This is a genomic window from Dictyobacter formicarum (assembly GCF_016587435.1).
This window is the reverse complement of sequence record NZ_BNJJ01000012.1, coordinates 1-57,671: the sequence shown is the minus strand read 5'-3', so window position 1 is coordinate 57,671 and position 57,671 is coordinate 1. Positions and strand designations below refer to the sequence as shown.

45 protein-coding genes (1 of these 45 running past the window's edge) are annotated in these 57,671 nt (G+C 49.1%); 25 read left to right on the top strand and 20 right to left on the bottom strand.

The window, feature by feature from the left end; translation table 11 throughout:
- From JMI88_RS21055 to JMI88_RS21025, 7 genes are all read left to right on the top strand, one after another.
- A protein-coding gene (locus tag JMI88_RS21055) for a TMEM175 family protein (RefSeq protein WP_201363947.1) crosses the window boundary here: on the top strand, positions 1-86 show its end. It extends 577 nt beyond the left edge of the window; 86 of the gene's 663 nt are visible here — the last part of the coding sequence; its start codon lies off the left edge, out of view; it ends in the stop codon at positions 84-86.
- Positions 87-161: 75 nt separating this feature from the next.
- Positions 162-794 carry a TetR/AcrR family transcriptional regulator gene (locus JMI88_RS21050; RefSeq protein WP_201363946.1) on the top strand — a complete coding sequence of 211 codons (633 nt, stop codon included), beginning with the start codon at positions 162-164 and terminating at the stop codon, positions 792-794.
- A gap of 295 nt (positions 795-1,089) precedes the next feature.
- A complete protein-coding gene (locus JMI88_RS21045) occupies positions 1,090-2,418 on the top strand; it encodes a cytochrome P450 (RefSeq protein WP_201363945.1) in 1,329 nt (442 codons plus the stop codon).
- Between the two features lie 501 nt (positions 2,419-2,919).
- A complete protein-coding gene (locus tag JMI88_RS21040) occupies positions 2,920-4,803 on the top strand; it encodes an FHA domain-containing protein (protein ID WP_201363944.1) in 1,884 nt (627 codons plus the stop codon).
- A 503-nt stretch (positions 4,804-5,306) separates the two neighbouring features.
- Entirely contained in the window at positions 5,307-6,998 is a 1,692-nt protein-coding gene (locus tag JMI88_RS21035) for an oligosaccharide flippase family protein (RefSeq protein WP_201363943.1), read from the top strand.
- A gap of 295 nt (positions 6,999-7,293) precedes the next feature.
- Entirely contained in the window at positions 7,294-8,619 is a 1,326-nt protein-coding gene (locus JMI88_RS21030; RefSeq protein ID WP_201363942.1) for a nickel pincer cofactor-dependent isomerase, group 22, read from the top strand.
- Between the two features lie 88 nt (positions 8,620-8,707).
- On the top strand, positions 8,708-10,333 hold the full coding sequence (locus tag JMI88_RS21025; RefSeq protein ID WP_201363941.1) for a UxaA family hydrolase: 1,626 nt from the start codon (positions 8,708-8,710) through the stop codon (positions 10,331-10,333).
- Positions 10,334-10,447: 114 nt separating this feature from the next.
- Here the strand turns inward: JMI88_RS21025 and JMI88_RS21020 are convergent, their stop codons facing one another.
- On the bottom strand, positions 10,448-12,118 hold the full coding sequence (locus JMI88_RS21020) for a thiamine pyrophosphate-binding protein (RefSeq protein WP_201363940.1): 1,671 nt from the start codon (positions 12,116-12,118) through the stop codon (positions 10,448-10,450).
- 548 nt (positions 12,119-12,666) lie between these two features.
- Here JMI88_RS21020 and JMI88_RS21015 point away from each other — a divergent pair.
- Positions 12,667-14,370, top strand: coding sequence for a glycosyltransferase family protein (locus JMI88_RS21015; RefSeq protein WP_201363939.1), 1,704 nt, complete (start codon positions 12,667-12,669; stop codon positions 14,368-14,370).
- Between the two features lie 262 nt (positions 14,371-14,632).
- The gene (locus tag JMI88_RS21010) at positions 14,633-15,322 is read left to right on the top strand and encodes a copper resistance CopC family protein (RefSeq protein ID WP_201363938.1); all 690 of its coding nucleotides are present in this window, start codon (positions 14,633-14,635) and stop codon (positions 15,320-15,322) included.
- Between the two features lie 30 nt (positions 15,323-15,352).
- Here the strand turns inward: JMI88_RS21010 and JMI88_RS21005 are convergent, their stop codons facing one another.
- Positions 15,353-15,871: a GNAT family N-acetyltransferase gene (locus JMI88_RS21005; protein WP_201363937.1), complete on the bottom strand. Its 519-nt coding sequence runs from the start codon at positions 15,869-15,871 to the stop codon at positions 15,353-15,355.
- 303 nt (positions 15,872-16,174) lie between these two features.
- On the opposite strand from JMI88_RS21005, the gene JMI88_RS21000 reads away from it, so the two are divergent.
- From JMI88_RS21000 to JMI88_RS20985, 4 genes are all read left to right on the top strand, one after another.
- Positions 16,175-16,375, top strand: coding sequence for a hypothetical protein (locus tag JMI88_RS21000; protein ID WP_201363936.1), 201 nt, complete (start codon positions 16,175-16,177; stop codon positions 16,373-16,375).
- A 319-nt stretch (positions 16,376-16,694) separates the two neighbouring features.
- The gene (locus JMI88_RS20995) at positions 16,695-17,714 is read left to right on the top strand and encodes an NAD-dependent epimerase/dehydratase family protein (protein ID WP_201363935.1); all 1,020 of its coding nucleotides are present in this window, start codon (positions 16,695-16,697) and stop codon (positions 17,712-17,714) included.
- A 499-nt stretch (positions 17,715-18,213) separates the two neighbouring features.
- The gene (gene fdhA / locus JMI88_RS20990) at positions 18,214-19,404 is read left to right on the top strand and encodes a formaldehyde dehydrogenase, glutathione-independent (protein WP_201363934.1); all 1,191 of its coding nucleotides are present in this window, start codon (positions 18,214-18,216) and stop codon (positions 19,402-19,404) included.
- Between the two features lie 303 nt (positions 19,405-19,707).
- Positions 19,708-20,253, top strand: coding sequence for a L,D-transpeptidase (locus JMI88_RS20985; RefSeq protein ID WP_236022990.1), 546 nt, complete (start codon positions 19,708-19,710; stop codon positions 20,251-20,253).
- A gap of 101 nt (positions 20,254-20,354) precedes the next feature.
- Here the strand turns inward: JMI88_RS20985 and JMI88_RS20980 are convergent, their stop codons facing one another.
- Positions 20,355-22,178, bottom strand: a complete 1,824-nt coding sequence (locus JMI88_RS20980) for a glycoside hydrolase family 36 protein (RefSeq protein WP_201363933.1) — start codon at positions 22,176-22,178, stop codon at positions 20,355-20,357.
- A 490-nt stretch (positions 22,179-22,668) separates the two neighbouring features.
- On the opposite strand from JMI88_RS20980, the gene JMI88_RS20975 reads away from it, so the two are divergent.
- The gene (locus tag JMI88_RS20975) at positions 22,669-23,532 is read left to right on the top strand and encodes a hypothetical protein (RefSeq protein WP_201363932.1); all 864 of its coding nucleotides are present in this window, start codon (positions 22,669-22,671) and stop codon (positions 23,530-23,532) included.
- Between the two features lie 64 nt (positions 23,533-23,596).
- Here the strand turns inward: JMI88_RS20975 and JMI88_RS20970 are convergent, their stop codons facing one another.
- From JMI88_RS20970 to JMI88_RS20950, 5 genes are read right to left on the bottom strand one after another with little or no spacing between them, the layout of a single operon-like run.
- Positions 23,597-24,505: an ABC transporter ATP-binding protein gene (locus tag JMI88_RS20970; protein WP_201363931.1), complete on the bottom strand. Its 909-nt coding sequence runs from the start codon at positions 24,503-24,505 to the stop codon at positions 23,597-23,599.
- 37 nt (positions 24,506-24,542) lie between these two features.
- Positions 24,543-25,334, bottom strand: a complete 792-nt coding sequence (locus JMI88_RS20965) for a hypothetical protein (RefSeq protein ID WP_201363930.1) — start codon at positions 25,332-25,334, stop codon at positions 24,543-24,545.
- Complete coding sequence (locus tag JMI88_RS20960) at positions 25,331-26,071, bottom strand: hypothetical protein (RefSeq protein ID WP_201363929.1); 741 nt, start codon at positions 26,069-26,071, stop codon at positions 25,331-25,333. The genes JMI88_RS20965 and JMI88_RS20960 overlap by 4 nt, the downstream gene beginning before the upstream one ends.
- Before the next feature lie 18 nt (positions 26,072-26,089).
- Positions 26,090-27,355, bottom strand: a complete 1,266-nt coding sequence (locus tag JMI88_RS20955; RefSeq protein ID WP_201363928.1) for a HEAT repeat domain-containing protein — start codon at positions 27,353-27,355, stop codon at positions 26,090-26,092.
- Positions 27,352-27,948, bottom strand: coding sequence for an RNA polymerase sigma factor (locus JMI88_RS20950; protein WP_201363927.1), 597 nt, complete (start codon positions 27,946-27,948; stop codon positions 27,352-27,354). Before JMI88_RS20950 ends, JMI88_RS20955 begins: the two co-directional genes overlap by 4 nt.
- A gap of 422 nt (positions 27,949-28,370) precedes the next feature.
- Between JMI88_RS20950 and JMI88_RS20945 the strand changes: the two genes are divergently transcribed.
- Complete coding sequence (locus JMI88_RS20945; protein WP_201363926.1) at positions 28,371-29,321, top strand: hypothetical protein; 951 nt, start codon at positions 28,371-28,373, stop codon at positions 29,319-29,321.
- 131 nt (positions 29,322-29,452) lie between these two features.
- On the opposite strand, the gene JMI88_RS20940 is transcribed toward JMI88_RS20945, so the two are convergent.
- Positions 29,453-29,899 (bottom strand): OsmC family protein, encoded by a 447-nt coding sequence (locus tag JMI88_RS20940; protein WP_201363925.1) that lies wholly within the window; start codon positions 29,897-29,899, stop codon positions 29,453-29,455.
- 210 nt (positions 29,900-30,109) lie between these two features.
- On the opposite strand from JMI88_RS20940, the gene JMI88_RS20935 reads away from it, so the two are divergent.
- Positions 30,110-30,697: a GNAT family N-acetyltransferase gene (locus JMI88_RS20935; protein ID WP_201363924.1), complete on the top strand. Its 588-nt coding sequence runs from the start codon at positions 30,110-30,112 to the stop codon at positions 30,695-30,697.
- 204 nt (positions 30,698-30,901) lie between these two features.
- On the opposite strand, the gene JMI88_RS20930 is transcribed toward JMI88_RS20935, so the two are convergent.
- Entirely contained in the window at positions 30,902-33,091 is a 2,190-nt protein-coding gene (locus JMI88_RS20930; RefSeq protein ID WP_201363923.1) for an alpha-galactosidase, read from the bottom strand.
- Positions 33,092-33,518: 427 nt separating this feature from the next.
- Between JMI88_RS20930 and JMI88_RS20925 the strand changes: the two genes are divergently transcribed.
- The 8 genes from JMI88_RS20925 (at position 33,519) to JMI88_RS20890 (ending at position 44,465) form a co-directional block, all read left to right on the top strand.
- Positions 33,519-34,451: an N-acetylmuramoyl-L-alanine amidase gene (locus JMI88_RS20925; protein ID WP_201363922.1), complete on the top strand. Its 933-nt coding sequence runs from the start codon at positions 33,519-33,521 to the stop codon at positions 34,449-34,451.
- A 333-nt stretch (positions 34,452-34,784) separates the two neighbouring features.
- Positions 34,785-37,397 carry a type I pullulanase gene (pulA, locus tag JMI88_RS20920; RefSeq protein WP_201363921.1) on the top strand — a complete coding sequence of 871 codons (2,613 nt, stop codon included), beginning with the start codon at positions 34,785-34,787 and terminating at the stop codon, positions 37,395-37,397.
- Positions 37,398-37,734: 337 nt separating this feature from the next.
- Positions 37,735-38,118, top strand: coding sequence for a hypothetical protein (locus JMI88_RS20915; protein ID WP_201363920.1), 384 nt, complete (start codon positions 37,735-37,737; stop codon positions 38,116-38,118).
- 246 nt (positions 38,119-38,364) lie between these two features.
- Positions 38,365-39,495 (top strand): GntR family transcriptional regulator, encoded by a 1,131-nt coding sequence (locus JMI88_RS20910; RefSeq protein WP_201363919.1) that lies wholly within the window; start codon positions 38,365-38,367, stop codon positions 39,493-39,495.
- 285 nt (positions 39,496-39,780) lie between these two features.
- Positions 39,781-41,019: a glycoside hydrolase family 125 protein gene (locus JMI88_RS20905; RefSeq protein WP_201363918.1), complete on the top strand. Its 1,239-nt coding sequence runs from the start codon at positions 39,781-39,783 to the stop codon at positions 41,017-41,019.
- A 76-nt stretch (positions 41,020-41,095) separates the two neighbouring features.
- Complete coding sequence (locus JMI88_RS20900; RefSeq protein ID WP_201363917.1) at positions 41,096-42,085, top strand: carbohydrate ABC transporter permease; 990 nt, start codon at positions 41,096-41,098, stop codon at positions 42,083-42,085.
- Positions 42,086-42,144: 59 nt separating this feature from the next.
- Complete coding sequence (locus JMI88_RS20895; RefSeq protein ID WP_236022989.1) at positions 42,145-43,056, top strand: carbohydrate ABC transporter permease; 912 nt, start codon at positions 42,145-42,147, stop codon at positions 43,054-43,056.
- A 101-nt stretch (positions 43,057-43,157) separates the two neighbouring features.
- Entirely contained in the window at positions 43,158-44,465 is a 1,308-nt protein-coding gene (locus tag JMI88_RS20890; protein WP_201363916.1) for an ABC transporter substrate-binding protein, read from the top strand.
- 216 nt (positions 44,466-44,681) lie between these two features.
- On the opposite strand, the gene JMI88_RS20885 is transcribed toward JMI88_RS20890, so the two are convergent.
- The 9 genes from JMI88_RS20885 to JMI88_RS20845 form a co-directional block, all read right to left on the bottom strand.
- Positions 44,682-45,119 carry a GNAT family N-acetyltransferase gene (locus JMI88_RS20885; protein WP_201363915.1) on the bottom strand — a complete coding sequence of 146 codons (438 nt, stop codon included), beginning with the start codon at positions 45,117-45,119 and terminating at the stop codon, positions 44,682-44,684.
- A 132-nt stretch (positions 45,120-45,251) separates the two neighbouring features.
- On the bottom strand, positions 45,252-45,800 hold the full coding sequence (locus JMI88_RS20880; RefSeq protein ID WP_201363914.1) for a DinB family protein: 549 nt from the start codon (positions 45,798-45,800) through the stop codon (positions 45,252-45,254).
- A 120-nt stretch (positions 45,801-45,920) separates the two neighbouring features.
- On the bottom strand, positions 45,921-46,901 hold the full coding sequence (locus JMI88_RS20875; RefSeq protein ID WP_201363913.1) for a D-alanyl-D-alanine carboxypeptidase family protein: 981 nt from the start codon (positions 46,899-46,901) through the stop codon (positions 45,921-45,923).
- A gap of 127 nt (positions 46,902-47,028) precedes the next feature.
- Positions 47,029-48,288, bottom strand: a complete 1,260-nt coding sequence (locus JMI88_RS20870) for a phospholipase D-like domain-containing protein (protein WP_201363912.1) — start codon at positions 48,286-48,288, stop codon at positions 47,029-47,031.
- 225 nt (positions 48,289-48,513) lie between these two features.
- Positions 48,514-49,263 (bottom strand): YqjF family protein, encoded by a 750-nt coding sequence (locus tag JMI88_RS20865; protein ID WP_236022988.1) that lies wholly within the window; start codon positions 49,261-49,263, stop codon positions 48,514-48,516.
- A 116-nt stretch (positions 49,264-49,379) separates the two neighbouring features.
- The gene (locus tag JMI88_RS20860) at positions 49,380-50,597 is read right to left on the bottom strand and encodes a 6-phosphofructokinase (protein ID WP_201363911.1); all 1,218 of its coding nucleotides are present in this window, start codon (positions 50,595-50,597) and stop codon (positions 49,380-49,382) included.
- Positions 50,598-51,007: 410 nt separating this feature from the next.
- Entirely contained in the window at positions 51,008-52,327 is a 1,320-nt protein-coding gene (locus JMI88_RS20855) for an L-fuconate dehydratase (RefSeq protein ID WP_236022987.1), read from the bottom strand.
- A gap of 308 nt (positions 52,328-52,635) precedes the next feature.
- Entirely contained in the window at positions 52,636-53,376 is a 741-nt protein-coding gene (locus JMI88_RS20850; protein ID WP_201363910.1) for a TetR/AcrR family transcriptional regulator, read from the bottom strand.
- Between the two features lie 223 nt (positions 53,377-53,599).
- Complete coding sequence (locus JMI88_RS20845) at positions 53,600-54,442, bottom strand: sensor histidine kinase (RefSeq protein ID WP_201363909.1); 843 nt, start codon at positions 54,440-54,442, stop codon at positions 53,600-53,602.
- Between the two features lie 318 nt (positions 54,443-54,760).
- On the opposite strand from JMI88_RS20845, the gene JMI88_RS20840 reads away from it, so the two are divergent.
- Positions 54,761-56,638 carry a GAF domain-containing sensor histidine kinase gene (locus tag JMI88_RS20840; protein ID WP_201363908.1) on the top strand — a complete coding sequence of 626 codons (1,878 nt, stop codon included), beginning with the start codon at positions 54,761-54,763 and terminating at the stop codon, positions 56,636-56,638.
- Positions 56,639-56,976: 338 nt separating this feature from the next.
- Here the strand turns inward: JMI88_RS20840 and JMI88_RS20835 are convergent, their stop codons facing one another.
- Positions 56,977-57,411 carry a transglycosylase SLT domain-containing protein gene (locus JMI88_RS20835; RefSeq protein WP_236022986.1) on the bottom strand — a complete coding sequence of 145 codons (435 nt, stop codon included), beginning with the start codon at positions 57,409-57,411 and terminating at the stop codon, positions 56,977-56,979.
- Positions 57,412-57,671 lie beyond the last annotated feature (260 nt).

The window sequence follows — 57,671 nt, the reverse complement described above, 5'->3', positions numbered from 1 at the left end:
TGGCCATATTCTTTGCCTTTTCTGAGATATCGTTGCGCCGCAATAATCTTCAGACGCCCATAGAAAGTGATACTGTATCAAAATAGCGATCATTTGTTGCTCTTGCTGTGAGGGTGGTATAATGAATGAAGTTCATTCAATAATGGAGTTGAGCAATTCATATGGATCAAGAGAAATTATCTGAAGAATCTCGCTCGAAGCGGGATGCTATTCTGGCTGCTGCGCGGACGCTTTTTGTGAAAAAAGGCTACGAGGAGACCACTATTGCTGATATCGCCAGGGAGGCGAATATAGCGGTTGGCACGGTTTACCTTTATTTTCGCAGTAAACGCGATGTGTATACTGGTGTGGCAGTCAATATTGAGGATATGATTGCTGCGTCATTTCTCGATCCTCAGTTGCTCAGCCTGCCTTTTACCCAGATTCCTAGAGCGCTGGTGGATGGTATTTTCCGGGTTAGCCGTGAGCATATGAATTTGATTTCTTTCTTGCAGACCGATATGCAATCTTCAGAAGAGATGCTACAGCATAAGGATTCCAATGAGCGCATCACCGCCATATTGGCTGATATTTTTCAGCGCGCCATTGAGCGTGGAGAACTGGCGCCTTTTCATACAGAGATGTATTCACAGCTACTTTGTTTGCTGGGCGACAATGTGATGTATCAGTGTTTCGCGGTTGAAAATGGTGAGCGCGAGGCACTGTATCATGACTATTTTGTCGAGATGGTTGAGCGCCTGTTTTTTGGCCCCTCTTTACGCGAAGGTCAGGATAGATCTTCAGCAGATAGCTAAAAGTTCGTAACCAAAAGATACAACCTTTTCTGGTTTACGACGTAATTTCAGTGAATGAACTTCATTCATTCTTCTGGCCGCCAGTGCCAGTCGGAACATCGGCCTGGCTGTTTTTTATGCCGGGAACCAATTGTTCTGCTACTACTGTATGTAGATATGATCTGTGTAGTTTGAAACATCTGTAATACCCATATGTCGTTTGATGATGAATACCCCGACGAAAACTTGTTTGTTGAGGTACATTATTCATCGCTGTTAGTGAATGAAGTTCATTCACTGGTAAAGGAGCAGAAATATGAATCAAGTAGATCAGCTGGGACAGGCTCTTCCATACGATGCTATTCCATATGTATCCATGCCAGATGATTATCAACTACATCTAGGACAACTGCTGGCCGATGCCTATACAAAGCATGGTCCAATTTTTCGTTCTTCGTTTTTCGACATGCAGGATATTGTCTACATGGTCGGTCCAGAGGCGAATCGCTTTGTGATGGTATCGAATCGTCAGAAGTTTTCTAATTTTGTCGGCTGGGGGACGATCTTTTCGGTGGTGGATATGTTCGGGCGTGGCTTATTGAGTATGGATGGCGCCGAGCATGACCAGCAGCGCAAGGTGATGAATCCTGCTTTCACCGTTAGTTATATGGATCGCTACCTGCCTTTAATGAATCGCGTGATTCGTGAGCAGGTGGCTACCTGGGCTGAGCGTCCCGAGGTCAATGTGTATGAAGAAACGCGTAAACTGACCTTTGAGGTGGCGGCCGAGGCGTTGACGAGCTTGAAACCCGGAGCGGAAGTAGATCGATTCCGCGAACTCTATATGTCTTTGCTGGAGGCTCCTGAAACCATTGCTACGCAAGAAGAGTTTATGCAGCATCTGCAGCGTACCAATGCTGAGATTGCGCAGTTGTTACATCCAAAAATCGAGGAGCGCCGCCATCATCCCGGGGACGATGTTTTTAGCTTGCTGGTCAATGCCCGTGATGCAGCTGGCAATGCTATGAGCGAAGAGCAGATTATCGCCCACGTCAACATCCTGTTGATTGCTGGCCATGAGACCTCAACCAGTTTGAGCGCCTGGTTGCTCTATCTATTGACACAACATCCAGCATATACGCAGCGCATCCTGCGTGAGCAGGAGCAGATTCTGGGACAGAAAGCTGATCCTGGTCTGGAAGATGTCAAACGCATGAAAGTGCTGGAGCATGCGCTCAGTGAAGCCGAGCGTTTGTACGCTCCCGTTCCCAATGGACCACGTGGGGTTACCGAAGATTTTGTCTTCAATGGCTATCATGTGCCAGCAGGCTCATTCCTTTTCTACTCTATTATTGGTTCACATATGCTGCCACAGATTTTCAAAGATCCTGAAAAATTTGACCCTGACCGTTTTGCGGCTCCGCGTGAGGAGCATAAGAAGAATCCTTATGCTCTGGTTGGTTTTGGCGGTGGACCACGCATCTGCATCGGCATTAATTTCGCTCAAGTGGAGATCAAAGCTATGGCCTCCCATATCCTGCGCAACTATAACCTGGAGCTCGTCCCTGGCCAGAACATTATCCAGGCGTATGGTGTCACTGGACAACCACTGTACGGCATCTATATGCGCGTTACCCAACGATAAATAGTATAGGGAGTGGCTGGTGCCTATCATCACGGGGGCTTGCCACTCCTTTGCGGACGGGCGCATGCGCGCCCGAGCCCTTTTTTGCGCCAGGGAATGGAATATGTTTCGAGCTTCCTGAGGAGTCTGGGCATGTGCCAATCATGGAGCTAATACTTTCGTGTTGACATAATAAACGCCCGTCATACTGCTATATGTGGAAAATAAAATTTATTGTCAAATTAAACTGGTATTATAGTACCATGTAATGAGGTGTTTTTAGCGCTAGACTTAATTGACGCGATTCATTTTATAGCCGCCTGCAATCTGCTTTGAGCGTATTTGTCACGCTCAATTTTTATGTGTTTTTTATATTAATGAGTGTGTATACTAAGTGTGGATATTTTTTAATGCATCTGTAACTTTCTATATCTATTGAAGCAGCAAGCGTATCTGGCCAAGAAATATCCTGCTTTATATGGTTTTATCTGTGATTGTTGGTAGGTTTGGTAAGGGGGTACTATGAAGATGGAAATGGGTGTGTCTACACCATATCGTATGTTTTTGCAGTTTTTAAACGGTTCTCTGGCCCACCAAAGATATGAAATTCCTCCCTCACTCTCTATTTCAATTGGTAGCTCATTGAGCGATACGATTCGGATACCGAGTCTTCAGCCGGGCCATGCACATATCTGGCAGGATCATGAACATTTGATGATTGGCGTCTCCAATGTGGCCAATTATCTGGCGGTTAATCAAAAGCGGACGCATCGGGCTGAATTGCACGATGGCGATACGATCACGTTGGGTGACTTTGGGGTTATGCTTCAATTGGTGGTTGTGCGCCAAGTTACCAACGAGCAGCAGATTGCCAGCAGATATACCACTAACAAGCAGGCTATTAATGAGCCAATAGATAGTGCACAGCCTCTACCAGGCACCGCTTCTGCCGATGTCGGGGCTGGCAAAGGACAATTCTCTCATATGATGTCGAGGCGTGCCGCACCGCTACCCTCATCTATTGAGGTCGAGACGCCTGCCCCTGAAATAAATCTACTGCTATCTACCGAGGTTACGCGCTATCTCTGTATGGCTGCTTATAGCGATGAGGCTTTCTGCGATTATGTCAATAATAATATTATCAATGAAGATGTGCGGGCCTTTGGTGATACCTCTGGTATTAGCGTTCATACGATTGCTCGCTGGGCGCTGGCGGCCCGGCGGCGTTTCATCTGGCGTGATATGGCGCTGGTTGTCGCTTTTGTGCTTGGTTGCTGGCTGATTGGACCATGTTTTACTATTATTGGTTTTATGTCATATATACTGCCCTTTGTGCTGGCCTGGGCAGTGATTATGTTTGAGCGCTGCTGGTGCTATTATGGTCCGGATGTGAGCAAATTGCGTCGTAATAATTTTGTGTTAAATACTAGCAGCGCGGCATTACCCACCTCGATTGAGTGGAATTTAAATATGGGTCTGTCACAACATCCAGCTAATGTGATGGTCTATAGTGGTTTCTCACCGTTTGCTGGTTCTGGAATTAATGTGAAGAGCTGGTCGTTTGTCGTAGACATTGCCAAAGGTAAAGAGTTGCTGGGGAAGAATGCCCATCCCAAACCTTTTACTCTGAGCGAGCTCTACAATACACTGGCCGGCGATATGAAAAAACTGAATTTGAGCAATCTGCTGGTGGAGGATAAGCTATATATTGATGGGAAAGAGATCCGCGAGCGGAGAGAATTTCTGCCCAATCCTTTTGCCCATCCAGTCACATGGTTGGATGATGAGATTATCCTCAAGTACAAGGATTGCGCCACTTCCGAGCCAGCCAATATCTCCGGGCAAACGGGTGATGATGCGATTCGCTATTATCAATGCTATCGGATAGATTCCTGGCAGGGAGACCTGGTGCTTTCCTTTTTTCTCCGTTTTTACCGGACTGGCAATAATCTTTTGATCGAAGGCCATTATCATGTGCTTCCACCAATTGAGGAGCGCTATCGCGAGATTGATGAGTTGCGTACACGACTTGATCTCCGCTGGCTCTGGAATCTGTTTTGTCGTATGGCTGCTCCTGCATACTTTATGTTGATTTTGCTGACTCCATATCGCCTGGTAGGACATATATTGAAGGACTGGCTATTGATCAGGCGGCGGCGCACACAAAAAGAGATTGAGCATAAGCTTACGTTTGATTATGGGGCCGCCACCAGCCTGCGCGAGATGGCCTGTTCGACTACTTATCAGCGCCATTTTCAGCAACTGGATAAAGAACGCTACCTTAAGCTGATCGAATATCAACTATTTGCCTCGCTCACGGCTTTTCTGGATGCCCACGCTATCGATAGCATGCAGTTCCGTGAGCGACAACGGGCGATTTTGAATACTAGCATCATTGTCTCATAACTCTCATCGCTGACTCTGCCGCTTTTGATGCATGTAAGTGCCCTCATTACTAGCCAGATTCCAGACAACCGTCTTTGCCTGTGATCTGGATAATACTGTTTTATTCACTAAAATTGTGGCTTCGATATGAGATATACCTCCATGCTCGTTTAAGAGTATTGATTTGTCAATCCTTTGCAACACCAGTAAAATGAAAATATACTGTATTTTGCAGCTATATTGTTTTTAATTGGTGATTGCTCAGAGCGTGTCCGACTCCAATCGTGACCGCCTGCTTATGGTGGTATGGCCTACATATGATAGGTGCTCAACATACCTTCCATTCAGTGGAGCAAAAGGTACTCAGCGCGCACCTTTTGCTCCACTGCATAAAAAGGGCTCGGGTGCGCACGCACCCACCCGTACGGGGGTGCTCAGTTTCCTGGTGCACCGGGAAACTGACACTTTCTTACCCCCGTTATGGCGACTATTGGATGCGGTAGAGTTGGCGGAGGAGTATATGTATGTCGCTAATACGTGCACGCAAGCGATTAGCACGGCAAGATCAACCTCAATTGCCCTTTCAGCATATCAGTCATAGTGGCGATGCACGTATAGATAATGTGTTTGTCGCTGAGCGTGTGCAATCTGAGCATCCGGAATCCCCGGTTCCAGCACTGGTGCCGGAAGAGTTGATGGCTCTTTGTATAGATATGAGTGAGGTCGTTGGTGGGGGCACGGTTGCCAGCGCCGGCTATATTGGATCAACCCTGGTCCGTTATGCTGCCAACATATTGATGGCTCGCATGGTTTCACCGGCTATCTACGGCATGTTTGGTGAAATATTTAGCCTGACCTATATTCTGGGCTGGGTAGCAAAATTAGGCTTCGATATTGTCTTTGTACGGCTTCTTCCCCATTATCGCTTACAAAGAGAAACGGGACTGATGACGGGCCTGACCCGCTTTATCCTGCTGATAACAATGGTGCTGGGGATATTTTTTGGCCTGCTCTTCTGGGTCTATGCTCCACAGATTGCGCTGCTGTTTTACCACGACTCATCATGTGCTTTGTTGCTGCAGGAAGCGACCTTGCTTATTCCTTTGATCGCCCTGCAAACAGTGATTGCTGCGGGCTTACAGGCCTTTAAAGAAGTGCTCTGGAAAATGTATATTGAGCGCTTATTGCAGCCGATTCTGACCCTGCTTATGTTGTCGCTGGCCTTTCTGCTGGGCTGGAAGATGGAGGGGCTTAGCATCTCAACCATTGTGGGCTATGTTTTTTCGGTTGTAGTTGGACACCTGGTGCTGAGACGCATCGTTAAGCGGCATACCCTGCATACACCAGCCGCCCATTATCAGGTACGTTGCTGGCTGGCTTTGACCCTACCAATGTTTTTTAATGGACTGGTCTATGCCCTGGCGGATACGGTGAATGCGCTGCTGCTTGGATTGCTGGCTATTCCCAGTCAGGCGGCTGGTTACCTGGTAGCGGAACGGGCGGCTATATTTATCACCATGCCATTAGCGGCGCTCTCCGTTCGCTATACTCCCTTGATTGCTGAATACTACTACCATGGCCTTCCGACGCGCATTATGCAGATGTATGCCGCGATTACGCGCTGGTCTGTCTCATTGAGCCTGCCTGTTTTTCTCTGGTTCCTGGTCTTCCGACAAGCAGTTCTGGAAGGATTTGGAGCCGCATATGCTGGCTATGGAACCGTGCTGATTATTGTATGTATTGGTTTTTTGATTTATGCTGTCCTGGGGCCAGCTTCATATATCTTTGTCATGGTTGGATCGCCGCGCCTGATTATGGTCAATAGCACACTCTCCATTGGCGCCAACATTGTACTCTCATTTATCCTGATACAGCACTATGGAGCCCTGGGAGCGGCCCTGGGCATCTTTTTTTCCTCCCTCATCACCTATGGACTGAGCTTTTGCTGGGTTGGCTGGTACCTGAAAATGCAGCCCTTTCGCTGGAAACTGTATAAGCCATTGCTGGCTGGCGGCCTGGCTTCGCTGATCGGTTATCTCATCCTCCATTGTATTCAATTTGAAACGGGTAGCCTCCGTATTCTGGCAACTCTCGGAGCTATGATCCTGTTCATCATCATCTACTGTTCCGCCCTCACCCTCCTCCGCTTTTCTCCCGAGGACCTGTTTGTCTTTGCCCGCCTGTTCGGCAAATTTAACTTGCGCCCAGCTACCTGATGCTAATAGAAGCCTTTTTTATACGTTGGTGTAGCCATTCGCGCTTTGCGCGAATGGCTACACCAACGTATAAAAAACCATTTGAGCGCTGTAAGCGCGTAGCGTCAGGAGCCGAAGGCGCGAAACGTATGTCTTTCAGACACACTCTAAAGGTGACAATAAGCTGGAAATAAAAGAGTGTTTTAGCACTAATATGGTATGATTGCATAAAGCGATGAAAAAATGTAGCGCTTCTTCTCTTGCTTTTCCACATCGCTGTGTGGCGATGTTAGCACCCACCGTCGGAGGTTTTCATATGGCTTTTGGCCCATATCGAGATACCTATCATTTATTTTCTTCTGTTCCTTTACCACCGCTGCAGTTGTTGCGTCAGCGTTTCCAGCGCCCTCGCCTTGATGACATAGCTGACTCGGTCGTAAAGGCTATTGAGTCCCAGACTTTGAGGGAGCAGATCAGGCCGGGAGCGCGTATCGCTATCTCGGTAGGTAGCCGGGGCATTGCGCATCTGGCGTTGATTGTGCGTACCGTGGCCTCCACTTTGAAGCACTATGGCGCCGAGCCCTTTATTGTGCCTGCCATGGGCAGTCACGGCGGAGCAACTCCTGAAGGCCAGCGCACGGTCGTGGAGAGTCTGGGAGTGACCGAGGAGTATTGCGGCGTGCCCATTATCTCTTCGCTGGAAGTTGATCTGCTGGGTACTCTGCCCAATGGCTTGCCCGTCTATATAGATCGCGTTGCCAATGCTGCGGATGGCATCATCGTGCTCAATCGCATCAAACCGCATACAGACTTTTCAGCTCCCGTTGAGAGCGGCCTGTCCAAGATGCTGGCGATTGGTCTGGGTAAGCATAAGGGAGCACTGACGCTTCATTCCTGGGGACTGGATGGCTTACGGGTTCAGATTCCTGAGGTGGCAAAGTTTTCGGTGGCTCATGCTGCTATTTTATGTGGGCTGGCGATTGTTGAGAATGCATATGATGAGGTGGCTGAAGTGGTGTGTGTGCCGCCTGATGGTATTGGTACTGAGCCCGAACGTTTGCTTTCTGACTGGGCGCGTGCCTTGATGCCGCGCTTGCCGTGGGATGATCTAGATGTGCTGGTAGTGGATGAGTTGGGAAAAAACATCAGCGGGGCTGGCATGGATCCCAATATTATTGGGCGTATACGCTCGGGACCACAGAAGCAAACGGCGGTGGAGGCGACCGCGATTGCTGTGTTGCGCCTGACCGAGGCTTCACATGGTAATGCGATCGGATTGGGCCTGGCTGATTTCACTACCGCCCAACTGTATGAACAATTGGATAGTCAGTCCCTTTATATCAATAGCCTTACGGCTGGTGTGATCGCTTTAAACTCTGCCAAGTTGCCATTGATCCTGGAAACTGAGCGTGAGGCTGTCGCGGCAGCTATACGCAGTTGTGGACGGCCGGATCTTACGCAGGTACGCCTGGCGCGCATCAAAAATACTTTGAGCCTGGAATATCTGCTCGCCAGTCCTGCCAGTCTGGAATATCTGCGGCCTGACTGTGATATTGAGTTGCTGGGAACTGCCGAGCCTTTTTACCTGACAGATGATAATGCCCTGACACCTTTTGAGCATATTTTGCGTTCTCATGCCTGACTGTAGGGAGACCGTAATTTAGATTTTTTTATTGAAGTTTTGCCTTGTATGAATATAGAGTATAAAAACAGAAAGAGAATGGTGCTCTATGGATACGCGAGAAGTATCAACTCCATCTACACAATTGCATACTATTCAGGCGGGCGTGGTGGCGCGCGGAAAGCCGATTGAGCTGAATGAGGTCGCTATTTTACTTCATCCGCAAGACGATGTGGCCATTGCACGTGTCCCGCTGAGTCGTGGCGTTGTTTTGCGCTTGCCGGGTGAGCCGGAGACGCAGGTAGAGGTTGTACAGCGGGTGCTCTCTGGCCATAAAGTGGCGCTCCATGCGATGGCTGAGGGCCAGCCGGTGCGACGCTATGGATCTGTGATTGGTTTTGCTACCCAGGCTATTCAAGCGGGCGAGCATGTGCATAGCCACAATCTTTCGGTTGGCGAATTGAAGCAAGATTATCAATATGGGGTAGATGTCCATCCAGTTGAATACGTACCAGATGCGCAACGTCGTACGTTTATGGGCTATCGACGTCCAGATGGTCGCGTCGGGACGCGCAACTATGTGGCGATCATCAGCTCAGTAAATTGTTCGGCTTCCACCGTGCGTGCCATTCAGCGGCGTTTTGGACCTGAGATAATGCGGGCCTATCCCAATATCGATGGTGTAATTGGTTTGACGCATAAGAGCGGCTGTGGTATGCGTACGGGCAGTGCTGCAGTTGAGCAGTTGCAGCGCGTACTGGCTGGCATGGCCCTGCATCCCAATGTTGGCGCGTATCTGCTGGTCGGCCTGGGCTGCGAGAGCAATCAATTGCAGGATATGATTCAGGCCATGCGGCTTGATGATGCGCAACAGTGGAAACAGCCCCACTTTTTAACCTTGCAGGAGAACCATGGTGTCGCGCACACGATAGCGGAGGGAGCGCGTATCATCGAAGGGCTGTTACCGCGGGTAAACGCCGTCCAGCGCGAAGAAGTTCCCATCTCCGAGTTGAAGCTAGCGCTGCAGTGCGGTGGGAGCGATGGCTGGAGTGGCATCACCTCTAATCCGGGCCTGGGCTTCTGCGTTGATGAGCTGGTGCGCCAGGGTGGGACCGCGGTGTTGAGCGAGACACCTGAGATTTATGGGGCTGAGCATATTCTCTTGCGGCGTGCTCGCAGCCGTGAGGTTGGAGAGGGCTTTGTGGAGCGTCTGCGCTGGTGGGAACATTATACGGCCATCAACGACATGGAAATGAACAATAATCCATCACCTGGCAACAAATTGGGCGGCTTGACCACCATTTATGAGAAGTCGCTAGGAGCAATCGCCAAAGGTGGCACTACACCTCTTAATGCGGTCTATACCTATGCACAACCTATCACTGAGCGTGGCCTAGTCGTCATGGACACTCCCGGGTACGATCCTGTTTCGGCTACCGGCCAGGTAGCTGGCGGCTGTAACATGATTGTTTTCACCACTGGCCGTGGTTCGATGTTTGGCTTTAAGCCAGCGCCATCGATTAAAGTTTCCTCCAATACTGCTCTGTACGAAAATATGCCAGATGATATAGATATCGATGCGGGCGTCGTTCTTGATGGTGTCAGCCTTCAAGAAGTCGGGCAGCGGATTCTCGATGAAGTGATTGCGGTGGCCAGTGGTAAGCAGAGCAAGAGTGAAGCTCAGGGACTGGGCGAAGAGGAGTTCGCGCCCTGGATTCTGGGAGCTACCATGTAGCGTTTATCTGGCAGTGTGCCAGACTCTCATGCCGCACCTTGTTTTATATGGTGGTGGTGCGTCGGTCGCGCTCAGCGCGACCGACGCACCACCACCATATAAAACGTTTTTTTGCTATGCCAGTGTCGTCACGGACTGTTCGACCGAGCGTTTGTTATGCCATTGACGTGGCAGGAGAGGAGCCTCGATCACAGTCGGCCCGGCGTGCCGGGTGGCGCTTTGAATCGCCTGGCTCAGTTCTTCTGGCGTGGTGACGCGCACGGCCTCGGCATGGAAGGCTCGTGCCAGGGCTACATAGTCAGGGGCCAGCAGATCGGTGGCGATATAATGGCCGCTATAGTTGCGCTGCTGATCGGTTTTCACCCTGGTAAAGGTTGCGTCATTGAAAATTACCACTATGACCGGTAGCTTCTCCTGAGCTGCGGTGGCCAGTTCGCTGCTATTTAAGAGGAAACCGCCATCTCCACATAAGGCGATTACTGCGCGTCCCGGCAGCGCTACCTGGGCACCAATGGCCAGCGGTAAACCACTGCCAATGGTGCAGAGCTCGGCTGGATGAATAAAAGTACGCGGCTGGCGCACGGTCAGATGCTGAGCCGCGGCATAGCCCAGCATGGTCATGTCCGCGACAACCATGGTATCCGCTGGCAATTGCGCCAGCGCACTCTGTACGCCTTCTAGCATGGTGAAATTCTCGCCCTGAAAAGCTACCGTATGCAGGTAGAGGGCCTCGCGCAGATCATCCAGGGCGCCATAAGGCGCCGTACGTTCGTGGGGATACTCTTTTAAAAACTTGTAGAGCGCATCCAAAGCTACTTTGGCGTCAGAGACAATGCCGACCTGGGTGCGGTAATTGTGCCCGATTTCTGTTGGATCGATATCAATATGGATCATGCGCTCTGGCAGAGGTAGGCGCCTATCGGCGGTTCTTTCCGCGCCCAGTTTGCTGCCCACGACCAGTACTGCATCGCGTGTCGCGATAAAGGCATCTAAATCCAGGGGCAGATTGTCATTGGTTGCCAGCACTAATGGATGGTTGGTGGGTAGTACATCATGGCTCTTACTACCGAGCAGAACTGGCGCTTGCAGAAGCTCGGCCAGTTGCAATAATTGTTGGTTGGCGTTGGCCGTCGTGACTCCGGCGCCCGCCACTATGAAAGGACGCTCAGCTTCGCGTAGGATTTCTACCGCCGCTGCCAGCGATTCAATAGAAGGGAGAGGACGCTCAAAGGGACCAGGGATAGTAATATCTACATCCGCTTCCTGGTTGAGCAGATCGCACGGAATCTGAATATAAGCGCCACGTGGTCGCCCTTGCTGCATGACGCGGAATGCATCGTGCAGCGCTTCCGAAATCTCTTCTACATAATTGACGGAGCGTGTCCAGCCTACCAGAGACTCCATCAAGCCTAGCTGGTCTTTAATCTCATGTAGTTCTCCGCGCGCATGACCCTGTGTCGCACGCGATTGGGAGCTACTGATAATTAATAATGGAATAGAATCGGCATAGGCACTGGCCGCCGGTGTTGTGATGTTGGTGACACCGGGTCCGGTGATGGTACAGACCACGCCGGGACGTCCTGTAGCTCGTGCGTAGCCTTCGGCCATAAAGCCAGCACCTTGCTCGTGGCGTGCCAGAATGTGACGTATTCCTGGCTCATTGTAGATTGCGTCATAGATTGGTAATGTATGAACACCTGGAATACCAAAAATGGTATCCACGTTATTTGCGCGTAATGCTGCGATGACTGCTTGAGCGCCAGTGAGATGCTGCCTATTGGTCACGCGAGAGACTCCTCAATTATTAAAAAATAACAATCATATGTTTAAACACAGTGATAGGACGTCTAGTCGGACGTCCCATTGATATATTTAATGTTCTTCTTTTTTTACTAGCTTACCACATTCTGGATGATCAAGCACCTTCAATGGGACTGGTATCTTATTGCCTGAGAGATGTGGCCAGCGTTATTTCCCAGAAGCTATGAATTATATCAGTAAAGGTTGCCCGGGTTTCTTTTGTTTCTGTCCTGTATAAGGTACCCAAAAGCACTGTTTTTAGTTTACGGCAGCGCTTATTGTTGTGACTTTTGGGCGGGCGTGATATATACATACAGTGGAGAAAAACATATCAATATATAAAAGAAAGGAAAAATGTTTTCAATGAAAGGGTCTGGAAACAGCAGCAAGGTAAAAAATAGCTATTTTTTGACTATTCCCCTCTTTTTTTGGTAATTTTAACCGAATATTGTTTATGATCTCAATGAGAGATATACAGCCAGAGATGGTAGTTTCTAAAGAAAAGCAGCAAAGAAAGGCTTCCATATCATTCTATGAAATCACTTCTTAATTTAAAGCGTTTCCATATTGGAAAACATGAACGCTACTTGATTGGTATCATCATATTAGCGACCCTACTGCGCTTTATTCTTATCTATTTTAACTGGCCTTCTACCAATAGCGATGAAACAACTATGGGTCTGATGTCTCGTCATATCGCCTATAATGGGGAGTGGCCGATCTTCTACTATGGCCAGTCTTATATGGGACCAATCGAAGCTTATCTGGCTGCTCCACTATTTCACTTGCTGGGTTCCTCTCTTTTTACTTTGCGACTGGAACTCTTACTTTTCTTTGCCTTATTTTTGCTGGGTATGTATGCTTTAACCGCTTTACTACATACACAGAAACTTGGACTTTTTATTTGCCTGCTCTTCAGTTTTGGGGCAACGCCTATTTTACTGCGTCAGCTAAAGGCCATCGGCGGATATCCAGAAACCGAATTTTTCGCTGTAACCATTTGCGTGATTACAATCTGGCTGGCTCTATATGCATATAAAATTGATACGTTTAAACGTACCAATGGGAGACGTATCTTTATCTATGGCGTGTTGGGGTTAATTATTGGCCTATCTATATGGGAAGATATGTTGATTTTGCCCTTTGTTTGCATGGGTATACTTTTTCTGCTGCTCTTCTGCCGTCGTGAATGTTTCTCCTGGGCTGGTGTGGCCCTGGTTCTTGGCACACTCATTGGCCTTATGCCTCTCATTATTTATAATGTCAGCGTTCCGTTGGATCAGAATGCCATTGTGGTGCTAGTACAGCTTCACAATGGAGGGACAAACGCCCATGCAACTTTATGGCAGCAGCTAGTTGGCACCTTTGGTATTGCTCTGCCGGGCGCCCTTGGCTATAATTCTGGTTGCACCCAGAGTCAATTTCCATATTTTGGGCAGACAGTCGTATCATGTGTGGTGACACATTTCGGCTGGAGTATTGGCTATCTTATTTTATGGAGTATTGCTGCCTTTATGTCCGGACGGGCCGTCTGGAAGCTCTGGCGCGCGCGGCAAGGAATGTCCCTGTGGCATCCAGAGTGGACATTTGAGCAGAGCCGTCAACTTATTATTGAATGCGGCCGCCTGATGGTGCTGATTTGTGCCATTGGCACGCTGTTCCTGTTTGTTTCAAGTTCGGCATCTGCCCTCACTCCTGGACCTACCTCGCGCTATTTGATATGTATACTGATTTCAATGCCGGTGATTCTGTGGCCCTTATGGGATGGCTTAAGCTTGCTGCTGCTGAAATTGAAAGCAAAAGAGATCATTGTATTGGTTGTTCGTACATTGGTGCTCGGACTGATATTCTTTGTATATGTGAGTGGCACAATTGATATATTTGTTAAGGAAGTACCGCAGGCTCAGTTTGATTATCAGCGTGAGCAGCAGACAGTTCAGAGTCTAGAGCACATGCATTTAAAGTATGTTTATTCGGAATACTGGACTTGCAATAACATTATCTTTATAAGTAATGAGAACATTATTTGCGCGGTGGTGAATGCTCAGCTGAAAGATGGCTATAATCGCTATCCAGCCTACGCGACCGAGGTCAAAAAAGCGACACGGGTAGCGTATATCTTTCCGTTAGGATCAGACCTGGATAAAAACTTTGTCAAAATGGTGAACTTACATCAACTTCCAGTAGCGTACCAGATTTTACGTATACCTGGCTATCATATCTTCACTCCCAGGTAGATTTTTTTCTGGTTGTGCCTCAGAAATGGTGGTTTAGATAGAGTGACCTGCGCTACTGGAAAAATAAGTAGCAGTCTGTCAAGAGGATATTTCTATTACCATTAACGATAGAAATATCCTCTTTATTATGATAATCCCTGAAAAGAGAATTGATTTTTACTGCGCTGGATAGATATATTTTGATGGTATATGCCGATTGTTCATAATGAAGGTAGCTATGTGGTTTGTCTGTGGTATATGTGAAGTGAGAGGTGTTGTTCGTATGGAGTGGATGCAATATGGGCATGAGGGGACCCAACCGTGGAGATTGTGGTGTAGTGTCTGGGGCGGCGTTGCGCGCGTGCTAGGCGGCCTGTTGATCATCGTGGTGGCTGTTTATTTTCCAGTGCTGGCGCTGGCACGATCTGCACCGACCACGTATGCCGAATATGTCAGCTCGAATCCTGCTGCGAATGCTTTTTTGCTGACCGCGCCTACTGCCGTGGCTGTCCACTTTTCGGCTCGGTTAGATATACCTCATAGTACGCTTACGGTGCTGGATGTTAACGGCAAGCAGGTGAGTACTGGCTTGGCGCAGGCTGATAGGGTCGATCCCGCCACACTGGTCATTGCTATGCAGGCGAATCAGTCAGAGATCTATATTGTAAACTGGCATACAGTGGCGGCACAGGGGAACTATCATGATGGCGGTAGTTTTCGTTTTTTTGTCCACATCAATCCGTTGCTTAAAGGTGTGCTGGCCAGCGCGCCAGCCCAGGCGTCAAAGACAGCTGGAGCGCAGCCAGCTTCTTCGTATGTATCAAAGGCTGACCGAATTGGTGTTCCTTTATGGCTGGCTGGCCTGATCGGACTGGCAGGACTGGTGGTGGGCGTCAGTGTGATGTGGTCATTTTCACAGCAGATAGAACACCGTCGTGCTATCGCCCTGATTGTGCCAACTGAAGATGATTGAGAGTCCTTTGATCGGGTCCCTGTAGCCTGTTTATAACCCTCGCCGTAACGTGATCCTGGTCGCATCTTTTGTATTCAGTTCATCTGTATATTCGGCTGCTTCAAAACCAAGTCGCTGCCAGAAACGTTGCGCCTGCGTATTTTGTGTGAGAACGGCCAGGCTGATCGCCTGCGCACCCTGCATAGCCGCCCACTCAGCAAAGATATGATAAATTTTTTCTCCTAATCCACGATTGCGCTCTTGCGGATCGAGCAGTAAAAGATAGAGATACCACTCATGTTCGGTAGGATAATCGCGAATGGCATCTACCAGGCCAATCAACCTACCTGCTGGCGTAAAAATACCGATCAACAATTTATCGTTATACGTTTTTCCTGCTGGAAGTTCAGTAAAGATATGTTGCGCCGCATCCGGCCCTGGTTTGCCTCCTGTCGCCAGCTCTATATAATCCGCACAACGCTCATAGAGGTCCTGCACACTGGCAGTATCTGCCAGCGTCAGATAGCGGATCACATAGTCAGTGACCAGGGGAAGTGTCTCTTTTCTCATTCGACGTTACCTCTACTTTTTTCCTACCTTACGCTGACTGCCTGTTAATTTTCCTCTTCTCTCCATTTGACCCGGCAGTACAGGCGGCTTAAGATGTTTGAATAGCCACATCTTTTATGCCCACTACTTCTACGATACATCATAAAGCGTATTCTTGCCAGATTACAAATGATCCGTGCAGCAATCAGCCGCAGCCAAAAAATTAATTTTGCTCGCTTTCATCCGTCTATTTAATATAGCCTTGATATAGCCTTTCCTTATTACATTACGCTCTTCTTTGGAGAGGGAAAAAGGAGTATCTAGATGTCAAAAATGTCTACTCAAAATCCTCAATCAGATCCCAATGTTGCAAGAGCGATTCAATGTACGAATTGTCAGAAGACTTTTATGATTGGCCTTGCCGATGGTGGCAAGGATATTCATTTCTTAAACATGATTAGCTGGGATTGTCCAGCCTGTAAGAATCACAATCTTACACCTTTTCTCACTACAATGGCCTCTTAATGCCAAAAATTATGAGTTAACGCTTTTCCCAAGGGCGTGTGAAATGCAGGCGCTTCGTGCCTGCGGAATCAAGCTGAGGCAAGCTCAGCACCTATGACGATTCGTACCTGCGATACTCAAAAAGTTTTAAGGTGTCGTGCAAACATGCGCCGAATGCATGTTTGCACGACACCTTAAAAATGTGCTCCCGAGCCTTATATCTATGCTGAGAGCATAGCTCAGAGTAGCACCTATGCTCTCAGCATTTTTTTATGCTTTCTTGCATACTTGAAGAACTGGTATGATACAGGCAGATGACAAAGAAAAGGAAGTTCCTTATATGAAAATTCTTATTCTGGGTGGCACGGTATTTCTGGGTCGCGCCCTGGTCGCTGCCGCGCTGGCGGCCGGCCACGAGGTGACGCTCTTTAATCGCGGGAATCATAGTGATGTAGAGTATCCAGGTGTCGAGCAATTGCATGGCGATCGAACGCAGGATCTCTCTCCTCTACAGGGTAGGGAATGGGATGCCGCTATTGATACCAGCGGCTATCATCCCGATGTTGTACGTACTTCGGCTCGCTTGTTGGCTGGTGCCGTGAAGCATTATACTTTTGTGTCCAGCAAATCAGTCTATGCTGATTTTTCGCGGCCTGGAGTGGATGAGTCGGCTCCGCTGGCCACTTTGACGCCTGATCAGCTGGCCTCCACCGCACAGATGAAGCCGCCATATGGCGAGCTATATGGTGCTCTCAAGGCTCTGTGCGAGCAGGCGGCCGAAGAAGAGATGCCCGGCCGTGTGCTCAATGTACGCTCAGGTTTACTCGTTGGTCCATATGACGGCAGTGATCGCTTTACGTATTGGCCTGTGCGTGTAGCTCGTGGTGGGGAAGTACTGGCACCCGGCCGTCCGGATAAGATGATACAGTTTATCGATGTGCGCGATATGGCTGATTGGATTGTGCGCATGGTCGAAGCCGGCCAGACGGGTATCTATAATGCAAACGGACCGGTTGGCCAGCTGACCATGCAGCAGCTTTTAGAGCAGTGCAAGGCTGTCAGTGGTAGCGATGCAACCTTTACCTGGATTGATGATGCGTTCCTGAACGCGCACGAAGTCGGTTCGTGGATGGAGTTGCCGCTCTGGATTCCAGATAGCGAGGCCGATCTGACTGGCTTCATGCTTGCGAGCGTGGCACGTGCCCAGGCAGCCGGGTTGACCTACCGGCCGCTAGCTACCACGATCGAGGATACCCTGGCCTGGAACCAAACTCGCCCCATCGGTCCACGTCGAGCTGGTATGGACCCCAAGCGTGAAGCACAGCTACTTCCACTCTGGCATCAACGCTCCCTGGCTTGACATTAGTGAGCAGTGATCAATCATTAGCAGTCAATCATTAATGGGCAATAATACGTATGTTTATTATTGCCCACCCCTCTTCTATGATGGATATACGCCAATTTTAACGCCAGCGGTCTCCCCTGCCGGGGATGGGGGTATTCCTACTCTTCTTTACCACCGCCGCGGGCGGCAAAAAGGAGAATTGGAAAGCCTGCTTTGACTGGCCTCTTTCATTGACATATTCAATTCTATATGCTACATTTTTTTTGTGTCGAGAATAGCACAATAAGATGAGTTAAACTTGAGAAGAAGATTAAAAAGCTCCAAAACACCTCAAGTGTACTCATAAGCTTCAAGTACTTCAAAGCTTCCACACAGTCAACCTTCTTGAATAATGTCCCTGTAGAGCTGCTGATGCAGTAGAGTGCATCGCTCTATATGCATCGAAAGTATCTTTCAGAGGGGCCAGCCCGACACCGAACAGAGGAGATTTTGTCCAAAGAAGGAGAACAATGACATGGCAGGCAACAAATGTGTTGTATACGTTGAACCGGGGAAAGTCAAGGTTGAAGATATCGAGTATCCGAAGCTAGAATTAAAGGAACAAAACCGCAAATGTGAGCATGGCGTAATTCTGCGTGTGATCGCTACCAACATTTGTGGCAGTGACCAGCATATGGTACGTGGGCGTACTACTGCACCAAAAGGTCAGACCCTGGGCCATGAAATTACCGGTGAGGTGATCGAGATTGGACGGGACGTCGAGTTTATTAAAGCTGGTGACATGGTTTCTGTCCCCTTTAATATCGCCTGTGGACGTTGTCGGATGTGTAAAGCGGGGAACACAGGCGTTTGCTTGAATGTCAATCCAGCTCGCCCGGGTGCGGCTTATGGCTATGTAGATATGGGAGGCTGGGTTGGTGGCCAGGCTGAATATGTAATGGTGCCTTATGCCGACTGGAATCTACTGAAGTTTCCAGATAAAGAACAGGCGATGGCGAAGATAAAAGATCTGACCATGCTTTCAGATATCTTTCCCACTGGCTACCACGGAGCTGTTAGCGCCGGTGTAACGACTGGATCAACCGTGTATGTAGCTGGTGCGGGACCCGTTGGCCTGGCCTGCGCGGCTTCAAGTCAGCTTTTAGGCGCCGCTGTAGTTATCGTTGGCGATATGAATCCAGAGCGCCTGGCACAGGCCAAAAGCTTTGGCTGCGAAACGGTTGACCTGCGCGAAAAAGCTGAACTGCCCGATATGATTGCGCAGATTGTTGGTGAGCCGGTTGTCGATGCGGCTATAGACTGTGTCGGTTTTGAAGCACGTGGACATGGAATGGGTGCTGCTGAAGCGCCGGCGACCGTTTTGAATGACGTAATGACTATTACGCGCGCCGCAGGGCGGGTAGGCATTCCAGGCCTGTATGTGACAGGCGATCCCGGTGGTATTGATGAGAACGCGAAGCATGGGCGCCTGGGTGTGGATATGGGCCTGGGCTGGGCCAAGTCCCTTTCATTCGCTACCGGCCAGACGCCGGTGATGCGCTACCAGCGACAATTGATGATGGCCATTTTGAATGACAAGATTCAGATTGCTAAGGCGGTTAATGCCACCATTATTCCGTTGACCGATGCTCCCCAAGGCTACGTAGACTTTGACAAGGGAGCTGCAAAGAAGTTCGTGTTAGATCCCCATGGTTTGCTCAAGTAACTGTGCTCGCTTTGCTGACAGAAGCGATGCAGGTCCGGGAAAGAACAAATCTGTTTTTTCCCGGATCTTTTTTGTACGCACGGCGACCAGTATCGCTTAGCTGGTAACATAATGGGGGAGATTCTGACTATGGATATCACATTTATAAATACTATGTGTATTACTACGGAATAATTCGTAATCTGGCGAACACACTCTCACTCTATATTTGTGCAATTCTGTCTATTTAACAAATAGTCATATTACCCTAATAGTTACAACTTTATGTCGCCGTGATTCGTGTTATAGGGAAAGGAGGGTATTATGACAAGTAAGCAAAGGGTCAGAATAAGCGTAGTAGGAGTGGCTGCGTTTTTGTTAGCTATGCTGTTGGTGGTGAACCCATCTGGCACATCCTCTGCCAGAGCAGCAGTAGCTTCAAATACGGCCGCAGGTAAGGTCATTGATGTGAATCTGACGCAGCAGAAGCTGACAGCCTTCGCAGGTGGTAAGGCAGTATATACTACCCTGGTACTGACTGGTCGAGCAGGCTTAGAAACGCCGGTTGGTATCTATCATGTCTTTGCGAAGGAGAGTCCGACCACTTTCTATTCTCCATGGCCAGCAAATTCGCCCAACTACTATGGTCCAACCCATATCAATTATGCCCTCGAATGGAAACCAGGTGGCTTCTTTTTGCACGATTCCTGGTGGCATAGCGTATATGGACCGGGCACTAATGGCTGGCATAGTGACCCCGTATATGGCCGGCAGGATGGATCTCATGGTTGCATTTCTATGCCTTATGCGGCCGCACAGTGGCTTTATAACTGGGCCCCCCTCGGTACTACTGTACGGATCCATTCCTGATGTCTGTGCCCTGAAGTAAGGATAGTATATGAAGCGGCATGCGCTCGGCGCATGCCGCTTCATATACTACAAATAGCTTGGGCGCAGATGCGCCCGTGCGCTTAGCGCGCATGCAAAGTCACGACTCCGGCTGCTGGCACAACTAGCGCGTGTAGACCTGGACTCAAGCTCAGTTCTTCCTGCTGAACGCTCTGGCCACGGCAATCGCGAATGTGTAGCAGACGTGGTCCGTGATCCTCTGCGACTTCCAGGACGAGGCGCTGCTCCAGAGTACCATTGATGATGATGAGTTCCTCTGGTAAGGAGGCTGGGATAGTTATCACGTTGTTTTGATAGGATACGATCAGGTGCTTTTGTCTGGTTGCGGCACTGACCATGGGATAGAGTACTTCTGGATGTGAAGGCATTAGCGTGCCATCTAGCAGGACGTCACGTTGTTGACGCCAGAAGGCCAGCCAGTAGCGTACCACCTCTAGATGAGGAGCTGGCAGTTTATCGAGCAGGACCGATATTTGTGGTACAGAGAAAAGGACGTTGATTAATTGTAAGGCGACTACTTCGACTGGCTCGTTTGGATGCCACATCAACATATCGGCATGGGCTGCAGTCTCGCCGCACAGCAGGCGGATGTCCAGCGTACGTACCCGATTGGTGATGAACTCGTAGGGACAATCGCCAGCGCGGAACATATTACCATATTTGCGCATGAGCGGTCCGACATATGATTGCCGGAACTCAATCAAGATGTCAGGCTTTAATGCTCTGAGCCGGGCCATCACATCTGTTAGCAGGCGATCAACGGCTTTATCAATCGATTGCTCGTCGCGTTCCTCCTCTGCCGCTGTCTTTGCAGGTGGTACCGCGGCGGGCGCTGGAGCTGCGGAAGGCTGAGGAAAACGCGGCTCGGCCCGGAAAGCGTCCACAAAGTCCAGTTTAAAGCCATCTAAATCCCATTCGACCAGGGCTTTTTCATAGAGTTGAATCAAATATTCGCGCACCTCGGGATAGCGTGGATCAAGGACGCCGGCGCCCAGGCGTTCAATCGTATACAGCATGCGGTTACTAAAACGCGACCAGGCCTGGCTGTGCTGGCCAACAAATGGGACCGAGTACCACAGGATATATTTCATATCCAGTGCATGCACCCTGGCGACATGGGCCTTCATGTCTGGTATTTTCTCGGTTGCTACCTCCCAGTCACCGCAATAAGCATAGCCGCGTTCATTATTCACTGTTTGCCAGCCATCATCCACGATGACCGCTTCGCAGCCAAGTTCTTTGGCGATGCGACACTGAGCCTCAATCGCGGCAGGCTCTAATTGCTGGTGGAAGCTATACCAGGTAGAATACATGGGCAAGCGTGCCTGTTCTGGTACCGGAGCTGGTTCGTATCCAGGTTGTTGAGCCCACCATTGCTGAACTTCATTCAGGGCCGTGTAGTAAGGGATGGCACGCGTATCCAGGCGCAATGTAGCCTTATAGTCAGACAACTCGGGCGAAGATTCCACAAAGAGGTCCAGAGAGCAGCGTAATTCTCCCGTCTCTTCGCTCACTCCCGCTTTTATCTCAACGGCCTCCAACGCGTCTGAGAAGGCGGCGGTAAGCCGGTTTTCCCCATGATAATTATAGAGACTGACGACTGGCATCTGTGAAGTGACTTTAGCGATATGTCCTCGTGTCCAGTTTGCTGGAATATTTTTATTGCGATCACTGCCCGAGTGCCAGATGCTGTAGATGTCGTGCATAGGCAGCGACCAGCTGATATGTATGCGTGGGACCGGTTCGGGACGTTGTGCGTTGGCCATAATCTGCAACTCGATCAGCGTCAATCCAGCGGCAACCTCGGTCGCTGTTTGCGTTGCCGTAAAGCTATCTCCTGTGCCTGTGATAGAAATTGTCGATGCTACGCCAGGAATAGTTGTCATAACGTGTAACTCCATTATTGTAAGCGGCAGCAAAATGATGTATTAAACAAGTTTTTACAACCTGTTGTACAATTTATAATGGAGTCTACCATATATATAGCATTTTATCCATCCAGGCCAGCGATCATGAGCAGCATTTTATGCGCTCCAAATATTTCATTCAGGGATTTGGTGCTGTGAGTATACTGTATAGAGGAATTGCCGCAAATTGGCAATATGGATAATCTGTCTCTGCTACATTGCTACATCTAAGAATGTGTTGGACTTTCATGGCTTCTAAGTGTTCTTTGCCTGACGCTACGCGCCTTCGGCGCTCAAAAGATCTTTTATTTGTTGGTGCAGCATGCGCTCTTTGCGCATGCTGCACCAACAAATAAAAGGGCTCGGGCGCGGATGCGCCCATCCGCACAGGGGCTATCTGATTCCTGGTGCACTGGGCATCAGACACATTCTTATAGTTAGTGCACACTGAACGAAGGAGCCCGCGTAAGTGGATAGTGTTGAGTTTGTCGATTATATTGAACCTTATATCGAAGCATCTGTAGATTGTATTATGCTGCATATGCAGCAGCGGCATCTGTATACAGGACATCGCAATGATGCGTTCTGGAACCTGCTGTTTGAAGAGATCCGGCACTTTCTGTTACGTACCTATGATACCTATGAGGTTGAGGAGCTGACTGAGACGGATGGTACGATGTGCTGGGCTTTTGGCTACGATGATGCTGTCTCTGGCTGGAGCTGGATACGGGGTGAAGAGGAATATGCGCGCCGTGAAGATGGGCCGATTGTGCGCGCCTTGCTTAATGCCCATATGAGCGTGGCGGCATTCTACAAAAAATACCCAAAAAATCATTGGATTGAAATCTGGTATGGTCCGGGTACGATCAAGTTGATCAAGCATGAAGGTGAGCGCACACTACTGACGATGCCTGGCTTTATAGAGGCGCGCATCGATCTGTTGCAGCGTCAACTCAACGCATACTATACTAAAGACCACCAGCAGGAACGTGAAATTGAAGCGCAGGACGCTCAAGGGATGGTGGTTAAAATTCGCCAGAAGCAACTGGACGATCAGCCGACATACTGTTACACCTGCCAGATTGAACAACCGCGCGGCTTAATCCAGTTCAGTAGCGAAAAATTTCCCTCCAAATCTCTGGATGAACTTATTTTGATGCTCTGCTATGACGTGCTGGGCTTTGAACGCTTCTTTACACGCAATCGCTTTGAGGAATTGATGGGTCCTCTGTCGAGCCATAAAAGTCTCATTCCTGGCTGGCAGGCTGTCTCACAGGCACAGCAGGTGGTATTAGAGCATATCCAACAGCAAGATGGTGAGCGTCAGGCATAGCTCATATTAGCATGGTTGCCGTGGCTGGCGCATGTCGTAGCCATCATACGCCAGTCGCAGATTATTAATAGGCAGGTTGTTTGTCCGGTGTGCGCTGCCCACGCATCAGCCAGACATAGCCATCCTCTAGCTCTGGTTCGGTCTGGGTGATGCTTGCTCCTGCCAGTTGGCGAATGGCTATTTCCTCGCCAACCACCCGGTATTGAATGCCTTGCGCCATATGCAAGGTTGAGACCACAATGAAGTCCCCTTGGGGCTTCTGACCTTGCGTGGTGAGCAGCCAGACCTTACCGGCCGTCTGCTGTATCAAAGCGGCCGTGGTGCCGTGGAAGATAATTTCTCCCGCACGCATAACGGCTAGCTTGTGGCAGGTTTGCGCGATATCTTCCACGATATGGGTCGAGAGTAGCACCGTGCGATTGCCCCCTAAATCGCTGAGCAGATTGCGAAAGCGGATGCGTTCCTCTGGATCGAGGCCGGCCGTGGGCTCATCGACGATTAAGAGCTGTGGATTGTTGAGCAGGGCCTGCGCAATGCCGACGCGGCGCTTCATTCCGCCTGAGAAGGTTTTCAGCTTCCTCTGGGCGACATCGCTCAAGGCAACCATTTCGAGCATCTCTTCGACCCGCGCCCTGCGCTGTTGGCGCTGATCCAATCCTTTCAAGATCGCCACGTAGTCCAGAAACTCGCGCGCACTGAGATCGGGATACATGCCGAGATCCTGGGGCAGATATCCCAGTATGCGTTTGATCTCGGTACGTCCCTTGTCGCTCGTGCCGTCGTGTGTGCCTACCTGGATGCTGCCCGAAGAGGGATAGAGGATGCCGGCCAGCAGACGCATGAGGGTTGTCTTGCCCGCCCCGTTCGGTCCGAGCAGGCCAAACATGCCGCTCTCAATCGTCAAATCGACCCCTTTTAAGGCCTGTACATTGCCGCGATAGTGTTTTGTCAGATCTTCGATGACTATTTGCATGGTGAAAAGCTCCTTTTACCAGGGTAAACGTATAACATTATTGTCGGGCCTGCTGCCAGCGCTGCACCAGCCATAGTACGCACAGAACCAGCACCGCCAGTCCCACTAATAGCGAAAGGCTCTCCCATCCCTGGGTAGGGGAGGCAACTATCCCAGTATGCTTAGAATCCAGACCGAAAATACCTGTCGCCATGAATTTGCCTGATGGTGTCAGGATGGTGTCAGTGAGGGTTGGAATACCATGGGCTGGCCCCAGGAAGTTTCCCCAGAACCAGTAGCCAACAAAACAAAACTGGTAGAGTGGCACCCACATGATGGTGGGGCAAGCCAGCGAGAAGGCGCTGATGAAGAGGATACCGGGCAGGATGATGATGACAAAGGCCGTTAGCGCGAGAGGTATACACGCTATATCTCCTGTACGATAGAGAACAAAGCCTGTGCCGAGCAAAAGGAAAAGGATGATCGGTATCAGGGTGGCGCAGACGCTGCCAAAGTATTTCCCGATCAGCCGTGAACCTGAAGGCTGTAGCGTGGCCATAAACAGTTCTTCTACCCGGGTGCGCCGATCTCGCGGCAGACGATCCGCGATCAGACAACCAAAGGCGGCTGGCAGGAGTGTATTAACCATCAGGGCCAGTTGGGCCATGGTCTGATTGATCGGCATTTGAAAGTAGATATGGAGGAAGTCATACAGGTGTGGTAAGCGCACGTAGATCAAGAACTGGAGCAACTCTACGAGCAGTAAACTGATCCATAAAGAGCGTCGCCGTACCTGCATTAAGAATTCATAGCGAAAGGCACCGCCGCATGCGGTCATACCATTACTCATTCTTCTGTACTTCCTTTCAACATTCTTTCGGCGTTACGCAAAAGTAGCCAGCCTATGATCAGGATGGGAATAGTGATAGCGAGTAGCTCATAATGCGGTTGCAAAAAGTACACGTTGTATTGTTCTGGTGTTGCGTTGGTGGGTGGAAAATCAAGCAGTGTAGAGGGAAAAAGCAGAAAGGGGCGTAGCCAGTCGCTCAAAGCGATGAAGTCCTTAAAGACGATCTCCGCGATCCAGATGGCGCATAAGAGCGCGACCCCGGCCGTACGGCTCTGTAACAGTAAGGAGAAGCTGCCTCCAACTGCCATACACCAGAGTAGCGGGGCCAGCCAGATCAATTGTGTGACCAGAAAGAGGCTGAGCGGCGACCACTGCCGGGTAAAGAGAGGCAGGTAGAGCATGTGTATGGCCGCCAGCGTATTGATGTAGATGAGCGCCAGTACGACCCCCAGAGCGAGCAGGCAGAGAAAGCGCAGGATGGCGGTGCGATGGTATTTGCGCGGCACCGTCAACTGCAGTTCCAGGGTGGGATCCTGGGCAATGACGGTTCCAACCATGGAACCGATGGCGATTGGTAACATCATTTCCACGCCGCCCAGCAGGGTGCGTGCGGGATCAACGTGCCTGGCATTGAGCACAAATGCCAGCAGCACAAAACCGATTATTAAGAGAACGGGAGTGAGAATGGCTCGCTTCCCTAAGAGTTTAACTTCGTAATAGAGCCGATCAAAGAACATAGCTCCTCCAATCAGATATCAGATCTCCGCCAGGCGTGGTTGCCGGGGCGCATAGATGATCGCTACCAGCAATAAGCCTGCGGCAGCAACAAAGAACATTGGATTGATCTGCCAGTTAGCGGGCGAGGCCAGATAGATACTGGTCGTGCTTTGATCAACGTGCAGGACCAGTGCCCGTGAGGCATTGATGAGCAGTGTAATCAGCGCTGAGACCCAGGAACCAATCAATAACGAAATAGCGAAAGCCGTCATCGCAAACAGTACCATGGGGGCAAGCCAGAGATGAATGATTCCCCAGATGTCCCCGCCGTGCAGCAGGGCCAGGATGCCGGATGCCAGCAGGGAGAAGAGTAAGTTATAGCTTACGAGCAGCAGAAATCGAAACAACATCACGGCACGTATCGACGTGGGGGTCGCCATGGTTAGCTCTAAACCCGCGTCATTCTCTCCACCATACAGGAAGGCGGTTCCCGAACTGGCGGAAATACAGGCGAACAGGGTCAGGTAGAGGGTGGCATTGTTGTGCATGCCCAATTTCTGTAGCGATATAATGCTCAACACGGTACCGAACAGAATGATCAAGAACGACCAGAGCCAGATGCTCTTATGCAGCAATGCGCGCTGCCTTTGCAGCAGCAAGACATGATGCCAGCACGCATTCCCTATATTCTTGCCAATGTCTTTTATGTATAAGGATCGTGGGCTTATCCTGGCTGTTTTCAACTCCTTGATAGCGGAAGGATTGGACGAGATAGTGACTGCCTCGGATGTCTGTTCGCTCTGATGACAGGTGAGAGCATATTGGGCCGCGTCGCGGACTACTCCATCGGGATCGTGTTGAGCTATACGCAGCAGGGAAGGGATCAGATCCGGTGTCTGTGCATGAAGCTCTCCCAGGGCCAGCACTGCCATTTCACGTACTTCCCAATCGCTATCCGACAGTGCTTGTAGCAGATACTCCAGCGGGGCATTTTTTTTCATATGGCTCAATACTCGCAAGGCTGCGACCCGCACCAGGCGATGTTCATCCTGTAATGCTGGTTGCAGTAACTCCAGGGTGAGCGCATCATTTTTTCCATCCAGTGTGCGTACTGCGGCGGCGCGTATTTCCCAGGCGGGATGGTTAAGTCCGGCCCGCTGTTCTGTAAGCGCTAGATCTGACTGCAGGTAAGGCTGTCGTTGTTCTAGCCGGGCCAGCACATTGGCAAGAAGGGTATCAGGAGCTTGCTTTGGGACGGACCAGTCGGCCTTTATGTTTTGTGGATTGGGATCTTGTGGATTCATTGTTTCTCCTTTCTTCCCTCCTGTTGTGATGTTGTCTCGAAGAGCGTACGCAGCTGACGTATCCCGCGTGAGACAGAGGACTTTATTGTTCCAAGAGGCTGATCCAGTAAATCTGCGATCTCTTGATATGTGAAATGCTCGAAATAGTAGCAGGTAATACAGATACGGTATTTTTCTGGTAATTGAGCAAGCAGGCTTGCTAATTCCTGGCGCTGTTCCATTTGCTCGAAGAGTAGCTCTGGGTGCTCTTCCGGACGACCCAAGATTTCCAGCATAGCGCTATCTTCCGTGATATCCAGCGGCACAACGTGCAGGCGTGCGCGGCGCAATGAATGTGTATAGACATTCAAGGTCACACGATAGAGCCAGGCCTGTAATTTTAGTGTACGTATACGTTCAGGCGTATAGTTTTCTAGCGAAACATACGCATTCACAAAAGCTTCTTGCACAATATCTTCTGCATTCTGCTGGCTCGCGGACAAACGATAGGCAAAGGTATAGAGACGATGCTGATAGTGCAAAACCAGTTGCTGAAAATAGTGGTGCAGATCGGCAGCAAGCAATCGCGGCAAATCTTCTTCCCGCAAGTTCATGGCATTTTATCCAACGTAGTCAGCATTATTGGCATCATGCTTAGCTGTATCCAGCTCATCTGACCTTGTTGCGTCCTTTCTAACAGGATATTGTCTTTTCATTTGGTAAATACCAAAATTCTTACCGATGGTTGCACTTTGCCGCAATGGTTTTTATAATTGGAGTTAATACTTTATTGGACGTCTATATATTCATCGTTAAATTTTATATGAGTTGCTCGTTTGTATGATGTGGGCTGAATATAAATCTTTCACTGGATTGAGTCCAATGAGTGACAAATGTACTGAGAAGCATCTATATATTGTGGCGAAAATCGTGCTTCTTTAGAACGATACGGCGTGGGCTAGTATGTTGTCGTCGCCCTTATGTTCTTGAATTTATCTTTAGTTATATTGAAAAGCCTAAGGTGAGGAGAAAGTATATGCAGTGTCGTGTATGTGGAGCGCCCCTTCCTTCTGGAGCTAATGCGTGTCCTTCGTGTGGTTCTGCTGTACCAGCATCAGATGTCAATCCACAGGAGCCGCTGGCACCGACTGCTTATGCGGGACCAGCACCCGCGACTAATTATGGTAGTGCGCCAGTGCCACCACCCCCTAATTATAACAATAGTCCCTATCAATCGGGTCAGTCTGGTTCATCGCCGTATAATCAGAATTACCCATCGACACCGTATAATCAGCCGGGTCAACAATATCCTTCAACACCCTATAATCAGCCTGCGAATAATTTCCAGCAGGGTGGGTATCCCGGCGCTCTCGGTCCTCAGACGCCTTATTCACCTCCACCCAAGAAATCACGGGTTGGCCTGATTATTGGTATTGTGGCGCTGGTGCTGGTCGTTGCTTGTATTGGTTCGGTGGTCTTTGCCAACAAACTTGGCGGGCTAACATCAACAGACTCCACGCCTACAGCTGTCGCGACAAAAGCGGTTACGCCGACACCTGCTGTGACCCCTACTACCCAGGCCAATACTTCGCCATCGGGTAATCCGATTGACCCACTGGCTGCATCTATTATTATCCATCCACAGACGGCCGGGGCTGTTGATGCTAAAACATTGGAGCCAAAGGCAGATACGATCAAAACAACCTTTAAAATCAATGAGGCGATCTATGTCACCTTCAACCTCGATCCTACCAAATATGATATTACGAAAGAGAAGGATTGGGTGAATGTGCGCTTCTATCGAGGGAGTCAGAGTATTTTGAAGGATGATCCCCTGGCTTTGGATAAAGAAGAAACCGTGGGCTATTTTGGTGCGAAATATTATCTGCCTACCGATCAAGGTGCGGCCGAGATATATTGGTGCCACACTTCCAACTGTAGTGATGGCAAACTGGCCCAGGTTGTACATTTTACTGTGACAAATTAGATAAATTGTAGGTGCACCCTTTGCGGGCGCTGCATACTTATCGTTAGAAACCGCTCCCCAAAAGCGATTGGGGAGCGGTTTCTAATCAATTTACAACGTCCTTACGGTTTTTTTTCATTTCTCTCTGATTTTCAGGCATTGCCGTGAGCATCTGTGTGGTGAATATGGGCGATATGCGTGACATGCACATCAGCGTTGAGCATAGCACCTATGGAGCAGTATCGTTTTTCTACCAGCTCAAGCGCCCGCTGCACCACATCCTCGCTGATGGCGGGTCCGCTAAAATGATGCTCGACTGTAATGGTGTGAAAGATATATGGTGGTTGTGGTGTTTTTTCTCCGCTAACCTGTATGGTATAGGTCTCGATAGATTGCTTCATTTTTTGTAAGATTGGCGTGATGGCCATGCCCGCGCAGCCTGCCAGTGCCGCAAGTAGCAATTCGGTCGGGCAGGGTCCCGCGCTCTCTTCTGGAGCAAGATCGGCTGTATCTAATAGCATGCTATGGCCAGAACCTGTGTCGATAGCAAAGGTGAGTCCCGCGCCTCGCGTTGCCTGTACATTCATGGTGGTCTTCATCGATGTGTGTTCCCCTTTGATAATCTTTACGTTCTGTGGAGTAACTGGTTGTTTATATAGACGATTTTCTTATATCAATGTTCACACCTATCAGCGTTGGTGTCGCGGATAGTGGTATGGCTCGCAATCCACAAAGTGGACCTTCGCATGCGTCTGGAAATTACTTATAATCAGCTTGAGCTATTGAGTGGAAAGGATGCTAGAGCATTTATGATGCAGATTGAGCCCGTTACATTAACGGGAAACGTGGTGCGTTTAGAGCCGCTACAGTTGAGCCATGCTGAGGATTTATTGGATGCGGGCCAGGAGCTTGAGACCTGGGCGTATATGCCGGTCAATCCTAGTATTTCTAAGCAGGCAATGGAGCAGTGGATTGCCGAAGCCTTGCATTTACAGCAGACTGGTTCAGCTTTGCCCTTCGCGATCATCGATCAGCAGAGCGGGCGCGCTATTGGCTCAACACGCTATATGGCCATTACGCCAAAAGATTATGGTCTGGAAATTGGCTGGACCTGGATTGAGCCTGCTTTTCGGCGTACGGGCGTGAATACCGAGTGTAAATATTTATTGTTGCGCCATGCTTTTGAGAAGGCACAGGCTATTCGCGTGCAACTGAAGACCGATAGTCGCAACCTGCGTTCCCAGCGTGCGATTGAAAGGATTGGGGGAGTTAAAGAGGGGGTATTGCGTAATCATATGATTATGCCCGATGGCTACTATCGCCATTCGGTCTATTACAGCATTATCAATACCGAATGGGAGCACGTTAAAGCGCAACTGGAAAAGAAAATGCGTTAAGGATGCATTTTTTTTCAGCTATATGGTCGCTATAATTGTGTTGGCAAATCAGGCTTTTGTGCCTTCGGCCCCTGACTGTACGCGCCTTCGGCGCTCAAAATTCTTTAGAGTGAGTTGGCTGCGGGGCGCCCAGCGCCCCGCAGCCAACTCACTCTAAATCAAGGTGCGGCCGCGTATGCGGACGCCCGCAAGGGGGCGCGTTATTTAAGAGATTTGTTGTAGGTGCAGAATGCAGCTGGCGTAAGAGCTGCGTCCCAGCGGAAGCGCAATACCTTGATGCATTAGTGCGGCTCCAGAATATTCCTGCGCTTCTGCGTCAACAATCCCCATGAGTTGTACACGATAGTTGCTGGTAGGTTGCAGGCCCTGCAGGCGCAGCCTGGGGGTGGTTTCCCAGAAAGGATTGGTGCGACGATAGGCGAAGACGACCGCTTCGGTGGCGTCGGGCGCCACGCTTTCTACGGCGGCCCAGTTCCCCGCTGTAGCGCTCGGTGAGAGCAACCAGTGCTGATCACCATCCTGCACCAGTGGACGGATCTGTTTGTAGATGGCGATCCAACGTTTGGCCTCTGACAGATCTTCTTCGCTCCAGTGCATCAGATGGCCTCCGATTCCGAGCATGCCCATCATGGCCACGTGGAAGCGGTATGCGAGCGGTATTTCATTCTGGACGCGATCGCTGGGGGTGTCGGTTACCCAGTCACCCATAACGCGGCCTGGCAGAATATGTGAGATGCCCTCCTGAATGAAGAGACGAGCATCGGGATGGGTGTTATCGCTGGACCAGATCTGGTCGGTGCGCTCCAGGATGCCCAGGTCGGCGCGGCTACCGCCACTCGCACAAGATTCGATGCTCAGTTTGGGATGTCGCGCCCGGAGCGTATCCATGATGGTGTAGACGCCCTCAACGTGGCGCACCCAGATTTCGCGTCCATTGTTGCCAGCGGCGACATATTCGGGCCAGCCGGGTTCAGAAATGGGGCGATTCATATCCCATTTGATAAAATCGACGCCATGGTCGCCAATTAGTTTGTCCAGCAGATCAATCAAATACTCCTGTACATCCTGGCGACCAACATTCAGCACGAGCTGGTTACGCGCCTCGCTGCGTGGACGTGTGGGAAAATGATAGATCCAATCCGGGTGGGCCCGGTAGAGATTGCTATCGGGATTGACCATTTCCGGCTCGACCCAGATGCCGAATTGCATGTCCAGCTCATGTACGCGATTAACCAGTGGCTGCAGACCATTGGGAAACTTTTGGGGATCGACGCGCCAGTCACCCAGTCCGGCATGGTCATGGTTGCGTGCCGGGAACCAACCATCATCTACCACAAAAAGTTCAACCCCTAGTGCCGCTGCGCGCTCGGCCAGCTTGCTCTGCCCCTCTTCATTGACATCAAAGGTAGTGGCTTCCCAGGAATTATAGAGGACCGGCCGTGGCTGACTGGCCTGTGGCTGGGGCAATACATGCTGCCGCACATAGTTGTGGAGACGGTGGCGGCTACCGTTAAAGCCGTCGTTGGCAAAGCCAGCTACGAAATCAGGCGTCTTAAAGCTTTGTTGTCCGGTCAGCACCCGGGCAAAATCATGCTCATGAATACCACCGGCGATCGCGGTTTCGCCGGTGATGCGCGTACTGATACGCAGGTTCCAGTTGCCACTCCAGGCGATGGTGCCAAAATAAACCTCTCCCTGTTGTTCAGTGGCTTGCGTATCGATGGCAAACCAGGGATAGGCCGTCGAGCCTGTGGTCCCTTTGCGCGACTCGACCTGCACCGAACCCGCTACGATTGGCTGTTGCTGGACGCGGCTCTCTCCGGCCCAGTGACCGGCCAGCGTGGTTAGACGGCGCGGAGCGAACTGCTGTGGTAGATGCCAGACGGCCGAAAACGCCCTCTCCAACAGAATTTTCTCATTGCCCAGATTATGGAAACTGGCTGAACGGATAATCAAGTCGTTTTTGATGTCGACCCGATATGTGAGCATAACCTCTAATGGATAAGCCGCATCGCGCAAATGCAGGCGCAATGCTGGTAGTTCTTGTTGCTCCCCAACCTCTGCGCTGGCGAAGCGTAAATCGATATCGCGTGTACCATCGGAGAACACCGCCTGGGCTGCGAACTCCCCAAAACGTAATCCTCCCAGGACAGGATATACCTCAGGCGCCAGCGTCAGGGCGACATCCTGCGAACTCCGCTCCGCAGGTAAGCTGGCTGCAGCTATATCGGTACCGAAAGGCAGACGTGCTCCCCAATATAGTTGCAGGAGTAAACCCTCTTCGCTAACTCCCAGCGCATAGGTGCTATGTTCAGTTACTAGCAACCAGCTCTTATTGTCAGGCTGCTGGTGTATCCCAGCCGCAACTTTCTGGATAATCTGATTGGTTTGCATGTGGAACTTTATCCTTCTGTTTGTACTTATGTAGTATAAGTATAATCACTTTTATATAAGGTAGCGTTTCTACCCCAACCTGTCAATGGTCGCCCCTGACGGGTGGACGCATGCGTGCCCGAGCCTATTTTATAAGTTGATGCACATTGAGCACCGCATAAAATATATTCTGAGCTTAAATACCTTTTATTTATTGTTGCGACAGGTGCGCACCGCGCACCTGTCGCAACAATAAATAAAAACAGCTCGGGCGCGTATGCGCCCGCCCTCAAGAGAGCACCTGAAAATCAGGAAAAATTTCAGATGCTGAATTTATCCACCTTTTGTGCTATACTTTTAATAACTTCGTTAATGGCATATGCAGGTTGGATCGAATAGGCCTGGGGATGGAAGTCTGACGTGAAGAAGTGGTGGAACGGAGGTGAACATGCTTCCAGAGCAACATGGTGCCATTGTGATTCCCAATAACAACTTTTTTGCCAATCGTAATGGTGTACCCCCGCGCTATATCATTATCCATGGGTCGGCCGGAGGCCGTCGTGCGCAGGACATTGCCGCTTACTTTGCCTCGACAGAAGGCACGCTTAATCCTGTCAGTTGTCACTACATAATTGGCCAGGATGGCACTCTCGTACAATGTATTTCTGAACGAGATGGCGCCTGGGCCAATGGTCTGTTAACCAAAGGACACGATAGTTTTTGGAACGTGTCTATCAATCCTAATCTCCTCACTATTGCTATTGAGCATTGCAAACCATCTCTTGATAATTCAGATGCTTTGACCGGTCCACAACAGCTGGCCAGCTTTGTGCTTGTGCACGATATTTGTCAGCGTTGGGGCATCCCTATGCGGATAGCTGATGCTGAGGGTGGTATTACCGGCCATTTTTCGCTTGATCCTATCAATCGCAGTCGCTGCCCAGGAAACTATCCCTGGGAGCAGTTGTGGACATTTTTGGAGGGTAAGAAGAAGAAGATGCTCGATTTAAATGATCCAGTTGTCAGGCTATTCTTTACTGATGGTGGTAATGGGACCTGGAAATGTAAAAATGGTGTCATGTTACAGGGGGCAATTCTGATTTTCTATCGTAGCAATGGTGGCCCATCTATCTTTGGTCTTCCTCTTGCCAATGAAATACGCCTGCCCCAATATCCAAATACTGCGATTGTACCCTGCGAGCGAGCGATTATCGCGTTTGACCCCGAGCGCAAAATTGATGCTCCTCCTATTCACGGTCCGTGTTATCTGCTACATATCGAGTCTGGGGTGGGACAACAACTCTTGCTGCAACGCTCAAATGCGCTGATCCATAATCTGTCTGCTAAACTAACTCAGATTCATGCCCTGTCCGAGATCTAAAGCCCATAGAGAGGAGGGCCAGACTGGTTCTCCTCTTACCTGCATATGTCATTCTACTGCAGTAACGTTTTTTTTCGCCTCGGTAGCTTTTGAGAATCCTTTGTGCATATATATACATAATTGCCATAATCTTGACTAATTAGAGCTTTAGATGGTATTTTCTAGTAAGAGTATGGTTGATTGGTGAACAGTTGCCATGTCAACATTTTATTAGCCACTATTTTAATGCAGAGGGATATCGGGATCATTGTCTGGCGTTATTTCCTTTTTTTGCCTCTCTTACGAGGAAAATAACGCGATCCTACCACCAGTATTTCCAAGGAAGGAAAACATATGACCACTGGAGTGAAAGGCTTCAATGCTAAAAAAGTATTGAAAGCCGGTCTTACTACTATGCTGCTCTTGCTGATGACGACGGCCATCTTTGCCCAATCGGCGCCCGTTAAAGCGGCAGGAACAGTTCCTAATGTATCTGTGACCGTCCATTATTTCCGACCAGATAATACTTACGATCAATGGAATCTATGGATGTGGACTATTGATACTGCCGGCAACGGTCACAATGGAGCAAGCTACAATTTTACCTCTCAGGACAGCTATGGGGCTGTTGCTAATCTATCGATTCCGCCTGACACGAATCAGACTGTGGCAACTGCCCGGGTCGGTTTTATTGTACGTAAAGGCAATTGGGAACAAAAAGATATTGATGCCGATCGCTTTATCAATATCACCAATGGTCGGGGTGAAGTCTGGCTCGTATCGGGCGATCCCAATGTTTATACGACGCTAAATGATGCGCTTGAAGCGCGCAAGCCGCATGTCGTAAATGCATTTTTAGAGGATAATCAGACTGTGGTGACACAATTATCAACTCCGATTAATTTTCCTTATTCCCCAGCTGATGCCAGTGTCGTCGACACCACGAGCAATAAATCGATCTCTGTTAATAGCGTGACGCCTTATGATCCCACCAAAACCACTCAATCTGATCTGGTGACCCTTAAACTGAATGGCGTTCCAGATGTCACACATATTGTAGATGTCAAGCTGAAAGACTTTGTTAACACAAAAACGATTATCCCTCGCAACGTGTTAAATCTTCCGCAGTACACCTACCAGGGTGATGACCTTGGCAATCAATATGATGAGTCTTCGACAGCGTTCCGCGTCTGGGCACCGACTGCTTCAGATGTCAAGCTGCAACTCTTTAACAGTGAGAGTGGGCCGCTTACTAAAACGGTGGCGATGCACAAAGGCGACAAAGGTACGTGGCAGGTACACGTGCGCGGTAATCTGAAGAACTGGTACTATCTCTATCAGGTAACTGTTCAAGGGCAGACGCAGACAGCGGTTGATCCCTATGCAACGGCGATTGCTGTCAATGCCACTCGTACTATGATTGTCGACTTGCATGATACCAATCCCTCTGGCTGGCGTTTCGATACGCATAAAACACCGGCCCATCCTGAAGATGCGGTTATCTATGAAGTACATACGCGTGACTTCACCATCAATCCGAATTCGGGCGTTAAAAATAACGGTAAATACCTTGCCTTCACTGAACAGGGTACAAAGGGACCTGGTGGCGTTTCAACTGGCGTTGATAGCTTGAAGGAACTGGGCGTTACCGACGTTCAAATCATGCCCGCCTATGGCTTTGCCAGTATCGACGAAAATAATCCCAACCAGTATAACTGGGGCTATGATCCGCGCAACTACGATGTACCTGAAGGTGCCTACGCTACCACTCCTCATGGTACCACTCGCATCACTGAGTTTAAACAAATGGTGCAGAGCCTGCACAAACAGGGCATTGGCGTGATCATGGATGTGGTATACAACCACACCTTCACAACTAAAATAAGCGATTTCGATAAGATTGTCCCGGGTTACTACTATCGCACAGATTTCTCGGGCTCCTATACCAATGGCTCTGGCGTTGGAAATGAAATCGCTGCTGAGCGCCCGATGGTACAGAAATTTATTCTCGACTCGGTCAAATATTGGGTCAATGAATATCATGTTGATGGCTTCCGCTTCGATTTGATGGCTCTCCTGGGCGTGGATACCATGAAGAAAATTTCAACTGAACTTCACGAAATCAATCCTGGTATTCTCATTCATGGCGAGCCCTGGACCGGCGGAACATCTTCGCTGCCCGCCAATCAACTGCTCACCAAGGGCCAGCAAAAAGGCCTCAACCTTGCTGTGTTTAACGATAACCTGCGCAATGGCCTGGACGGCAACGTCTTTGACAAAACCGCTCAGGGTTATGCTACCGGGGCGACCGGCCTGACAGATGTGATCAAAAAAGGTGTGGAAGGTAGTATTAACGACTTTACCGCCTCCCCTCGCGAGACGATCAACTATATTACCTGCCACGATAATATGACGCTGTGGGATAAAATCGCTGCTAGTAATCCCAATGATAGCGTCACAGATCGCATCAAAATGGATGAACTGGCCCAGGCCGTCGTTATGACCTCGCAGGGCATTCCATTTATGCAGGGCGGCGAGGAAATGCTGCGCTCAAAAGGCGGTAACGACAATAGTTATAACGCCGGCGACGCCGTCAACCAGTTCGATTGGTCCTTGAAAGAGCAGCATAAAGATGTCTTTAACTACTACGCGGGCCTGATCAAACTGCGCACCAGCCATCCCGCCTTCCGCATGACGACTGCAGATCAGATTAAAAGCAATCTGGTCTTCCTGAGCAGCCCGGACAACACTGTGGCTTTCATGCTCAAGGACCATGCTAACAATGATAGCTGGAAAAATATCATGGTCGTCTACAATCCTAACAAGGCCGCTGCCAATGTTGCACTTCCCGCTGGCAACTGGAACATTGTCAGCACACAAAACACAATGGGACAACAGGTACCTGGCCAGGTAACGACCAGTGCCACCGTCCCACCCATCACCACTATGGTGCTCTACCAGAACTAACCATCGTCCCCTATGTTTCGGGTTCCTCTTCCTCTGAGGAGCCCGAGACGTTTTCAGGCAGGGCATCGTCGAAATTATGCAATGCATGTACAATGTGATAAGAACATGATATAGTAATTTGCTTATTGCATCATTTTTTAATAAATGAGTTGCGTCAGTGGCATAGCGAAAGATGGTGTACCCGGTTTTCTTCTAAACGCATTCTTGCGTTGTATGTGCTCTCTTTTTTTGATAGATGGGTAGTGGGAGCAGATGTGGTTGTGATGACAATGGAAGATGTGGTTGTTGATAGTGAGCGATTTGTCGTTTCATTGCTAAAAGAGAGGAGTAGTACAACATGACTCAAATGACACAGACACGGATGCATATCGGTCCTGTCCAGATTGGCATCGCTGTGTGTACCCTGGCAACAGCGCTGATTCATCTTTATGAGGCGGTCCAGCCAGGCGAAGATTTGCGTACCTGGTTTATCCTCAACTGTATCGGCTACCTTGTTCTGCTGATCGCATTGTTTCTTCCGCAATTGTTTGCCTACCACCGCCTGATCAACTACGCCTTGATCGCGTATACGGCGATCACCATTCTTATGTGGTTTCTGATAGGTTTGCCATCTGCGTCAATTGGATATGTGACCAAACTTATTGAAGTACTATTGATTATATTGTTGGTAACTGAGGACCTGCAGGGCCGTCGGCGTCCCTCGGCATATCCTGCATCGTGAAATGACTTTAAAACTGCTATTAGATATTAGTAATTAAAGGATTAAATCTCCTTCAGGTGCAGGGATGCACTGGCTTCCCCTCATTTTGCTTTCAATCGAAGTAACTTCTTTTCCATTTTATCTACTTTCATGAGGAATATTCATGGTACTGGCTTGAATTGGACATGGAGGGTATTCCTTTTTCATCTAAAGTTGATATAATTAATATATCAACTGATCGATCGAACAATGAGGAGGCTTTAAACGATGTTGCCGCTTTATGAGCAAGTATATCAGTATTTGTTAAATGAGATTAAAAGCGGAAGATTGCAGGGGGGAGATCGAGTTCCATCGGAGAAGGAACTGGCGGAGCAATTCAACGTCAGCCGTATTACTTCTAAGAAAGCGCTGGAAAATTTGATGCAGGCGCAGTTAGTTGAGCGTATTCGTGGCAAGGGCACTTTCGTTGTACAAACGTTGCCTGATCTACAGGACTCCGCCCATCCTCTTTCCTCTGATGTCTTTCATGGCTCACGCGAACATACGCACGATGATCATTTATTGATTGGTGTGATTATCGAGGATGTAGCGGATTCCTATGGGTTGCGCCTCTTACAATCTATTGAGGAGTGTTGCTCTCAACATAAGATGCATATGCTTCTGAAGCGCACCTATGGCAAGCGCGAAGAAGAAGAAGCGGCCATTGAGGCTTTTCTACAATTTGGTGTGGATGGCCTGGTGATTTTTCCTGTGCATGGCGATTATTATAATCCTAAAATTCTCAAGCTCGTGGTAGATAATTTTCCTGTCGTACTGGTAGATAGATATCTCAAAGGTGTAGCTGCTCACGCGGTCTATACTGATAATCGCAAGGCTGCCTATGACCTTACTACATACCTGATCGAGCAGGGGCATCAACATATCGCCTTTGTTTCGCCGCCGCTGGAAAATACTTCAAGTATCGATGAGCGTCTACAGGGTTTTTCTGCCGCTTTAACTGACCATGGGGTACCGTTAAACTCGAATTATTGGTTTACCCACTTCGTCAGCACGTTGCCTGCCGTATATCGCAAGGAGGATGTCTTCGCCAGCCAGCAAGAACTGACGCAATTTATTCAGCGTAATCCCGAGATTACGGCGTTTTTCACTTGCGAATATAGCCAGGCCATGCTTTTAAGGCATGCCTTGCTTGCACTTGATCCACAAAAAGCATCCCAACTTACGATTGTTTGTTTTGATTATCCGGAACAGTTATTTAATACCCCGCTTTTTACTCATATTCAACAAGATGAAATAACGATGGGAAAGCAGGCCATCGATATTCTCTTTGGGCAAATTCAGGGCCAGGATGAGCCCCTTGTCTCTGTCATTCCTTATACCCTTGTGCGAGTAGATTAGCTTTTTCTACGCCTGCTGTAGTTGATATGCGTTTTTGGTCTATTGATATATTGACATATTAAACATAATGATGTTATATTCTCAATAAGAAAGAATGCATTAGCTTCTCAATGGTGACAGCCATACCTTTGCCTGGCTTCACATAGATGTCAATAAATGTCTTTATGTGTTAAGTCATGTTTTTTGCCCGATGAAGAGAATTGAAATTTGGTGATGATGTTGTCATATCAATCAACTTTAGGACGATATACTATCTTGCACCGCCGTTTGCAGGAAACCAGAGAAATGCTTCAGCAGCAGGATCAGCTTCAGCTGGAAGCGATTTTTAGTCGCTGCATTTTAAATACACTCGAGACCACTGTAGAGCTTTTAGATGATGGAACGACCTTTGTGGTGACGGGTGATATCCCTGCGATGTGGTTGCGTGATTCTACCGCCCAGGTCAAACCGTATCTTACTATCGCAGCAGATGATAAAGACGTACAGCGTCTGGTGCGCGGTTTGATTCAACGCCAGGCACAATATATTTTGCACGATCCTTACGCGAACGCGTTTAATCGCGATGCCAGTGGGTCAGGTTTTCCACAGGACCGTACCGAGATGACCCCGTTGTTATGGGAGCGCAAATATGAGCTTGACTCCCTGTGCTATCCCCTCTATTTGTTGCATGAGTATGTGGTTCGTACCCAGGACAGTTATATTTTTAACAACACGTTGCACCATATGCTGCAGCGTGTTGTGGACATCATGTGTATAGAACAACAGCATGAGCTACAATCGCCCTACTATTTTGAACGTACCAATGGAGCTGCATCTGATACTTTGCCGTTCCAGGGCCGAGGGACGCGCTGCAACTTTACTGGCATGGTCTGGTCAGGTTTCCGGCCCAGTGATGATGCCTGTAAATTTGGTTACCTGGTGCCTGCCAATATGTTTGCAGTGGTTGTACTCCAGTATGTGGCTGAATATGCACGTTCGATGTACCAGGATGAAGAGCTGGCGTCCCGGGCGCTTCGCTTGCGTGAAGAGATCAACTTTGGCATTCAGACATACGCTATTGTGCAGCATCCTGTCTACGGTTCCATTTATGCCTATGAAACCGATGGTTATGGCAACTATAACCTGATGGATGACGCCAATGTGCCAAGCCTCCTTTCGCTGCCATATTTAGGTTACTGTACTGCGGACGATCCAATTTACCGCAACACGCGCAAATTTATTCTGAGCTCAGCTAATCCTTACTATTTCAGTGGTACGCAGGCGCGCGGTGTTGGGAGCCCTCATACACCTCATGGCTATATCTGGCCGATCGCGCTTTCAATGCAGGGACTCACTGCTACTGACGCGCAAGAAGTGGCGGAACTGGTTCAGATGTTGGTGAGCACAACGGCTGGTACCGGATACATGCATGAAAGCTTCCATCCCGATGAGCCTGAGCGCTATACCCGTTCATGGTTTGCCTGGGCCAACAGTCTGTTTGGAGAGTTTATCTACCGCTGGATAACAAAGAATACGCCCCTCTAGCTATCTCGCTGTGGGTGTATTTTCTTTGTGGTCGCATTAACGATGCTAAAAGACATGACATGAGAGAAGGTGTTCAATGAAGACACAGGTGCAAGGTGTGGGTGCAGGAACAGGCAGCACAAGCGCTTCAGCCAATGGTGGTACCCATTCCCCCAAAACCGGTCGTGCGCGCCAGTACAAATGGCGCCGTGGAGATGTGATTGCAGGCTACCTCTTTATTATGCCATCGATTATTGGGTTTGGCCTCTTTATTGCGTATCCACTGGTCTTTTCTGCCTACTACGCTTTTACCGATTGGAATGGCTTGAACGATCCTACCTGGATTGGTTTGAAGAATTTCCAGTATATGTTTAGCAAAGATCCTGCCTTCTGGCCTTCATTGCGTGCAACGGCCTATTTTGGGATACTGAGCGTGCCCTCGACGCTGGTGCTTGGCTTATTGCTGGCGGTATTGCTCAATCGGTCGCTGCCAGGTGTTCGGCTCTTCCGTACCATTATGTATCTGCCAGTGGTCTTGCCTGGTATTGCTGTACTGACGCTGTGGAAATATTTATATGATCCACTGTTTGGCCTGGCGAATCAGGCCTTGAGCTTTTTGCATCTGCCCACAAGTATGTGGCTGGGTAGCGAGCAGATGGCGATGCCTTCCATTGTGTTGATTGGCCTCTGGGGTGTGGGTGGGACGATGATTATTTTCCTGGCCGGCCTGCAGGCGGTACCGCAAGAAGTGTATGAAGCGGCCATGATGGACGGAGCCGGAACATTCAACTTATTTTTCCGTATCACCTTGCCGATGATTTCTCCTATTCTCTTCCTGCAATTGGTCTTGCAACTGACGGCAGCGTTCCAGGCCTTTAATCAGGCCAAAGTATTGACCGGTGGTGGTCCGCACTTTGCTACCAATCTCTTTATGTTCAAGATCTATAACGATGGCTTTCAGGGCGCCTTTCCTCAGCTTGGTTATGCAACGGCAGAGGTGTGGATCCTTTTCATTATCATTTTAGCGATCACTGCTCTGACTTTCCGTACCTCATCAATGTGGGTTTACGCAGAGAACGCTGACTAAATGTAATCAGGATGATTACGGGTGAAATGGTTTTATCCCTGGAAAGGAAGAGATAATACATGAGTACTATAGCTCATATGCCGGTAAAGAAGCGGAATGAGATGCCATCAGCGGAGCAGCGTAAGGCTAGCCATCTGATAGGGAAAATTGCCTGGTATGCGTTATGCATACTGCTATCGATTTCGATGATTTTCCCCCTGTTGTGGATGATCACGATTGCGCTTAAAAGTAATAGTGCAATCCATGAATTGCCGCCAAGACTTATTCCTAATGAGTTTCACTTTGAAAATTTTATTCTGGGACCAGCTCAGATTCATTTTCCGCTGCTGTTTATGAACTCGACCATTATTGCTGTGGTGAATACGGTTGGTAGCGTGATTACGTCGATGCTGGTAGGTTATGGTCTATCGCGCATCCATTTCCCAGGTCGTCGCATCTGGTTCTATGTGTTTATCAGCAGTATTTTTGTGCCGCCGCTGATCGGCTTGATCCCGATAGTACGCCTGGCCATTAATATGGGCTTTTACGATACCTGGCTTCCATTAATTCTGCCCGCCTGGCTGGCGAATCCATTTTTCATCTTCCTGTTCTATCAGTATGCACTCTCCATCCCGTACTCGTACGACGAGGCGGCCAAACTGGATGGTGCCAATCACTGGACTATTTTCTGGAAGATTATAGTACCCCTGACGCGTCCAATCTGGATTACGATGGCGATCATGTCCTTTCAGGCATCATGGAATGACTATCTCTCGCCATTGGTCTACCTGATTTCGGATGAAAAATTTACTCTTTCCCTGGGTATGGCTTCTTTTGCGGGTCAATTCGCTGGCGTCGCGACCACGCAATACAACTACTTTATGGCCGCCAATGTGTTCTACATGCTTCCACCTCTGATCCTGTTTTTCCTGGCTCAGAAATATTTCATGCAGGGACTTGGCTCACTGGGTAGTTCGATGACGCAAAAGTAAAGAAGCTATACGCCGTTTTCGCTTTTTATCGCTGGTTAATGTTGACCGAATCGCGACCCATTTCATTTGTCGATCTCATTTTTTGAGGAGAGGTTGTATCTATGAAATTTACGAGGACAAAGACTGTCTTATTGATCACTGTCATTTTATCTATGCTGTTGACAGCCTGCGGTGGTTCCAGTGGTGGAACCGGGGGCAACACGACCGTAAGCTTTATGACGTGGGAGAATAATACGACGAATGCCGCTATCGATTCGGCGATGTCGAAATTTCCCGACAAAAGTATCACTATCCAGCATATTCCTTCTCCCAACAGTGATTTTGGCCAGAAAATTACGTCTTTGACGATGGCTAAGAAACTGCCCGACTTTTTCTGGTGCGGCAATGATACCGAGCAAGACCTGGGTAGCAAAGGTGTGCTTTTTGATTGGTCTAAGTATATTAGCCAGACCAGCAGCAACTTTGATCAGAAGAACTTTGCTCCTTCCGCCCTCAAGGCCTGGTATTCGCCAGATGGGAGCAAGCTCTATGGCCTGCCTACTCTGCTCAATACTTATGGCTATTTCTACAATGCCGATCTCTTTAAGGCAGCCAAAGTAGCTCTTCCGACGACGAACTGGACCTATGATGACTTCTTAAAGGCGGCCCAGGCGCTGACTGTGAAGAGTGGTGGTAAGGTTACGCAGTATGGTGCTCTGAGCGGTCCATATGCTGATCCATTTGGTATGAGCAACTATGCTGTCTCGGCTGGTGGCGCACCATTCGTTGATCGTATTATCTCGCCAACGAAAGTTACGATCAGCCCCGAGTTTGTGGCTGGTACGCAGAAGTTTGTTGACGCGGTGAAGAATGGCTATGTTACTCCTCCTGATTACCAGAGCAGCGATCCTTCGGCCGCTTTCCTGGCTGGCAAAGTGCCAATGTTCTGGGGTGGTCAGTGGTTTGCCGCCAGCTTCATGCAGGCCAATCCCAAGTTCAAAATTGGTTTTGTGCCACAGCCGATCGTCAAAACTGAGTCTCAGACCTATGATGCTGTTGGTATCTGCTCACCAACCTACATTAAAAATCCAGATGCTGTCTGGAAAGTTATGACCTATCTGGATGGCACTGCCTGGAACGACATCCTGCCCAGCGCTCCTGTTGCTCCAGCTGCTTACCTGCCAGCTTCTCAGAAATACTTCGATACTTTGAAGGCAAAGGGATATCAGAGCGTGAGCGATTCTGTCAGCGCCAGCCTGAACACGCCTAATAAAGTTCCTGTGCGCTTCATTTCATCCTGGTCAACCAAGGCAAATGACGTTATCACGGCCAACTGGAATGATATTCTCAGCGGCAAAAAGCCTGTTCAGCCCACACTGGACAATATGGCCAAACAGCTGAATGATATTATCCAAAACAACGGACAATAAAAAAATACGCATGGGGAGGTGCAAAATGGGTGTCGCAACATCCGTTTTGCACCTCCCTAAAAAATTGTTTATAAATATATAATTTAAAATCGAAAATAATCAAATAGGTTCGGGCCTTGCGCCCGATTTCTACCTTGACGCATGGAAACATTTCCTATAAGGAGAGATGAGGAAGAGTATTTTTGTAGGTGTGCGGAATGGTGAAGGGTTCGCTTATTAATCTCTGCTTTCGCGATAGAGATTATTGGTATAGCGTGTCACTACTTTGCGCCAGAACGCCTGCGCAGCCTCATTTTCTACATCCTGTCGCACGCGCCAGTGGCCCGGAAACATATCAAAAATATGGTGCGCTACAACCTGGCCTAATCCCTGCTGACGATATTTGCGTAAAATAAAGAACTCAATCATACTATAGGTCGCAGGCTCTTCTATTTTTTGTACCAGCACAAAACCGGCCAATTTATGCTCTACCCGAATTAAAAATGGAAAGCGGTTCTCGTCGGTCCAATAGTGATCTAGATAAGGATAATCGAAGAGACCGTGGTCGCCAATACTTTTGGCGGTGAACTCGCTACAGTCATGCTGGCAGAGTTCCAGTAGATTCCTGACGATAAATTTTTCTTCACGTGTGGCAATATTAATTTCAACCTTCATGCTATAGATGCCTTTTCATATATATTCAACTGTATGGATTTAAGCCAGGAAAAGGTAAAGGCTGATTTTATCCCTTTATGAGCTACCAGTCAGCAACTCATAAAGGTCTGTCTTGTATCTGTGAGATGGATTTCAGGCTTCTCTGGCCTGGCGCATAATTTCTTTGAGTTGGTCGTAGTGCATCTGGCCGTGCAGCAGACCGAGCGTATAGCAACCAATAGCATTCATTGGACCCACAAATGGTAGGCGCACAATTGTTGTGTTGAGATCGGGTTTGTCGGGCCAGGCGTCCAGATAAGCATTACAGATGCGACTGCATTCGCGCAAGCGATCCTGTACCTGTGCTAGCGTCGTAATACTTTCCCAGGGCGTCTCGGTGTGCAGGCGTTGTTCGATGGCAAAACCGCGTGCGAGCAATGCGGACGAGGTTGCTTGTTCCTCCAATGAAGCTGTCAGGTGGGCGATCACATGTCCCAGTGTCCAACCATGCTCACCTTCACCTGCCTGAGGATCTTCTGGCACCAGCGTGACGGCCGCATCTGTCGCTCCAGCGATAATCGTCTGGATATTACCAAAGAGTTCACTGGTTTCTGCGCGTAAATCTGCCTGAGTTATTGAGCTGGTGAGATCAGCGTACGAAGCTTTTCCTGCGCGTAAAGCTCCAAAATCAATCTGTAACATACATAAAGCTCCATTATTAAAAGTTGTAATGTCAATGGACAGGTTTTATCCTCGTTAACATTATCTCTCTTATATATGCACAAAAAACGTTGCATTGCCAATATAGCGACCTGCTGCCATTTATTTTTTTGTTGGTGTGGGGGTTGGCGTAGGAGCCCTTAGCGGTAGATTGAAACCCCAGTCAAGCAGTTGAGGCGCATCTACAAAGCGATCAGTTTTCTCCTTACCTTGCAGGAGTACCCCGATGAGTGTGTGCTTAGAATTTTTGGCGGCAAACACCAGGCAAGCGCCCGCTTCGACTGTAAATCCTGTTTTGACGCCGATGGTGCCTGGATAGGATTGCAATAGATCATCGGTGGTGTTCCAGCTATATGCTCCATGATCGGCGGTGGCTGGCAACTGGTAGTGCTGAATTTGTACGATCTGGGCAAATATAGGATTACGCAAGGCGTAGCGCGTGAGTTGCGCCAGGTCGGCAGCGGTGGTGTATTCATCGGGATCGGGCTTTTTGTTGGCTCCTGTATAGTACGTCAGCCCATCTGGATTGATGTAGTGGGTATTGTTCAGGTGTAGTTTGTGAGCATAATTGTTCATGATCTTCACAAAATTGGCGGGCGAGCCACTGATATTGTCGGCAATGGCAATGGCCGCATCGTCACCTGAAGGGAGCAGCAGGCCATAGAGTAGATCAATCATGCGCACCTTATCACCTGCTTTGAGATTGGCCGAGCTACCCAGATTTTCCGACACCTCTTTCACCGCATCCTCTTTGACAGTAACTATCTGGTCGGGCTGACTTTTCTCCAGTGCGATGATCGCAGTCATAATCTTTGTCGTGCTGGCCATAGGTAAGCGTTCATTGCCACGGATATTGGCCAGGACGTTGTTGGTGTCCGCGTCCAGCAGATAGGCGACCGATGATTTAAGTGCTGGTGGTGTCTGGCCGTTTGCGCTTAAAACTGGTTGTGGTGTGGGCGTGGGTGTGGGATTAAGGCTACTGATAATTGTGGATCCAATGGGCGTAAACATCATCAACGGTATGGTCAAGAGAAGCTCGAGTGCAAGCACAAATAAGACCGTTGCAACGACAAGTCGCTTCATAGCGAAGTATCAACCTCATGTTTCTAATCATTATATGTAAAATATGCAAACAATTCACTGCATCATTAATCTGATTGCAGCGATATTTGTATATACTCTGCCGTGAGCATGAATCGGGTCGTCAGTATTACATCATGAAGCGCAAGGGCGCCAGAATATGCTCGCTGAGCTTTGTATACCACGGCCGATGATGCCATTCTTCGGCGCTGAGCTCAATCACACCTTCTGTATCACAGGCAAACAGCCGCTCCATCTGCTGTGCGAACTCTGCGCTATAGATTTCCAGGTTAATCTCATAATTGCCGATGGAGCTCAGGCGATCCAGATTTGCGGTGCCAATGGTGGACCACTGGCCATCGATGGTACAGGTTTTAGCATGCAGCATCGCGTGGCGATAGCCCAGAATATGGATACCTGCATCCAGGCATTCACTAAAATAGCTATGCGAGATCCAGTCGGCAACCACATGATTAGAGGTCCAGGGTACGAGAATGCGCACGTCAACGCCACGCTGGGCCGCCGCCTTTAATGAGTCCAGCAGCGTGCCATCGGGTACAAAATAGGCGTTGGAGAGGTATATCGAGTGCTCAGCCCGGCTAATAGCTTCGATATACATATCTCGGATGGGGAAGGTCAGGAGCAGGGCATCGTTGCCGTGTAGATTGATCAAGGGATCAAATCTGCGCTGGTAATGGCGCGTGATTTGATCGTTTTTAGGGCCGAAGCGGTTCCAGAAGTCGATAAACGAGCGGGCAATCTCAGCTGAGGCTGGTCCCTGTATACGCAGATGGGTGTCGCGCCAGGAATTGGCATACAGGCTGCCAATGTTGTAGCCACCAATAAAGCTCGTTTTTCCATCTACGACCAGCAATTTGCGATGGTCCAATGCATAGCGGCGCGGATCAACAATGTGGCGATATGAGCCGAACGCCTGATATTCCATCAAATGAATGGCAGGATCAAAGGAAGCCTTAAACTTGTGTGGAACAACCAGGTTCCCAATCATATCAAAGATTACATAGACCTCGACCCCTTCAGCCGCTTTGCGCGCCAGGTGGGCCTTGAAATCCCAGCCAGCTTCGTCGTCTTTCCAGATATAGGACTCAATATAAATGCTTTCCCTGGCCTGATCGATGGCGCCTAGCATCGCCTTATAAAGATCTTTGCCATAGCTGTACAACTGGAGGCGGTTGGCACCTACCTGGACCTCCTTGAGCTCTATTGAGGGAAACTTGCGCTGCTTTTTATTGCGATCACGGATAGCTGTAATCGTTAGCAGGATGGCAGCCGTCAGAAACTGGGCCGAAAAGATTCCGAGGATGATATTGCGAAGAAGTTTGGTGGCCGAGAAATTTTTCTGCCAGCGTTCCCAAAAGGATATATACATCTGTAATTTTTTTATGGGGATGCTACGCCTCTGTCCCTGAATCTTCATCCCGATTTTTTGAATTTTCATCTGTGTAATTCAATCTACTGTGGATTTATCGCGACAGTAATATAGGGTCATTTGTTGTTATTATAGCATGGAGTAATAGTATGGATGTATAAGCAAAGGATAAGAGGGAAGAATAGGTAGCGCGCTTGCAGTTTCGTTAACCTTAATGGTGTCGGGCTAGCTAATACGTTGAATGGGCCAGACCAGTACATCCAGGCGCCTGGCGTAGTAGAGCAAAGGAGTTGTATCAGGTAAATGGATGTGGTGGGAGGTCGCCATGGTGTTGCGTGTGGCTTCCATTTCGGCTGGCTGTAACGGCCAGTGGATATGGTGGATATCGGCTCTGTAGACGTGGGAACCAAGGTTGGTATAGAGGCAATAGCGATCGGTAAGCCAGGACTCAATGGAGTGGCGCTGCGCATAGACTACGTCACCGGTAGGTCGGTAGCGGGCGATAAAATCAGCCGAGGGCGCGCCTCTATGGGCGCGCTGACTGCGATAGTAGATGGTATCGTCGATGCGTTTACTTTCCATCAAGGCGTTAAAGTAGGGCAGGTGGAAGATTGAGCGTGCCAGGGCGACCGCAATGGGATTGCCTGCATCCAGACTAAAAAAGTAGACGCCGGGCCGCCCATCGAGCGATACATAGGTGCGCACATTTAATTCTGGGAATCTGGATAGCGCAGGTACCGCGAAAAGTCCACGAGGCCTGACATCGCTCATGCGAAATGGAACTATTCCTACCCAGGCCTCGCCCTCGAAGGTGTCGACTTTAAAAGCTTCGGGCAATAAAGTCTGCAAGCTGGCAGGGGCTATCGGCCAGTGTGCAAAGAGCAGTTCATGCCAGCTTTGCTTCATAATCCAGGGTCCTGCTGGTAATGGATAATTACGATGCTGGACCGCCTGGAGAATTTCTTCCGGGCGCACGTATCATTCCTTACATTCATCAGGGGATGCCGAGGACACAGTTCCATGGTTGGCGCGAGGCAGGCATGCTGTGAACATGACAGTCCTCGCTCCATCCCCTCTTTTCCTATATATGTCTAATGAATCTGCGGCTGATAAGGACCGCTGATGCGCTCAAACCGTGGGCGATAGCGCGTCTCATGATAATCTGCTGGATCAACACGACGGGCCGGAATATTTTTACCAGGAATATCAGTGACGATATATTCACCGTTACGATGAGCGGCCATCACGTTATGCATACCTTCGCTGACTTTACTCATGATCAGATTAGCAAAATGGATCGCAATATCTTTATCGTATACTTCTGGCTCACCACTCCTCAAGAAATAAGTCAAATCGATCGGCAGAAAGCGCACTCCCGAGATACGCGAGCTTAGCTGGTCCGCCAGGAATTCCGCTACGTTGGCCTTTTTCTTATGTCCATAGGCGTCTGCCTCACCAATGGTGGGGACCGGGATACCCATGTTGGCACCTTCGGACATGACGACAAATGAATATCCTTCAGGATTCTGACGGTCCTTCATTACCAGGTCTGCCAGACGGTCAATGTCGATGGCGACTTCAGGAATGATCAGGCGATCGGCCCAGGTCACTGCCGCCGTTTCAAGTGCGGTGAAGCCTGCGTCGCGTCCGAACATACGGAACAGCACTGTTTGGCGATGGGAGCCAGCGGTTGAACGAATGCGGTTAATAAACTCTCCGGCGCGACTAATGGCAGTCTGGAAGCCGATACAGTAATCGGTGCCGGGTACATCATTATCCATAGTTTTCGGAATTGCCCAGACGGGAATGCCTGCATTAGCCAGCTTGGAGCCATAACTCAGGGTATCATCGCCACCAATTGCTACCAGGCCATCAAGGCCCAGAAACTCCAGGTTGGCAATAACCTCTTTAGTCAGGTCAACGCGATCTTCTGGTTTGTGTCCTTCGCCATAAGGTTTCAGATGGGGAGGTAGCTCGCTTACACGCGTATTGGCAGGATTAGTACGTGAAGATTGAAGTATCGTGCCTCCCTGGCGATCGATACTGCGGGTATTAAGGCGAGTCAGGGGCATCAAATACCCCTCTTTCCAGGTATTGGGATCTTCTTCCTGGAAGATCAAACCTTCCAGCCCCCGTGACCGATCCAGGAAGGTTATCCCTTCCCAACCGGCGCGTAAACCCATGACGCGAATACCCATTGTTTCTGCGCGGTACACTAATGCTTTAATTGCCACGTTGAGCCCTGGCACGTCGCCGCCACCGGTTAGCACGCCGAGCGAGCGAATGGGGCTTGACACATGTCCTGGCATGGGAAACCTCTTTTCAACTGAGACTTACTCTCTATTACTTGCTACCCTCGACTGATCGAATAACAGCCCGGGGTACTTTCCGCTCTCTTTAATAGTGGGGAGCGCCTCCCCACCACAAAGATGTATAGAGAAAATTATATCACTCGTGTCGATCAGAAACCTGATATCTGCATGGAACTATATCACTATTCATTTTAGCTTCTATGTGTGGTATTCACACATTTGAGAGCGACCTGAAAGTTTTTGTCCTTGCGTTGCTTATATGGCTGTTACATAGGTCCCTTGCAGGTATACAGTATCAATCTTTTCTCTGTTTATTATGGTACCTCTCATGGCAAAAATCTATTCATTGGTACTTACCGCGCATATTTACGTCAATTATATATCGATATGCGCCATTGTCAGGTAGTTTACCTGTGCTTTAAGGCCAGCCAGGTCGGACCATCGGGGTGGGAGTAAGAATGGAGCGAGGAGGGATACATTGTGATGCTATAGCCTGCTGCTGTGGGAGGCATGTAGCGTCCGTTGTGAATGATAACTGGATTTTCGAAGTGCTCATGTAGGTGATCGACATATTCGAGAATGCGGTTTTCCAGGGAGCCGCTGATGCAGATGTAGTCGAGCAAGGAAAGGTGCTGGACGTATTCGCACAGACCAACTCCACCGGCGTGCGGGCAGACTGGTATGCCGAATTTTGCCGCTAGCAGCAATACGGCCAGAACCTCATTGACCCCTCCCAGGCGGCAGGCGTCGATCTGGCAGAAATCGATCGCTTTGGCCTGTAACAGTTGCTTGAAGATAATTCGATTCTGGACGTGCTCGCCGGTAGCTACTTTAATAGGAGTGATGGCGCGAGCGATCGCGGCGTGCCCGAGAATATCATCGGGACTGGTTGGCTCCTCGATCCACCAGGGATTGAACGGCGCCAGGAGCCGCATATAGGCGATCGCCTCCGGTACATCCCAGTATTGGTTGGCATCCATCATCAGTTTGCGCTCCGGTCCGATGGCGTTGCGCATGATCTGGGCGCGCCGGACGTCATCTTGCTGGTTGGCCCCGACTTTGAGTTTAAAGTGCGTCCACCCCTGCGCGATAGCTTCATGGCAGAGAGCCTCAATCTTCTCATCGCTATAGCCCAACCAGCCAGCCGAGGTTGTATAGGCAGGATAACCTATTTGCAGCATTTCCTGCTCACGCTCAGCTTTAGTGGTGGCCTGGTGCTGCAGGAGGCTTAATGCTTCATCAGGAGTCAGGGCATCGGTGATATAGCGAAAATCTATACACGCTACCAGCTGCTCCGGTGTCATATCCACCAGCAACTTCCAGAGCGGCTTACCCTCCGCCTTGGCATAGAGATCCCATACCGCATTGACCACGGCTGCAGTTGCCAGGTGGATGGCTCCTTTCTCAGGTCCGATCCAGCGCAACTGACTATCTCCGGTCAGCATGCGCCAGCAAGCGGCCATATCAGCGGTCAACGCTTCCAGTGTCAATCCAACCAGCATGGGGGCTAGCGCCTGAATGGCGGCCACACAGACCTCATTGCCTCTGCCAATGGTAAAGGTCAGGCCGTGACCTTCCAGATCGGGATGATCTGTATAGAGAATGACATAAGCAGCCGAATAATCGGGGTTTTTATTCATGGCATCCGAACCATCGAGTGCCAGTGACGTAGGGAAGCGAATATCGTGTGTTTTGAAGTGGGTAATGGTGATTGGTGTGGTGGGCACTGCTCTATTCCTTCACTAAAAATAAGTATGACTAATTTATATACAATCACAGGATAATAGATAGCTATATATCGTCGAATATCCTGGATTTAAGGTCAGCGTCACTTGCATAAGTCACACTTAATGCTCGTATATATTTCATATACTACCATATAGATATAAATGATGGCAAGCTCAATCGAGGGTCAGAATGAAGGTGACTTCTTGATGTACATGATTGTATTGACTTCATCGGTTATTAATGAGTATGTCTTATCCTATGCCAGGGCCAATATGCTTCAGAATGCTGCTCGCTTTTTGCTATTAAATTACGCTTGCAATTCCTGGTTGAATTGTTCCTGCTGCATTTCTATGGCCTGATCCAGGTACTGCATAAACTTTTGCGCCGCTTGCTCCATTTCTGCGGCCGGGGCTGGCCGGGCTGGCTCAAGAATTCTGTGTATGGCCTCTGCCAGCAAATCAGCCATCTGTTCATCTGTCAGTGTAAACTCGTCTGGCATTACTGGTGCTACAAAGAAAAAGCCGGTGAAGATGGCGCTGATGAGATATATCTGTGCCTGGATGCTAAGGTCAGTGCGTACTAGCTGGTGTGCGCGTAAGAATTCTAGATAGATCGTGAAGCCTGCTATTTTCTCGATCTGGGTGACGCTGCGGCGCTCGTTGTGGGCCAGTTTACCAATTACCTCGATATCGCGCAGTATGACGGCCTTCATCAGTGGGCGCTTCAGCATGATGAGTGTGAGATGCTTGAGCATACCTTGTAGCGTGGCCCCACTGGTATCTTCACTGGTGTGCTGCCTTAGATCTTTTGTGAGCTCCAGTTTTTCACGTTTCATCAACGCTCTGAATAGCTCTTCTCGCGTTTTCCAATGCAGATAAATAGTTCCCTTTGCTACTCTGGCCTGCCTGGAAATATCATCAAGCGTAGTTTTTTGATAGCCCCAGCGCAAGATCAATGCCTCCGCCGCATCTAAGATGCGCAGTGCTCGTTCCTGGCGTCGCGCAATATCGTGCGTGCGCGTGCTTTTTTTCAAGCCCTGTTGTGTCACAATCCGGCTCCTCTACATTGAATGAAAAATGACTATTTAAGCCAAAATAGTCATGAAATTAATATATTTATGTATACAAGGAAACACTCTGAAAGTCAAGGGATTGCGCATGTAGAGCTGCCTGGTTGTTGGGCCGTGGCTCTGGCTGGTTGGAGGCTGGATGAGAAAGGAAGCGATATGTGATGTGGAGTGAGCGGAAAGATGGCTCGTTCCTCTCTATCGATCAGGCAGCGGGGAGCAGAACATGGAAAACACTGCCTTTACCTGGCTCACTTTCGACCCAGATCGTACCATTGTGCAATTCTATGATACGCTTGCTGATGGTTAATCCAAGTCCCAGTCCTCTCACTTCGCGCGTTAAGCGCGTATCGATGCGATGGAAAACATTAAAGATCTCTTTCAAATGTTGCGGTTCGATGCCTATGCCATGATCCCGAATCCATATCTCGACCATATGTTGACTATGGGGGGCCGTGATGTCCTGCTGGTGGATCTGTTCCTGCCCATCCACAGGTGGCAGGACTGGGTGTAATGGATCCATGCTCATCGTGCAGACTCCTACCTCGATAGTTCCACCTTGAGGTGAATAGAGTAGCGCATTTTCGAGTAGATTCTTGAGCGCTTCTCTAATGCGTTCGCGGTCGGCGTAAATGGATCGGTTGTAGGCTTCCTGGCCTTCGACACAACCTGTGAGCTCAAATTGGAAGCAAGGACGAGCATCCGCTGGATGCCTCTGTTGCTGGTAGCGTGGGGAGTGCTGAGCGGCATGTTGTGCATCTGCTATGAGCTCGTTAATAAGCTGGCAAAGATCCACCTGTCTCTGCTCCAGGATAATAGGCTCTGCTTCAAGTTGTTGTACTTCTATAATCTGATTAATAAGCATTTCTAGTTGCTCACTAGCCTGTTGAATTGCCTGGAGAAATTCTAATCGCTCCCTCTTTCCCAAACGCTGTTCATGGCGTACAAGTGTAGATGTATACCCTTTAATAGCGGTGAGGGGAGTCCTTAATTCATGGCTCAGGTTTGTAAGCAAATCTATGGTAGGTTGATTTTTTTCTTCTATCATATCTCTCCTCCTCCTCTTCCTTCTCTCTATGGTTTCGCTTGCTCAAATTTAGCTGTCAGCTGACTTGAAATAAAGAATCTTTTTTTGCATTGTGTAATGTTTGGTTGCCAATATAGTCTAGTATAGGCCCCATCACTCACAAAGAAAGCACAGAGCACAGTACACTATCACAATGGCATCACAGAAAATGTAAAGCCTGTATATTGCTAAGCTTGATTTAATAATGATTTATAGTGTTACATACATATTAGGAGTATGATAGTGATGAGTTTAATAGGGGGAGCAGTATTGTTTCTTCAATACATGAGGTGAAATATTATGGCTCCAACTGCGACTGATAATTCTGATTGGGAAGTGGATGCGTCCAGACGTAGCGCTGCCTTTGCCCGTACGAGTATGGCGTTGATGCGCGAAACTGATGAAGGACGCCTGCTTGAGCATATAACCAATACCTGCTGCGCGGCGACAACTGCAGAGCTTGCAGCCTGCTCTTTGTGCGCTGTTGACACGGATGGAAAACCAATTGACGTGGCCGATGAGGGCCTTTTCCATATAGCCTGTGCTGTCGGGGTTACTGATGAGCAGCGCGTTTTTGCTCAATCTGTGCCACTGGCGGGTATCGGATTGTTGCGCCCCATTTTTAAGTATGGTTCACCAGTACGCATCAACGATATTTTGTCCCCTGATGTAACGGCTTATCATTCTTTTTTGAAGGATCACGAAGCTGATGGGTCTATTTTTAGCCCACATGTGCGTGACTCTGTGTTTGCTGAACCTTTGCATGCGACACCTTTGCCTTCCGAGCATCCTCCTTTACGTAGCTTCCTTGGTGCTCCCTTCCTTAATTATGATGGTGAAGTAATAGGTGCTTTACTGTTGGGACACTCAAAGCCGGGTCATTTTTCTGCGTATGATGAATTACTGGCAGCTGGCCTGGCTACGGTAGCGGCCGTGGCCCTGGAAAACATCCGTTCATGCCAGCGCGCGCAATTGCGCGATAGGGATCTGGAGGCGCGGCAAGAATTGGGGGCTCAAAGGGCCACACTGCAAATGATTATCGATGAGATGCCAGGTAGCGTCTATCTGGTTCATGGGCCAGATGCCCGCCTGGTATTCATTAATCGTGCGGCGTCTGCTTTGTGGCAAGGTCAATGGGAGTTAAATCAGCCAATGGGCGAATTTTTGCAGCAGAGCCAGATTACTATCTTCGACGAAAATGGCGTTCCCATTCCTTTTGAACAGCTGGCTATTATGCGCGCGATAAATCAAAGAAAAGCTACACATCAGCAACTGGAGGAGTTGCGTTATGCCGATGGCCGTTATGTGCCAATGAATGTAAGTACCTCGTTGATCAGTATTCCGCGGTGGCTGTGGCCCACTATACGTAGCGTTTTCTCTTTGCAGGACAAAGGACCTTTAGTTGTTGTTGTGCATCAGGATATGGCTGCATTGATTGATGCTGAATGTTTGATAGACGAATTCATTGATACTGCAGCCCACGAGCTTCTCTCGCCTCTAGCCATCTTGCGCGGCTTTTCGCAAAGCTTGATGCTACAATCTAAACGTGGCTGTGGTGCTGCACTGACTGATTGGCAATTGGAAGCCATTGAGGGCATTGAGCAAGCGACAACCAGAATGGCTGCGATTACGACTGATTTATTGGATGCCACTCGCCTGCAGGCGGGCTGTTTGAACGTGCAGCTTGAGCCCCATGATTTGGTTGCTCTCGTGCGCCGGGTTGTCCAGCGTTTACAACTTACCACTAGCAGGCATCAACTTAACGTCCATACCGGACTGGATCACCTGATTGTAGAGATTGATGTCGATCGTATGGAACAGGTTCTGACCAATTTGATTCAGAGTGCGATTAAATATTGTCCCGAAGGCGGCCCTATCGATCTGGATATTTCGGAAGGTCATGAATCTCAGCATGTATGTATCGCGGTTGTGAGCATACAAATTTATGGTATTAGCATTCCTACCGAACAGCAAGCGAAAATTTTTGAGTGCTTCAATCGTACCGATAATGCTCATGCCTTTGATGGAGCAGGGCTTGGATTGTATCTCTGCCGTGCTTTGATAGAGTTGCATCAGGGCCAGATCTGGTTTGAGTCGCTTGAAAGTGAGTGCAGCGCATTCTATATTACCTTGCCCGCATATTTTGAAGACAAGCCTATGACCTGTCCATTGACGTAGGTTCGGGCCTTGCACCCGACTTGTTCCTCGGTACACGAAAACGTTCTCATATGCATGAACTTTTTTATGGTTGATGCTCAAAAAATATTGCGGTGAAGTACAGGAAATGTGCGCGCATATTTCCTGTACTTCACTATAAAAAATAGGGCCCGGGTGCGCATGCGCCCGTCCGCCAGAAAAAAGGACGGCTCGTTCGGGATATGTGTCCCGAACGAGCCGTCCCTTCAGGGAGAGGAGAAAGACCTTCTAAAGGAAGGAATGATCTTTTTAGCTGGTGTATTGGTATTTTTTGTGAGCTGTATCAGAGATACAGCTCCATAGATTTTGTGCTTGTTTATTTAGGCTTTACACTGCCACTGGGTCCAGTGGAAACCGTCGCGTTGGAAGAGCTCATAGGCTGCGCGAGCGTTGGCCTGCGGATCAAAAGGTGATTTGCCAGCCTGGGATGTGCCGTTCCAGGTGCTGGGATACAGGATCTGGAAGAGGCCGGAAGCATAGCTGCCACCGATGGCCATCGTGTTGCGAGCATTAGGATTCATGGTTGATTCACACTGCGCGATACGGATCGCCTGGTTCGCATACGGACCAAACACGCCGCGAATGACGCTGGTCAGGTAGGTCTCATTGGTGGCTGCATGGGTGGTTTTGGTCTGCATACCCATCATGGTGCCGAACAGGGTTACGCCTAACAGCATGGCAAAAACAATATTGATAATGCGGCTTTTCTTATTGGCTGTTGTATGTGTAACGCTTGTGTTCTGCTGTGAAATCAATGTGTACTCCTTTTTACAAGCTGACTACTGTTTCGTTAACCTGTCAGGACATACATACATAAGTATGTACGTGCACAAACTATTTCTCTACAACCATTTCAGGCAAGGTCGAAGGCACGACTAACCAGGGTCTATGACATATTGGAAAAAAGGACTCCTGTTTTTGTGTAAACAGGTAGATTAAACCCTGTAGTTTTTGTTTATGGAGATACTATTGGTAACGCCGGGGGATGCCGGAATGCCTACTAGATCGAACTTAC

Bases quoted from the DNA above. Each gene is read 5' to 3' on its own strand.
- JMI88_RS20965 (WP_201363930.1), bottom strand. From the start codon at position 25,334: ATGAGTAATGGTATGACCGCATGCGGCGGTGCCTTTCGCTATGAATTC.
- JMI88_RS20905 (WP_201363918.1), top strand. From the start codon at position 39,781: ATGCTTCAGCAGCAGGATCAGCTTCAGCTGGAAGCGATTTTTAGTCGC.
- JMI88_RS20880 (WP_201363914.1), bottom strand. From the start codon at position 45,800: ATGTTACAGATTGATTTTGGAGCTTTACGCGCAGGAAAAGCTTCGTAC.
- JMI88_RS20875 (WP_201363913.1), bottom strand. From the start codon at position 46,901: ATGAAGCGACTTGTCGTTGCAACGGTCTTATTTGTGCTTGCACTCGAG.
- JMI88_RS21015 (WP_201363939.1), top strand. From the start codon at position 12,667: ATGAAATCACTTCTTAATTTAAAGCGTTTCCATATTGGAAAACATGAA.
- JMI88_RS20860 (WP_201363911.1), bottom strand. From the start codon at position 50,597: ATGCCAGGACATGTGTCAAGCCCCATTCGCTCGCTCGGCGTGCTAACC.
- JMI88_RS20910 (WP_201363919.1), top strand. From the start codon at position 38,365: ATGTTGCCGCTTTATGAGCAAGTATATCAGTATTTGTTAAATGAGATT.
- JMI88_RS20870 (WP_201363912.1), bottom strand. From the start codon at position 48,288: ATGTATATATCCTTTTGGGAACGCTGGCAGAAAAATTTCTCGGCCACC.
- JMI88_RS20995 (WP_201363935.1), top strand. From the start codon at position 16,695: ATGAAAATTCTTATTCTGGGTGGCACGGTATTTCTGGGTCGCGCCCTG.
- JMI88_RS20935 (WP_201363924.1), top strand. From the start codon at position 30,110: ATGATGCAGATTGAGCCCGTTACATTAACGGGAAACGTGGTGCGTTTA.
- JMI88_RS21050 (WP_201363946.1), top strand. From the start codon at position 162: ATGGATCAAGAGAAATTATCTGAAGAATCTCGCTCGAAGCGGGATGCT.
- JMI88_RS20985 (WP_236022990.1), top strand. From the start codon at position 19,708: ATGACAAGTAAGCAAAGGGTCAGAATAAGCGTAGTAGGAGTGGCTGCG.
- JMI88_RS20940 (WP_201363925.1), bottom strand. From the start codon at position 29,899: ATGAAGACCACCATGAATGTACAGGCAACGCGAGGCGCGGGACTCACC.
- JMI88_RS21030 (WP_201363942.1), top strand. From the start codon at position 7,294: ATGGCTTTTGGCCCATATCGAGATACCTATCATTTATTTTCTTCTGTT.
- JMI88_RS21040 (WP_201363944.1), top strand. From the start codon at position 2,920: ATGAAGATGGAAATGGGTGTGTCTACACCATATCGTATGTTTTTGCAG.
- JMI88_RS21005 (WP_201363937.1), bottom strand. From the start codon at position 15,871: ATGAGAAAAGAGACACTTCCCCTGGTCACTGACTATGTGATCCGCTAT.
- pulA (WP_201363921.1), top strand. From the start codon at position 34,785: ATGACCACTGGAGTGAAAGGCTTCAATGCTAAAAAAGTATTGAAAGCC.
- JMI88_RS20930 (WP_201363923.1), bottom strand. From the start codon at position 33,091: ATGCAAACCAATCAGATTATCCAGAAAGTTGCGGCTGGGATACACCAG.
- JMI88_RS21010 (WP_201363938.1), top strand. From the start codon at position 14,633: ATGGAGTGGATGCAATATGGGCATGAGGGGACCCAACCGTGGAGATTG.
- JMI88_RS20845 (WP_201363909.1), bottom strand. From the start codon at position 54,442: ATGATAGAAGAAAAAAATCAACCTACCATAGATTTGCTTACAAACCTG.
- JMI88_RS20960 (WP_201363929.1), bottom strand. From the start codon at position 26,071: ATGTTCTTTGATCGGCTCTATTACGAAGTTAAACTCTTAGGGAAGCGA.
- JMI88_RS20950 (WP_201363927.1), bottom strand. From the start codon at position 27,948: ATGAACTTGCGGGAAGAAGATTTGCCGCGATTGCTTGCTGCCGATCTG.
- JMI88_RS21025 (WP_201363941.1), top strand. From the start codon at position 8,708: ATGGATACGCGAGAAGTATCAACTCCATCTACACAATTGCATACTATT.
- JMI88_RS20900 (WP_201363917.1), top strand. From the start codon at position 41,096: ATGAAGACACAGGTGCAAGGTGTGGGTGCAGGAACAGGCAGCACAAGC.
- fdhA (WP_201363934.1), top strand. From the start codon at position 18,214: ATGGCAGGCAACAAATGTGTTGTATACGTTGAACCGGGGAAAGTCAAG.
- JMI88_RS20895 (WP_236022989.1), top strand. From the start codon at position 42,145: ATGAGTACTATAGCTCATATGCCGGTAAAGAAGCGGAATGAGATGCCA.
- JMI88_RS21045 (WP_201363945.1), top strand. From the start codon at position 1,090: ATGAATCAAGTAGATCAGCTGGGACAGGCTCTTCCATACGATGCTATT.
- JMI88_RS21000 (WP_201363936.1), top strand. From the start codon at position 16,175: ATGTCAAAAATGTCTACTCAAAATCCTCAATCAGATCCCAATGTTGCA.
- JMI88_RS20890 (WP_201363916.1), top strand. From the start codon at position 43,158: ATGAAATTTACGAGGACAAAGACTGTCTTATTGATCACTGTCATTTTA.
- JMI88_RS20840 (WP_201363908.1), top strand. From the start codon at position 54,761: ATGGCTCCAACTGCGACTGATAATTCTGATTGGGAAGTGGATGCGTCC.
- JMI88_RS20885 (WP_201363915.1), bottom strand. From the start codon at position 45,119: ATGAAGGTTGAAATTAATATTGCCACACGTGAAGAAAAATTTATCGTC.
- JMI88_RS20945 (WP_201363926.1), top strand. From the start codon at position 28,371: ATGCAGTGTCGTGTATGTGGAGCGCCCCTTCCTTCTGGAGCTAATGCG.
- JMI88_RS20970 (WP_201363931.1), bottom strand. From the start codon at position 24,505: ATGCAAATAGTCATCGAAGATCTGACAAAACACTATCGCGGCAATGTA.
- JMI88_RS21035 (WP_201363943.1), top strand. From the start codon at position 5,307: ATGTCGCTAATACGTGCACGCAAGCGATTAGCACGGCAAGATCAACCT.
- JMI88_RS20915 (WP_201363920.1), top strand. From the start codon at position 37,735: ATGACTCAAATGACACAGACACGGATGCATATCGGTCCTGTCCAGATT.
- JMI88_RS20980 (WP_201363933.1), bottom strand. From the start codon at position 22,178: ATGACAACTATTCCTGGCGTAGCATCGACAATTTCTATCACAGGCACA.
- JMI88_RS20955 (WP_201363928.1), bottom strand. From the start codon at position 27,355: ATGAATCCACAAGATCCCAATCCACAAAACATAAAGGCCGACTGGTCC.
- JMI88_RS20925 (WP_201363922.1), top strand. From the start codon at position 33,519: ATGCTTCCAGAGCAACATGGTGCCATTGTGATTCCCAATAACAACTTT.